The 56,184-nt window shown below is 56.9% G+C and carries 62 protein-coding genes (1 of these 62 cut by a window edge); 28 read left to right on the plus strand and 34 right to left on the minus strand.

The genetic code is table 11. The features are described 5' to 3' along the window. Together K3177_RS14810 and K3177_RS14815 are read left to right on the plus strand one after the other, a co-directional pair. Window positions 1-21, plus strand: partial view of a carboxymuconolactone decarboxylase family protein gene (locus K3177_RS14810; protein ID WP_221598848.1) — the 3' end only. Its footprint begins 435 nt before the window's first position; the window shows 21 of its 456 coding nt (coding positions 436-456); its start codon lies off the left edge, out of view; its stop codon occupies window positions 19-21. 237 nt (window positions 22-258) lie between these two features. Beyond that, entirely contained in the window at window positions 259-708 is a 450-nt protein-coding gene (locus K3177_RS14815; RefSeq protein ID WP_221598849.1) for a hypothetical protein, read from the plus strand. Window positions 709-1,199: 491 nt separating this feature from the next. Here the strand turns inward: K3177_RS14815 and K3177_RS14820 are convergent, their stop codons facing one another. Further along, window positions 1,200-1,595, minus strand: a complete 396-nt coding sequence (locus K3177_RS14820) for a hypothetical protein (protein WP_221598850.1) — start codon at window positions 1,593-1,595, stop codon at window positions 1,200-1,202. 482 nt (window positions 1,596-2,077) lie between these two features. Continuing rightward, complete coding sequence (locus K3177_RS14830) at window positions 2,078-2,911, minus strand: SDR family oxidoreductase (protein ID WP_221598851.1); 834 nt, start codon at window positions 2,909-2,911, stop codon at window positions 2,078-2,080. Between the two features lie 98 nt (window positions 2,912-3,009). Between K3177_RS14830 and K3177_RS14835 the strand changes: the two genes are divergently transcribed. Continuing rightward, complete coding sequence (locus K3177_RS14835) at window positions 3,010-3,900, plus strand: LysR family transcriptional regulator (protein ID WP_221598852.1); 891 nt, start codon at window positions 3,010-3,012, stop codon at window positions 3,898-3,900. A 28-nt stretch (window positions 3,901-3,928) separates the two neighbouring features. Continuing rightward, window positions 3,929-4,327 carry a hypothetical protein gene (locus tag K3177_RS14840; protein WP_221598853.1) on the plus strand — a complete coding sequence of 133 codons (399 nt, stop codon included), beginning with the start codon at window positions 3,929-3,931 and terminating at the stop codon, window positions 4,325-4,327. Between the two features lie 419 nt (window positions 4,328-4,746). On the opposite strand, the gene K3177_RS14845 is transcribed toward K3177_RS14840, so the two are convergent. Then, window positions 4,747-5,076, minus strand: a complete 330-nt coding sequence (locus K3177_RS14845) for a hypothetical protein (protein WP_221598854.1) — start codon at window positions 5,074-5,076, stop codon at window positions 4,747-4,749. Between the two features lie 389 nt (window positions 5,077-5,465). Beyond that, window positions 5,466-6,401, minus strand: a complete 936-nt coding sequence (locus tag K3177_RS14850; RefSeq protein WP_221598855.1) for an SDR family NAD(P)-dependent oxidoreductase — start codon at window positions 6,399-6,401, stop codon at window positions 5,466-5,468. 36 nt (window positions 6,402-6,437) lie between these two features. On the opposite strand from K3177_RS14850, the gene K3177_RS14855 reads away from it, so the two are divergent. Further along, complete coding sequence (locus K3177_RS14855; protein ID WP_282099674.1) at window positions 6,438-7,367, plus strand: LysR family transcriptional regulator; 930 nt, start codon at window positions 6,438-6,440, stop codon at window positions 7,365-7,367. Here the strand turns inward: K3177_RS14855 and K3177_RS14860 are convergent, their stop codons facing one another. From K3177_RS14860 to K3177_RS14900, 9 genes are all read right to left on the minus strand, one after another. Beyond that, window positions 7,368-8,723: a PepSY-associated TM helix domain-containing protein gene (locus K3177_RS14860; protein WP_221598857.1), complete on the minus strand. Its 1,356-nt coding sequence runs from the start codon at window positions 8,721-8,723 to the stop codon at window positions 7,368-7,370. Beyond that, a complete protein-coding gene (locus tag K3177_RS14865; protein WP_221598858.1) occupies window positions 8,720-10,726 on the minus strand; it encodes a TonB-dependent receptor family protein in 2,007 nt (668 codons plus the stop codon). Before K3177_RS14865 ends, K3177_RS14860 begins: the two co-directional genes overlap by 4 nt. 164 nt (window positions 10,727-10,890) lie before the next feature. Further along, on the minus strand, window positions 10,891-11,946 hold the full coding sequence (nirK, locus tag K3177_RS14870; protein ID WP_221598859.1) for a copper-containing nitrite reductase: 1,056 nt from the start codon (window positions 11,944-11,946) through the stop codon (window positions 10,891-10,893). A 35-nt stretch (window positions 11,947-11,981) separates the two neighbouring features. Next, complete coding sequence (locus tag K3177_RS14875) at window positions 11,982-12,452, minus strand: plastocyanin/azurin family copper-binding protein (protein WP_221598860.1); 471 nt, start codon at window positions 12,450-12,452, stop codon at window positions 11,982-11,984. Then, entirely contained in the window at window positions 12,449-13,657 is a 1,209-nt protein-coding gene (locus tag K3177_RS14880; RefSeq protein WP_221598861.1) for a multicopper oxidase domain-containing protein, read from the minus strand. The genes K3177_RS14875 and K3177_RS14880 overlap by 4 nt, the downstream gene beginning before the upstream one ends. A gap of 70 nt (window positions 13,658-13,727) precedes the next feature. Next, on the minus strand, window positions 13,728-14,039 hold the full coding sequence (locus K3177_RS14885) for a TehB family protein (RefSeq protein ID WP_345725417.1): 312 nt from the start codon (window positions 14,037-14,039) through the stop codon (window positions 13,728-13,730). Further along, on the minus strand, window positions 14,029-14,436 hold the full coding sequence (locus K3177_RS14890; protein ID WP_221598862.1) for a group III truncated hemoglobin: 408 nt from the start codon (window positions 14,434-14,436) through the stop codon (window positions 14,029-14,031). The genes K3177_RS14885 and K3177_RS14890 overlap by 11 nt, the downstream gene beginning before the upstream one ends. 493 nt (window positions 14,437-14,929) lie before the next feature. Then, window positions 14,930-15,346: a hypothetical protein gene (locus K3177_RS14895; RefSeq protein ID WP_221598863.1), complete on the minus strand. Its 417-nt coding sequence runs from the start codon at window positions 15,344-15,346 to the stop codon at window positions 14,930-14,932. A gap of 21 nt (window positions 15,347-15,367) precedes the next feature. Continuing rightward, window positions 15,368-16,117 carry an SDR family NAD(P)-dependent oxidoreductase gene (locus K3177_RS14900; RefSeq protein WP_221598864.1) on the minus strand — a complete coding sequence of 250 codons (750 nt, stop codon included), beginning with the start codon at window positions 16,115-16,117 and terminating at the stop codon, window positions 15,368-15,370. 91 nt (window positions 16,118-16,208) lie between these two features. Between K3177_RS14900 and K3177_RS14905 the strand changes: the two genes are divergently transcribed. From K3177_RS14905 to K3177_RS14925, 5 genes are all read left to right on the plus strand, one after another. Continuing rightward, complete coding sequence (locus K3177_RS14905; protein ID WP_221598865.1) at window positions 16,209-17,129, plus strand: LysR family transcriptional regulator; 921 nt, start codon at window positions 16,209-16,211, stop codon at window positions 17,127-17,129. A gap of 134 nt (window positions 17,130-17,263) precedes the next feature. Continuing rightward, the gene (locus tag K3177_RS14910; protein ID WP_221598866.1) at window positions 17,264-18,052 is read left to right on the plus strand and encodes a TSUP family transporter; all 789 of its coding nucleotides are present in this window, start codon (window positions 17,264-17,266) and stop codon (window positions 18,050-18,052) included. A 227-nt stretch (window positions 18,053-18,279) separates the two neighbouring features. After that, window positions 18,280-18,960, plus strand: coding sequence for an alternative oxidase (locus K3177_RS14915; protein ID WP_221598867.1), 681 nt, complete (start codon window positions 18,280-18,282; stop codon window positions 18,958-18,960). Window positions 18,961-19,054: 94 nt separating this feature from the next. After that, a complete protein-coding gene (locus tag K3177_RS14920; RefSeq protein ID WP_221598868.1) occupies window positions 19,055-19,522 on the plus strand; it encodes an Rrf2 family transcriptional regulator in 468 nt (155 codons plus the stop codon). Window positions 19,523-19,563: 41 nt separating this feature from the next. Then, window positions 19,564-20,082: a response regulator transcription factor gene (locus tag K3177_RS14925; protein ID WP_221598869.1), complete on the plus strand. Its 519-nt coding sequence runs from the start codon at window positions 19,564-19,566 to the stop codon at window positions 20,080-20,082. Here K3177_RS14925 and K3177_RS14930 read toward each other — a convergent pair. Continuing rightward, window positions 20,075-20,551, minus strand: coding sequence for a MarR family winged helix-turn-helix transcriptional regulator (locus tag K3177_RS14930; protein WP_221598870.1), 477 nt, complete (start codon window positions 20,549-20,551; stop codon window positions 20,075-20,077). The genes K3177_RS14925 and K3177_RS14930 overlap by 8 nt on opposite strands. A 112-nt stretch (window positions 20,552-20,663) precedes the next feature. On the opposite strand from K3177_RS14930, the gene K3177_RS14935 reads away from it, so the two are divergent. Together K3177_RS14935 and K3177_RS14940 are read left to right on the plus strand one after the other, a co-directional pair. Continuing rightward, a complete protein-coding gene (locus tag K3177_RS14935; protein ID WP_221598871.1) occupies window positions 20,664-21,686 on the plus strand; it encodes an alpha/beta hydrolase in 1,023 nt (340 codons plus the stop codon). Window positions 21,687-21,723: 37 nt separating this feature from the next. After that, window positions 21,724-22,152 (plus strand): organic hydroperoxide resistance protein, encoded by a 429-nt coding sequence (locus tag K3177_RS14940; protein ID WP_221598872.1) that lies wholly within the window; start codon window positions 21,724-21,726, stop codon window positions 22,150-22,152. Between the two features lie 52 nt (window positions 22,153-22,204). Here K3177_RS14940 and K3177_RS14945 read toward each other — a convergent pair whose 3' ends face one another. Genes K3177_RS14945 through cyoA form a run of 5 tightly spaced genes read right to left on the minus strand, consistent with a single transcriptional unit; the run spans window position 22,205 to window position 26,937 of the window. Beyond that, window positions 22,205-22,852 carry an SURF1 family protein gene (locus K3177_RS14945; RefSeq protein ID WP_247714516.1) on the minus strand — a complete coding sequence of 216 codons (648 nt, stop codon included), beginning with the start codon at window positions 22,850-22,852 and terminating at the stop codon, window positions 22,205-22,207. Window positions 22,853-22,890: 38 nt separating this feature from the next. Further along, entirely contained in the window at window positions 22,891-23,280 is a 390-nt protein-coding gene (gene cyoD / locus K3177_RS14950) for a cytochrome o ubiquinol oxidase subunit IV (RefSeq protein WP_247714517.1), read from the minus strand. Beyond that, window positions 23,277-23,915: a cytochrome o ubiquinol oxidase subunit III gene (cyoC, locus tag K3177_RS14955; RefSeq protein WP_221598874.1), complete on the minus strand. Its 639-nt coding sequence runs from the start codon at window positions 23,913-23,915 to the stop codon at window positions 23,277-23,279. The genes cyoD and cyoC overlap by 4 nt, the downstream gene beginning before the upstream one ends. After that, window positions 23,915-25,900: a cytochrome o ubiquinol oxidase subunit I gene (cyoB, locus tag K3177_RS14960; protein ID WP_221598940.1), complete on the minus strand. Its 1,986-nt coding sequence runs from the start codon at window positions 25,898-25,900 to the stop codon at window positions 23,915-23,917. The genes cyoC and cyoB overlap by 1 nt, the downstream gene beginning before the upstream one ends. 47 nt (window positions 25,901-25,947) lie before the next feature. Beyond that, window positions 25,948-26,937, minus strand: a complete 990-nt coding sequence (gene cyoA, locus K3177_RS14965) for a ubiquinol oxidase subunit II (RefSeq protein WP_221598875.1) — start codon at window positions 26,935-26,937, stop codon at window positions 25,948-25,950. A gap of 146 nt (window positions 26,938-27,083) precedes the next feature. Here cyoA and K3177_RS14970 point away from each other — a divergent pair, with 146 nt between their 5' ends. The 5 genes from K3177_RS14970 (at window position 27,084) to K3177_RS14990 (ending at window position 33,207) form a co-directional block, all read left to right on the plus strand. Then, window positions 27,084-28,439, plus strand: a complete 1,356-nt coding sequence (locus tag K3177_RS14970) for an MFS transporter (protein WP_221598876.1) — start codon at window positions 27,084-27,086, stop codon at window positions 28,437-28,439. A gap of 175 nt (window positions 28,440-28,614) precedes the next feature. Beyond that, window positions 28,615-30,183 (plus strand): MFS transporter, encoded by a 1,569-nt coding sequence (locus K3177_RS14975; RefSeq protein ID WP_345725421.1) that lies wholly within the window; start codon window positions 28,615-28,617, stop codon window positions 30,181-30,183. A gap of 146 nt (window positions 30,184-30,329) precedes the next feature. Beyond that, entirely contained in the window at window positions 30,330-31,349 is a 1,020-nt protein-coding gene (locus K3177_RS14980; protein WP_221598878.1) for an HlyD family secretion protein, read from the plus strand. After that, window positions 31,349-32,791: an efflux transporter outer membrane subunit gene (locus K3177_RS14985; protein WP_221598879.1), complete on the plus strand. Its 1,443-nt coding sequence runs from the start codon at window positions 31,349-31,351 to the stop codon at window positions 32,789-32,791. Before K3177_RS14980 ends, K3177_RS14985 begins: the two co-directional genes overlap by 1 nt. Next, a complete protein-coding gene (locus tag K3177_RS14990) occupies window positions 32,788-33,207 on the plus strand; it encodes an Ohr family peroxiredoxin (protein ID WP_221598880.1) in 420 nt (139 codons plus the stop codon). The genes K3177_RS14985 and K3177_RS14990 overlap by 4 nt, the downstream gene beginning before the upstream one ends. Here K3177_RS14990 and K3177_RS14995 read toward each other — a convergent pair. Continuing rightward, window positions 33,204-34,127 carry a LysR family transcriptional regulator gene (locus K3177_RS14995; protein WP_221598881.1) on the minus strand — a complete coding sequence of 308 codons (924 nt, stop codon included), beginning with the start codon at window positions 34,125-34,127 and terminating at the stop codon, window positions 33,204-33,206. The two genes, K3177_RS14990 and K3177_RS14995, sit on opposite strands and share 4 nt — an antisense overlap. Before the next feature lie 335 nt (window positions 34,128-34,462). Further along, on the minus strand, window positions 34,463-35,437 hold the full coding sequence (locus K3177_RS15565) for an AraC family transcriptional regulator (RefSeq protein ID WP_221598882.1): 975 nt from the start codon (window positions 35,435-35,437) through the stop codon (window positions 34,463-34,465). Between the two features lie 23 nt (window positions 35,438-35,460). On the opposite strand from K3177_RS15565, the gene K3177_RS15005 reads away from it, so the two are divergent. From K3177_RS15005 to K3177_RS15025, 5 genes are all read left to right on the plus strand, one after another. Further along, on the plus strand, window positions 35,461-36,435 hold the full coding sequence (locus K3177_RS15005; RefSeq protein WP_221598883.1) for an oxidoreductase: 975 nt from the start codon (window positions 35,461-35,463) through the stop codon (window positions 36,433-36,435). Between the two features lie 511 nt (window positions 36,436-36,946). Beyond that, entirely contained in the window at window positions 36,947-37,552 is a 606-nt protein-coding gene (locus K3177_RS15010; protein WP_221598884.1) for an outer membrane protein, read from the plus strand. A gap of 77 nt (window positions 37,553-37,629) precedes the next feature. Beyond that, complete coding sequence (locus K3177_RS15015) at window positions 37,630-38,190, plus strand: hypothetical protein (protein WP_221598885.1); 561 nt, start codon at window positions 37,630-37,632, stop codon at window positions 38,188-38,190. 184 nt (window positions 38,191-38,374) lie between these two features. Beyond that, a complete protein-coding gene (locus K3177_RS15020; RefSeq protein ID WP_221598886.1) occupies window positions 38,375-38,644 on the plus strand; it encodes a DUF6471 domain-containing protein in 270 nt (89 codons plus the stop codon). Beyond that, complete coding sequence (locus K3177_RS15025; RefSeq protein WP_221598887.1) at window positions 38,644-39,486, plus strand: hypothetical protein; 843 nt, start codon at window positions 38,644-38,646, stop codon at window positions 39,484-39,486. The genes K3177_RS15020 and K3177_RS15025 overlap by 1 nt, the downstream gene beginning before the upstream one ends. Window positions 39,487-40,337: 851 nt before the next feature. On the opposite strand, the gene K3177_RS15030 is transcribed toward K3177_RS15025, so the two are convergent. The 6 genes from K3177_RS15030 to K3177_RS15055 all read right to left on the minus strand — a co-directional run bounded on the left by K3177_RS15030 (window position 40,338) and on the right by K3177_RS15055 (window position 46,206). Continuing rightward, window positions 40,338-41,549 carry an NAD(P)/FAD-dependent oxidoreductase gene (locus K3177_RS15030; protein WP_221598888.1) on the minus strand — a complete coding sequence of 404 codons (1,212 nt, stop codon included), beginning with the start codon at window positions 41,547-41,549 and terminating at the stop codon, window positions 40,338-40,340. Window positions 41,550-41,727: 178 nt separating this feature from the next. Continuing rightward, on the minus strand, window positions 41,728-42,276 hold the full coding sequence (locus tag K3177_RS15035) for an RrF2 family transcriptional regulator (protein ID WP_221598889.1): 549 nt from the start codon (window positions 42,274-42,276) through the stop codon (window positions 41,728-41,730). 137 nt (window positions 42,277-42,413) lie between these two features. Then, window positions 42,414-43,025, minus strand: a complete 612-nt coding sequence (locus K3177_RS15040; RefSeq protein ID WP_221598890.1) for an FMN-dependent NADH-azoreductase — start codon at window positions 43,023-43,025, stop codon at window positions 42,414-42,416. 25 nt (window positions 43,026-43,050) lie between these two features. Continuing rightward, window positions 43,051-43,530, minus strand: coding sequence for a carboxymuconolactone decarboxylase family protein (locus tag K3177_RS15045; protein ID WP_221598891.1), 480 nt, complete (start codon window positions 43,528-43,530; stop codon window positions 43,051-43,053). 28 nt (window positions 43,531-43,558) lie between these two features. Further along, window positions 43,559-44,389 (minus strand): alpha/beta fold hydrolase, encoded by an 831-nt coding sequence (locus K3177_RS15050; protein WP_221598892.1) that lies wholly within the window; start codon window positions 44,387-44,389, stop codon window positions 43,559-43,561. A gap of 164 nt (window positions 44,390-44,553) precedes the next feature. Further along, a complete protein-coding gene (locus tag K3177_RS15055; RefSeq protein WP_282099676.1) occupies window positions 44,554-46,206 on the minus strand; it encodes a PAS domain-containing sensor histidine kinase in 1,653 nt (550 codons plus the stop codon). Window positions 46,207-46,475: 269 nt separating this feature from the next. Here K3177_RS15055 and K3177_RS15060 point away from each other — a divergent pair, with 269 nt between their 5' ends. After that, on the plus strand, window positions 46,476-47,120 hold the full coding sequence (locus K3177_RS15060) for a response regulator transcription factor (RefSeq protein ID WP_221598894.1): 645 nt from the start codon (window positions 46,476-46,478) through the stop codon (window positions 47,118-47,120). A gap of 49 nt (window positions 47,121-47,169) precedes the next feature. Here the strand turns inward: K3177_RS15060 and K3177_RS15065 are convergent, their stop codons facing one another. Together K3177_RS15065 and K3177_RS15070 are read right to left on the minus strand one after the other, a co-directional pair. Further along, window positions 47,170-47,544 carry a response regulator transcription factor gene (locus K3177_RS15065; RefSeq protein ID WP_221598895.1) on the minus strand — a complete coding sequence of 125 codons (375 nt, stop codon included), beginning with the start codon at window positions 47,542-47,544 and terminating at the stop codon, window positions 47,170-47,172. After that, window positions 47,541-48,206: a response regulator transcription factor gene (locus tag K3177_RS15070; RefSeq protein WP_221598896.1), complete on the minus strand. Its 666-nt coding sequence runs from the start codon at window positions 48,204-48,206 to the stop codon at window positions 47,541-47,543. Before K3177_RS15070 ends, K3177_RS15065 begins: the two co-directional genes overlap by 4 nt. Before the next feature lie 212 nt (window positions 48,207-48,418). On the opposite strand from K3177_RS15070, the gene K3177_RS15075 reads away from it, so the two are divergent. The 4 genes from K3177_RS15075 (at window position 48,419) to K3177_RS15090 (ending at window position 51,836) form a co-directional block, all read left to right on the plus strand. Beyond that, complete coding sequence (locus K3177_RS15075) at window positions 48,419-49,954, plus strand: sensor histidine kinase (protein ID WP_221598897.1); 1,536 nt, start codon at window positions 48,419-48,421, stop codon at window positions 49,952-49,954. 192 nt (window positions 49,955-50,146) lie between these two features. Continuing rightward, window positions 50,147-50,731, plus strand: coding sequence for a response regulator transcription factor (locus K3177_RS15605; RefSeq protein WP_221598898.1), 585 nt, complete (start codon window positions 50,147-50,149; stop codon window positions 50,729-50,731). 169 nt (window positions 50,732-50,900) lie between these two features. Next, on the plus strand, window positions 50,901-51,296 hold the full coding sequence (locus tag K3177_RS15610) for a DUF6438 domain-containing protein (protein ID WP_221598899.1): 396 nt from the start codon (window positions 50,901-50,903) through the stop codon (window positions 51,294-51,296). A gap of 303 nt (window positions 51,297-51,599) precedes the next feature. Continuing rightward, entirely contained in the window at window positions 51,600-51,836 is a 237-nt protein-coding gene (locus K3177_RS15090) for a Ros/MucR family transcriptional regulator (RefSeq protein ID WP_221598900.1), read from the plus strand. A 1,097-nt stretch (window positions 51,837-52,933) separates the two neighbouring features. On the opposite strand, the gene K3177_RS15615 is transcribed toward K3177_RS15090, so the two are convergent. The 5 genes from K3177_RS15615 to K3177_RS15115 form a co-directional block, all read right to left on the minus strand. Beyond that, window positions 52,934-53,362: a JAB domain-containing protein gene (locus tag K3177_RS15615; RefSeq protein ID WP_221598901.1), complete on the minus strand. Its 429-nt coding sequence runs from the start codon at window positions 53,360-53,362 to the stop codon at window positions 52,934-52,936. Next, window positions 53,311-53,814 (minus strand): hypothetical protein, encoded by a 504-nt coding sequence (locus tag K3177_RS15100; RefSeq protein ID WP_221598902.1) that lies wholly within the window; start codon window positions 53,812-53,814, stop codon window positions 53,311-53,313. The genes K3177_RS15615 and K3177_RS15100 overlap by 52 nt, the downstream gene beginning before the upstream one ends. Before the next feature lie 31 nt (window positions 53,815-53,845). Next, entirely contained in the window at window positions 53,846-54,193 is a 348-nt protein-coding gene (locus K3177_RS15105; protein WP_221598903.1) for a hypothetical protein, read from the minus strand. Between the two features lie 27 nt (window positions 54,194-54,220). After that, window positions 54,221-54,757: a helix-turn-helix domain-containing protein gene (locus tag K3177_RS15110; RefSeq protein ID WP_345725418.1), complete on the minus strand. Its 537-nt coding sequence runs from the start codon at window positions 54,755-54,757 to the stop codon at window positions 54,221-54,223. 208 nt (window positions 54,758-54,965) lie between these two features. After that, on the minus strand, window positions 54,966-55,157 hold the full coding sequence (locus K3177_RS15115; RefSeq protein WP_221598905.1) for a hypothetical protein: 192 nt from the start codon (window positions 55,155-55,157) through the stop codon (window positions 54,966-54,968). Between the two features lie 182 nt (window positions 55,158-55,339). On the opposite strand from K3177_RS15115, the gene K3177_RS15120 reads away from it, so the two are divergent. Beyond that, entirely contained in the window at window positions 55,340-56,062 is a 723-nt protein-coding gene (locus K3177_RS15120) for a thermonuclease family protein (protein WP_221598906.1), read from the plus strand. The last annotated feature ends 122 nt before the right edge of the window (window positions 56,063-56,184 follow it).

Below are 56,184 nucleotides of genomic sequence, written 5' to 3' on the forward strand. Positions count from 1 at the left end.
CCCGTCGAGGCACAACCTTAGCGGTTTGGCGTCGAGGCTCAACCTTTGCGGTTGGGCCTCACCTCCCCGCCAGTCCCTCGGCCCCTCGTAGTTAGTGGCTGTTCTAATATTTTGGGCAAGCGCATCTTGCGTTGCCCTTAGAAGGTGCCGGAGCTGCTTCGCGCAAAATGGGGACACTCAGGTATTGATTTTACCACTCAGGAAGACTGTTCAGAGGTTCGAAGGATTGGACAGCGACATTTCGTTGGAGATTTTTGGATGCCATTTCTTAACCGATTAATGATGTGCATTCTGGCTGCTGGAATGTTGGCAAACGGGGTGTGTATGCTTGCCAACCCGGCATGGTGGTATTTCCACGTTCCGACGGTGACGGGCACCGGGCCCTATAATCAGCATTTCGTGCGCGACATCGGTCTCGTGTATGTGCTGATTGGCGCCGGCTATGCATTCGGCGTGGTATCTTTGTCTCATCGCCTGTGGGCCTGGGCCGCGGCAACGACATGGCTCGTAGGCCATGCTCTATTTCACCTCTGGGAAATAGGAACCGGGCTCTGCGGCAGCGACACCATCCTTCGTAATTGGCATGGCGTCTACCTACCCGCCGTGATGGGAATAGTCGGTGTTGCCATAGAAACTACGAGCCGGCGGCTGCCGTCCCGCGCCGAGCGTGCCTCAAAGGTGATCACCGACCAGAAAGTCGACTTGTAGGCGCCTGGCTCCCAGAGGTCGACACTCTAGCGCGAGACTTGCTCACTCGCTTCCGCGATACGGAGCGCCGCCGAGGCCCTGCAAAGAGCCCTCGACTTGCCCGGCTGGATTGCCATAGCCGAAGCCATTAAACGGGAACTTCCCGAAATTTACAGAATGCGGGGTGGCTTCTCGCGTTGGCCCTGGCGCGGTCGCGGGCGAAATTACTTAGTGCTTCAGAACCCTTGCGTGGCCGCAATCATTTTATGGTAACCCTGATGTTGGCGGATTGCATCGTCGGCGACGAGAAGACCGTTCAAGCCAGAAATGGTAGTTCCCGCTAGTCAGGTAAGCTCCCGTCCTATCGACCAAAGCTGGGATGAAAAGCTGCGACCACCGCCCGTCCCTCGTCGAACGTCGCCTTGATCATTGCCTGCAGATGCCTCCTCGTCGCGCCTCGCGTCCCGACATAGCCGGATTTTCATCAGTTCGCCGAAGGCGTTGCTACGTAGTTAGTGGCCGTCAAGTTCGTCATGGTCGATCCGCAACCCGGCTCTCTCTCCCAGTAGGAGATCATTAGCAAGAAGATGGTCGAGATGGCCAAGGCTGATAACGATCCCCGCTGCGGCTGCAGCAGACCGGCGTTTCCTCAACTTGACGAAGATTGCGCCCGGATGAAGGCGATAAGGCCCGTCACCATCGAGGTCGCGATCGAATTGACGCACGCGCTCGAGCTCGTTTTCGAATTGCCAATCGAGGGGAACCTGCCCCCCCCCGCGCCGCGCGAAAAGCCGCGCTAGAGACTGCGGCTCGACCTGATCGACAAGATCGAAGGCGACACGTCTGGCGAGCGATGAGACCGCCTGTCGCGAGCGAACCGCCCGGATGCGTAACTGGGACCTGGCCACCACGATAATCGCTCGGGCTCGGGCTCTGGCCGGCCGCGCTACCTCATGACAGAACGTTAGCGTAAATCGCGCGCCGGGACGGCGAGTGTCTTCGATCGCCTCCGAGGTCTCACGATCGAGTCGCACCAACAGGAGGCCCGCTGCCTGCAACCGTCGGATTTCACGCTCTTCTACTTAGTATCTCTTAAACTCCCCGCTTGACGCACCGGCAATTTGCTCATCCTGCCCGAACCGCTTCTTGGGCCTGATTTTGGCGTTTCGGCCGGCGAACCTTTTCTCGCTACTTAGGGCATCATGAAGCGATTATGTGTTCCCAACGACCGATAACGACGAGGCGCTCGTCGCCGAAGCCGTCACCGTCTGCCCCTATTCGCACGCGGTGCGGGGGAATAGGGAAGTCAAGCTGCCGGTTGCCTGAGCAACCGCAGCGCACGAAAAAGGGACGGCGCCGCGGCACCGCCCCATTTCGCGCCTCCAGTATGTCAGAGCGTGATGGCGAAATGCGTCCGCATCGCGTTCATGTAGGTTTCCTCGCCCGCCTCGCGCCGCAGCTTGACGAGTTCGACGATGTCGGGCGTCGCGATGTAGCGCAGCGTGTCGACCCCGTCGGTCACCGCACCGAAAATAGCTTCGGCGACCTGCGCGCTGGTCGTGTGCTGTCGTTCTGCTGACAAATTGGCGAAGATGTCCGCAACCTTGGCGACAATCGGCGCATAATCGTCGATGGCCACGGTCGCATCGCGCTCCGTATAAGCTCGGCCGAGGAAGCCGGTGTCGAGCACCCCGCCCGGTTCGACGATCTTGACCGTAATGCCGAGCGGCGCGAGTTCATAGGCCAGCGCCTCCGAAAACCCCTCGAGCGCGAATTTCGACGCGTTATAGAGCGTGCTCGCAGGGAGCGCGAACACGCCGGCGCCCGAACTGATATTGACGATCAGCCCCTTTTTGCGAGCGCGAAAATGCGGCAGAATCGAGCGGATCGTGTCCATCATGCCGAAGACATTGACCTCAAACTGCTCCTTCACCTTGGCGCGCGGCGTTTCCTCGAACATCCCGTGCAACCCGAAACCGGCATTATTGACGAGCGCGTCGATCGCGCCAAAGCGTTCGATGCCAGCTGCGATCGCGGCGTCGATGCTCGTTGTGTCCTGGACGTCGAGCGCGGTGACGAGGATATTGTCCTGACCGGCAAGATCGTCAGCGGCGGCGGGATTGCGCATCGTCGCGACGACGTTCCAGCCTGCATTGGCGAAATGCCGGGCGGTGGCGTGTCCGAAGCCCGACGAACAGCCGGTGATGAGAATGGTCTGGGTCATGAAAGCGTCTCCTTCTTGCGGGGGAGCCCCTATGTAGCCATTGCCCCTGCGGCGATAAGCCCGATCCAACGGGATGAGACGATGATGGGAATCGAACAATGAAAGGCGTCACCCTCTCCGAACTGCGCGCCCTCGATGCAGTCGCCCAACATGGGAGCTTTCGTGCCGCCAGCACGGCGCTCGGCGTTTCGACCTCGTCGCTCTCACACTCGGTCGCTGGGCTCGAGAGGAGGCTGGGCATCCGGCTGTTCAATCGCACCACGCGCAGTGTGTCGCTGACCGAGGGGGGCCGAAGCTTTCTCGACGAGGTCCGGCCCGCGCTCGATCTCATCGAGGCGGCCGTCGAAAGCGCCAACAGCTTTCGCTCCAAACCCGCGGGCACGCTCCGGCTCAACAGTTCAGAGGCTGCGTTCGAGCGGATCATGCCCGACATGCTCAGCTTTCTTTCGAAATATCCCGATATGCGGATCGACGCGGTGTGCGACGGTCGCCTTGTCGATATCGTTGCCCACGGTTTCGATGCGGGTCTGCGCCTCGCCGAAGCGGTGCCGCAGGACATGATCGCACTTGCGCTGGGACGCGAGGAGCAGCAGATTCTCGTCGCCGCGCCCGCCTATCTCGAGCGTGCGGGACGCCCGGCCAAGCCCGCCGATCTCGCCCATCATGAATGTATCCGGTTCCGTCACGCGGGGGGGGCGCTGATGCGATGGGAACTCGAACGTCACGGCGGCGTCGAACGACTCGATCCGCCGGGCCGGCTGATACTGGGTGGCGACCGGCTCGTCCTCGATGCCGCGATCGGCGGCGCGGGCATCGCATTCGTAACGGCCTGGGCGGCTGAGGCGGCGCTCGCCGACGGCCGGCTCGAACAGCTCTTACCCGAATGGACGCCACCCTTTGCGGGCCTGTGTCTCTATTATCCCCGTCAGAGGGCGACGTCGGCCGGGCTTCGCGCCTTCATCGACCATCTGCGGTCGCGCCGCCACTAGCGGCAACCCTTGGCGCAAGGCGAGCAGCGTGCGTGCCGCTATCAACGCCACCTATACGATCTTCCACACAGATCCCGTTAGCGTCGTGGCAGAGGATCACCGGATCGATCGCGCAGCCGCGAATATCCGCGTCGGGACCGTCGTCGCCAACAGCCGCACTTCGGGTTCGGGTCCTCAGAATGCCGTGGTCAATAATGCTAGATCGCGGCAGATCGCTTCCGGCCTCATCGACCCCGATGAGATTCTGCGCCTCGACGGCCTCAGCAACCCGTCCATCGATCCGGCCGCTTGCCCGGGCGGAGATCCGGAAATCCGTGTCCTGTGGGTACGGGCGACGCTAGCGACCACTGAGCGGAGCGCTACGAGTCGGAAGCTATTTGGCGGATCGCGAGGGCTATCACCTCTGGTTCCTGCATGTGACCGGTAATGACACAGCCGAGCTAATCCTCGCCTTGGCATCCTCAGGGCTGACCGTTGTTGCGGGAACCTCACTTGCGGCGTCGGACTGGGTTCGGGCTAGAGAGACACACCTTCCATTGGAGGCAGCATCGATGACGACCGGCTGTTGCGGGCCCTCTCACTTCTTGCCGGGCTGTTATATCACCGAGGCAGAAGATCCAACACAGTGATCTAACCACCAGATCGTTAGCATGAGTTGCCACCTAGTCGTTTGCGAAGAGACGTGAGCGCTAGGCCAGGTTCAACTTATTCGGCCAAACTGGTGGAGACCAGACCTGACATTCAGACCAGGCGAGTAAACTACAAGCCTATGTCGCCCCCTCGTCGCGATACCAGCATGTGAGGGATCGCCACAGACTTAATGGTGTCCCTAAACAGGTTAGCCCTTTAGGCCCACCTAGTTAGCGATGCCCCCGTCATCTCTCTGCCGCCGGAAATCCCTTTCAACGCTTCTGCAATTTCGGCGTCCAAGAGCTTCCTGCCAGCCGGATCCAGTGCCGCATATGTCTGCTCATCGAGACCGTGCTTCCTGATTACCGCATCGCGCGCTCGTTCCGCCGGCGTCTTCACCGCTTCCGCCATCATTTCTTCAACAGCTCTACTGAAGCTCGACGAAACGGCACCCGGCGCCGCTGCTGGCCGATCGTCACGCGCCGGGCCATGGTAACGAGTAGGGTAAGAGAAACACTTCAAGCCGCTACCGATGTTGATTGTCATGGGAAATTCCTCCTTCCAAACCCTCCTACCCGCGCGTGGTTAACAAACAGCAACCTCGCCACTCGCCGTAAGGCGGCGATTTGCGATTAAGATTGGATCGGATGGACGGATTCTACCGAAGACCCGGTTATACCTTGAGTAAAACTAGCAATGCGACCCTGCCGCCTCCAATTCACGGACCAATCCCACTAGGCGATCTGGCGCTGACATCGCCCTATTAACGATCGCGCTTGGATCTAATCCAATGTTGCGCATCGCATCAGCAAACTCGCCGAGAGCTCGGTAAGTTGCCTCGCGACGAGCCCATGCAACCAGTTCGAACCGGGCGGCAATAGAAACCGCCATCGGCGCCCCCTGATCGCCAAGCCCGATGAAACCGACGGGCCCGATCATGCCGAATAATCCGTCATGGCGCTTGCCATTTGCCAAAGCCTCTCCGCATTTGACGGATCGATTGCATAGGGCGCAAGTCCAGCTACTCTTTCTTCGGGCCGCCCGTATATGATAGGAGCTTCCTGACAGTCCTCAAAGTAGCGTCCGCTCACCCCTTCGACCAACGGCGAAGCTGCGAGGAGAACTGATGTTGCGGCCCCCTGTTCGGGTGTCTTTCGCCATTTTTCTGGCGTCTGCAGGCCGCCTGTGTGCTGCTGCAGGCCCGTGGCGATCGCGCCGGGATGAAGCGAGTTGCTAGTGATCCCGTCCGCGCCCCATTTCCTGCTCAAGGCGACCGAAAAGAGGATGCAAGCCGTTTTCGATTGAGCGTAAGCGAGTAGTGGATCGTAGCGGATGAAACGGAAAGCCGGATCGTCCCACAGGATCGGACCGAACAGACTACCTGTCGATGCGACTGACACGACCCTACCCCTTCGTTCGCGCAGAAACTCATGTAGCCCCCGGGTGAGGGCAAAATGGCCGAGAAAGTTCGTGGCGAACTGCATTTCATGCCCCTCCCCAGTCCGTTGCAGGCTCGGCAGCGCCATCACGCCGGCGTTGTTGATTAATGCATCGAGCGGACGCTCCCAGTCCGCGAGCAAGCTTCGGATTGATGAAGGATCGGCGAGATCGAGAGATCGGCATTCAATTTGCCCGATCGCCGACTTGCGTAGCGGCTCCGCGGCCGCTTCTGCGGACGATAGCTTTCGAGCGGTCATAATAACATCGGCACCAGCTTTGGCGAGCGCATGAACGATTGCCTGCCCGACCCCCCCATTCCCGCCTGTGACGAGCATCGTGCGCCCTGAAAGATCAATGCCCTCAAGCACTTCATCTGCCGTCGTCTTAAATCCAAAAGAATTTGCCATGTGAAATCTCCTTGTGGATTTCATATGGTGTCGGCTGATCCTGCCGCATAGACTGACAGAATGTCACACTCTGTTGAGTTATATCGAACGATATCCACGTTGGCTCCTTCAGAGCTGGCCGCATTAGCCGCGGTGGCGCGGCACGGGGGCTTTCGCGCTGCGGCCCGCGCCACAGGCCTAAGCCCTTCAGCACTTAGCCACGCAGTCGCAAATCTCGAGCGACGCCTGGACGCGCAGTTGTTCCTGCGAAGCAATCGCGCGGTTTCCCTGACCGATGCCGGCACGCGCTTCCTAAATGAACTGGAGCCAGCACTCGAACGGATCGGACGAGCAGTCGAGAGCATCTCGGACGCTTCCGCAACAGCCAGCGGTACCATTCGTATGAACGCCTCAAGCGTAGCGGTCGAACAACTAATGGACGACTTTATCGCACCGTTTCTCCGCGAGAATCCGGCCATCGACCTCGACGTTCACGAGGATACGGCGCTGATCGATATCGCCGAACATGGCTTCGATTGCGGACTGCGTCTCCTCGAGCTCGTGCCATTAGAGATGGTGGCGGTCCCGGTTGGGCCTGAACGACAACAGCATATCGTAGTCGGCGCACCAGGCTATCTGGACAATATGGCTCCGCCTGCATCGCCCAACGATCTGTCTATGCATGAATGCATCCAATTCCGCATGTCTGCGGATACTATGTATCGATGGGAATTCAGCAAGCAGGGCGAGAGTTTCTCGCTCCGCACTTCAGGACGCGTCTGCGTCAGTTCCACCAAGCTTGCTTTGGCGGCAGCAAGAAATGGGCTAGGCTTGGCCTACGTGACGCGCTCCATCGCGAATGATGATCTCGAAACCGGACGAGTGATCCAAGTCCTCGAAGACTGGACCCCGCCTTATCCCGGACTCGCAATCTATTATCCGCGAAATCGTCACCGGAGTTCGACCATGCGAGCCTTTGTCGAGTATTTGCGCGAGCGTCAGCGGCTGTGATCAGGTAATTCCCCTGCGCTGGGGCGCCATACTCCGATGGACATGTTGCGATCTCCGCTTCGCCGACAGGGTGATAACTTTGTCCACGATCCAGATCGCCAGCATCGAAGCTCCGGTGAGCGGGAAAAACAGGCCACATGCGATCATGGCTGCTGAAAAGCTCCGCTGGCGCGATCGATCGAGCGGTGCTGGTGGCCGTGCCAAGCGACCGCCAGTGCGGCGCTTCCACCAAAGTATCGGTGCCGAGGCACACAAAAGCAGCAACACGAGACATCCCGCGAGCATTACCCAGCGGTTTGCTTCGCCATATTGCTTTCCCTGATGAGTAGCCACACCCCATTCGACTACTTTAGCCCCGGTTCCGTAGTCCGCGAAACGCGTGTCACCGTGGATCATTCCGTCTTGCCCAATGAACATTGTGCGGGCGAACTCGACCTTTTTCTGCATGGACGTTACAGAGTAGCTGACCCCATCCGCTGGGACGTTGATAGCGAGCGGAGTCGCCAAGCCTGCATCGAGCGAGACCTGCAGGACGGTATCAATTCCGCCTTGAGACAGCACGTCCTTGGGTAAGACGCGATTTTCCATGCTCCAGGGCACGTCACCACGCGTTGTTCTTGTAGAGGAGGTGATATCGTCGCCCTGCCCAACCGCTATTGGCCTTGTATGGGCCTTTGCGACCTGTTGAGGCCTGCCGAGGCCGGTCGCCGTCAGCGCGCTCTGCAATTGGGCACCCCATACACCTGACCAGGGCATGCCGCTGATAGCCAGGAAGAGCACGATCACCCCCCCTCCCGCTCCAAGTGTGGCGTGGCCGTCCTTCCAGAAACCGCGGCGCCCTATCACTGACTTTCTGAAAGGGATTTTCGACTTCATCGGCCACCACAGGATTACCCCCGTGACGGTGAGCATGATCGCCCAGCCCGCAGCCATCTCGATCAGCGCGTTTCCTATCGGGCCGGTGATTGCCAGACTGTGCAGATCATGGATGGTCTGCATGGCGCCGCCCCCGGCGACAGTCCCGCGAATGGTACCATCGGAGGGATCCACGAAAGCCGTTCTCTCGCCGTCCGGCCCCATGATCCGCATCCGCCACGCCTGGTTATTCGCGGCGGGTATCTCGATCCGCTCGACAGTGCCCCCCATCGCCCCTTCAGTTCCCGCCATCAATTGCGACAGAGGCAGAGGGGAGGCGTGAGGCGCCACGAAGATGTAGTCACCGTAGATCGAATGCTCGATTTCGTCCTTGAACAAGTAGATGCCACCAGTCACCGCCAACCAAGCCAGCAAGGGAAGCACGGCAAGTCCGCCGAAGAAATGCCACCGCCACGCGGCGCGATAAAAATCCGAGTTCATCCTTCGGATCCGATCCGCGCGCGAACGCCGATGAAGACGGCGCGTCGTTCGATAGGGTTGAAGATACTACTTCCCTCATTCCATGGAGTGGTCGGGTCATCGAAGCGATAACTGGTGACGGCGCTGATATCTCCGATTGCCTTGTGGTCGAGAAGGTTGCGGGCGTCCGCAAAAACCTCGATTTGATCAAAAATAGTGCAAGAGGCTGTCAGACCAAGACTGGCATAGCCAGCGGTCCGGAAAGTATTGGAATAGTCAGCGAAAGCACCTTGGGGGACCCATTCCACGGATGGGGAGAGATGCCAGCTCTCTGGACCTAAACGTGCTTCAGCATGGATCACGTGGCGTGGGATGACAGGCAGACGATTGTCACCGTACTGACTGTCCCCCTCGAAGCGAAAATCATTGTAGGTGTACGTGCCGCGAGCCGAGAGCCAGGAAGCGATCTGAACACCCAAACCCAATTCGATGCCTTGATGTATGGTGCGCTCGGCATTGAAGGTCGAAGCAGGTATGTTCGAGTTCACAGTGTACTGAAGCATCTCACCTGTGACCTTGGCGCGATAAGCGGTCAGGTCGAAATCGATGGCACCGTACCGACCGCGGGCGCCTGCTTCCGCAGACCAAGCTCGCTGAGGAGCCAGAGGCACGAAGGAGCTGATCTGAGCCAATTCAATGAAACCGGGAAGTTCGTGACTTCGACTGAAATTGGCAAAAACCTCTACGTCGTCCCTCGGCGACCACAACGCACCTATGCGAGGGGAAAACTGATCGAAGCTTGCGCGACCTATCGACTTGGCGGGAAAGGCAATCTCCTGTGTTCGCGTACCATGGGTGTAGACGCCTCCAGCGATCAACTTCATCCGCGACAGAATCTCGTATTGGACTTCGCCGTAAGCATCGATGGTAGTCGCATCGAGCTCAGCGTCGAAGGTCAGGGCTCCTCGCTCTCCGCCGATGTTTATGAAACGACGTGAATGGTTTGAACCGAAGCGCGCAGTAACTCCCGCGTTGATGCGTACCGCCCCTGCCTCATGAACGGCCCGAGCGAAAACACCGCGGTCGAGCGACTTCTGATCCACGACTTGGAAAATCGGGTGGTAGAGGCTTTTCGCATTGATGAACGCGCCGGCCTCCAACTCGATCGCATCAAGATCGAACAAAGTTCGGCTCTGAAGGCGTAGCGAGTCAATGTCGCGCGCCTGATCACCAAGAAAATTGCCTCGCTCCGGCGTCGACAACGCTGCGTCGTAAGGCAGCGAACCAGGCAATTTCTGACGAATTGTATTGGTATTGACGTAAAACCGAGTGTTCACGTTGTCGGAGAGCGCTAGCCCGAAATTGCCGTTGATACGTAGCCCTCGGCGCTCGGCGTGCTCACGTTCTCCATCACTCCAATCACCGGAAATTGCCAGCCAACCATCGACGCTGTCCCGGGCAAACCCGTACTCTGCCTGTCCTCGCAGAGTATGGAAGGACCCGCCAACGACCCGCAGAGCGATGCCGCTCGCATCGCGCCCGCGAGGTGTGACGCCGTTGATCGCTCCCCCAAGAGTTGCCCCACCGAAGCGGAAGGCGTTGGCCCCTCGATAGACTTCCAGCCGGTCCAAGACGCTGGGATCCAGCTCTTGGAAGTCACCGTTGTCATCGGCCAAGTTGATGGGGACGCCATCCTGGAGAAGGGTAATACCCCTCATGTGATATCCTCGGCTAATACCCGAGCCACGGATCGACAAACGAATTTCTTGGCCGAAACGCGGTTGTGCATAGACACCGGGCGAAAGTGCCAGCGCATCTCGCAGTGAGACTGCTTGTTTGTCTTCGAAGTCCTCGGCGGTGACCAGATCGATGCCGCCTGGCCGATTGCGCAATTCCTCCTCGCCTTCGGCCTCACGATCGCCGACGACGACGATGGTCGCATCTTCATCGTCATTTTCGAGAGCGACAGCCGGGTTGGACCAAGATGCGGCGAGAGCAGTCGAAACAGCTAGGAAGGTTTTCATGATGTACCTGTGTGCTGGGGGAAGAGCGGGCTGGAAATCATGGGAGAAGACAGCGACCCGGGAATTCCTGGGCCGTTCCCGGGTCGCTGCGGCTGGCGGAGTACCGACAGCCCCGATCGTTCACCCTCGAAGGAAGATGATGGGTCGAACGTTCGGCTACTGGCTTAGTCGTGGTCGAGAAGCTCTCTATTCTCTGGCCCCACAGCTTCGATTTGCGCCGCCAAGCCTTTGCTGGTGACGCGCGAAAGCGAGTGGTCGACTAGGGTTGCGAGGCCGGGTACCGGCAGATTCATTTCGCCAACGAACGTCGACCCCGGGTTCGATGGCCAAGTCTGAATCCATTTCAGCGGCTCGTTCGCGAGGCCGCCTTGCGGCCACGCCGTCGACCAAACGTTGCCGACGGGGTGGAAACTCGATGTCTTGTTCGGGCCCCCGGTGACAAGGAACACTCGCACAGTTTCGCCAACATTGGCTTTCATCGTGCCAAAGCGCGCTGCCACGAAGGGGGCGACTGCGCCATTGAACATGACATAATTCGGATCCTCGCGAACCATTGCTCGTCCGTCAAAGGTCGTCTCGCCCTTGGCGCCAAAAGCCTCCTTCGTGTACAGTTCGTGCTCACCAAGGTAGAACTCGCGATCTACCTTGGGCAGCCCACCCTCCGGTTCCACGACGATCATGCCGAACATACCGCGGCTTATATGTTCGTCCATCGCTGCCACGCCGCAGTGGTATGCGAAGGCGCCTGGGTATGTGGCCTTGAAGGTAAAGGTCTTCGACTCACCAGGGTTCACCTCGGTGTAGGCCGCACCTCCTCCGGTTCCTATCACTGTATGCAGATCGACGCTGTGAGTCTGATCACTGTCAGCCGGGTTGGTTACCTTTATCTTGAGGGTATCGCCGACCCTTACGCGGATCATCGGAGCTGGAATCTGCCCGTTAAAGGTCATGAACTTGTGAGTGACCCCCGGGAGGATTTCCGAAGTGACGACCTTGGAGATCAGTTCGACTTCGACCGTTCGCGGTGTCTTGTAATCTATGGGCGATGGCAACTTCGTCGGGTCCGCAACCACCAGTCCCGGGGCGATCGTGCCGCCATAGATGGGATCGTGATTGACCACTGGCTTCGGTACGCTTTGCGCGGCGAGTGGCGCGCACAGCGAGAGGGCGCTCAGCGCGAGGACGAGTTTCCCCGCGCCAGAAAATCTGGCGTTATTCATGGATTTACCTTTGAGTTTTGGGTCGATCTTCCGGCTTATGCGCCGGTTTTCACACGCTCGAGGAGCGTCTGAAGCTTGGACTTGGCCCGGTCCGATAAACTGCTGGCCTGGTATTGGCGTTCGATGTCGGCCAGATTCGCATTCGCGTCGCCGACGACAACCAATCCGATCATCCCCGCTCCTGCGTGCGAAGTACATTCATAGACATAGACACCCTCCTTTTCGAAAGTCACGGAGAGGTCTGCATTCTTGTATCCTTCGAATTTTTCCGCGCCCGCGGGGATCAGGCCCGCCACGGCAACCGCGTCATGGCCGAAGTCTTCGGCAATGAAATCGGCAGAGGCGCCCTGAGCCACGCGAATAATATCCGGTTCGAAGACCGTCGCTTCACCATCCGAGCCGACGTTGAGCATGCGTACTTCCGCTGCCTCCTCCGCGTATGCAGGCGTGGTGGTCGCCACACCGAAGAGGATTAGGATCGGGTACAAATCGTAATTCTTTTTCATGAGTGTTCTCCAATGGTGTTAGGCGAGTCATCGGTGGCGCCCTGTTGCGCCGCTGATTTCTGAGTAGGAGGCGTCGCGTTGGCCGCGTCGCCTTGAGCGCCGGAGCCTTTGAAGCCCGACTGCGGAATGAGGCCGCGCCCCTTCTTCATGCTTTCGATGAAGTAGAAATCGGGATCGAATTCCTTGCGGCGCCAAACATACCAGGGATCATCGCGCCCGACTTCATCGTACTCAACGATCAGGAAGACACCTCCTGGCGGCACCCCAGCGTTGCTTGTGTGATGTTCATCGTGGTCGTGGGCCGGCCAGCGGCCCGGATTGTCCATCCTGACAATGACATCGACCCTCTTGCCGAGATCCACCTTGACGGTGTCGCTGTAATATGGATCCGAAAGCGGTAACCCATCGACGTGGGTGACCAGCATGTCGTGACCGTGGAGGTGGAAAGCAACCGGAATGCTGACCGCATAGAGCCGCAACCTAAGTACATCGCCATAACGCACGCGGATGGGCTGATTGAAGGGAAAAGCTTTCCCATTGATCGAGTAGTAGTCGAAATGGCCGGTCGGGTCCGGGATCGCGAAATAGTCGTCCGCAGCCGCACTAGCCCATCCCGAGAACATCAGGATCGCATCCTTGGTGACTTCACGCTCGATCGGGAGCGGCTTGATCGGATCGACGATCAACGGCCCCCACATTCCGCGCACACCGACGTGGTTCGGCACATCGACGTGGCAGTGATACCAGAGGCTTCCCTCGCGATCGGCTACAAAGCGGTAAGTGCTCTCTCCGCCCATCGGAGCGATGTCTTGACCGTTGATCCCCGGAGCGCCATCCATGCGCCAGCTGCCACGCTGCCGAATTCCATGCCAATGAATCGTGTGGGATGCGCCGGTATGATTGGTTACACGCGCCTCGATGGTATCTCCCTGGCGCACACGGATCAGGGGCCCCGGCACCTGACCATTGTACCCCCAGACTTTAAACTCTTTGCCCCGCGCGACAGTGACCTTGGTCTCCTCGATAGTCATGTCGAAACTGTGTGTCCGCGCGCCCTTCACTGGCTTATCGCTCGGCACTCGAATCGAGGGCGGCGCGTCTAAACCTTGAGCATTCACGCGGCCGCTTAGAACCGCGCCCCCTGCTGCGAGGCCCAGGCCCGACAACTTAACTAGATTGCGTCTGGAAATGTCGAACTCATTCATGGTCAATAACCTTTTAGTGCTTCTGATATGCACCATTTATGTCAGCCAGTCGGCCGATCAACGGCGAGTCTTACGTTGCAGCGGCGAAGTCGGAGGGGAAGGCGTGATGGAATTCCACCCGCATCTTCATCGCGCCAACGGGTTCCACGCGATGGGCTTCTTGCGGCAGCACTAGGCCGGGGGTGTGCGGATCCAGAAGGTGGAGCTTCCCCGTTTCTTCGATGACGTAATCAAGCCGACCTTCTAGTACCCGGATCACTCCCCATACTCCGGCCTTGGTCGAATGTGCGTTGCGCAGTGCTGCTGGCAATGTGACTTCCGAAAACACCGGTGTCACCTTGTAGGGTTTGTTCGAAGTCACGGTGGGCCGCTCAAAGGACACGAGGAATCTCCTTGCGATCGTTTTGGCGTGCTTTAGCGAAGCGGATTCCAAGCTGCAGGCTTTCCGAAATACGTGCGGCGCGGTCCTGGAATGCCGAGGCGATTTCCGGCGGACAGAGGCGGTCCGTCGTCTCCCGCCAGATCTCTAACCATCGCGTGAAGCGATCACGTCCCAACATGTCCGGGATCGCGAGATGCTTCATCATCGGATTCCCCTTGTAACGGCCCGAGGTGTTCATGATCGACGACCAGAAAGCTACCAGCCGATCAAGATGCTCATCCCAATCTTGTATCGCATGATTGAAGATCGGACCGATCAGCGGATCGGTTCGCACTTCGCTATAGAACGTGTGGACGACGCGTTCGATCAGAAGATCGTCGACGATTGGCTTGTCCATATTTCGCACTCCGGTGCTGAGCCCCCAATGCCAGCCTAATGGCGAATCTAAAGGTGCATGTCAATAGCACTTTTAGATTCGGTTGATCAAAAAGGCCGCGCAGTGCCGGCGGAGCAGATCAAACCTGATCGCTCAGGCTGAAGATTCGGGGGGCGGCCCTCCAGGAGGGCAGGAGCGAGGGCGGTCGCCATCAGCGCTCATGGGTACAACAACTCTCCGATACAGTCTCGCAGATACGGAAGAGCAGATGAACGGTGCTTGGTCCTCCGGTATCGGGTAAACTGAAGATCACACAACCGCTGATGCTTCAGGTTCAGGAGCGGGTCATCCCTGGGTCTCCCCGGGCCCGTGATCGCTTCCTCCCGCGCCACACGATCGGGTCCTGACCGGATGCAATGCAAATTAGATCCGCCGCACATTTGATGCGTTCGGGGTGGAGTACGGCGCTGACGAACAGCGGGCCAGCAGTGCTCCCAGTGCTGGCCCATCGTGTTCAGTGTTGGCGCGGTGGGAGGAAGTCTTCCGACACCCCGCTTTGTGGGAATGCGACCACCGTCTCGCCCGACACCTTCCAATTTCCACCTTCGCGACGCATTCGCAATTCGTACAATGCTGCAGGTGCCTTTGAACTCATACGACGATACAGCAATGCAGTCGCGTGGTCGCCTTGTTGCTCGACATGTAGGACTTCTCTCGTGGTCTCTAGCGGCTTATCGCCTGCCTCACCGCGAGCAGCGAATTCGGCGAGCATTTCGCTTCGTGAAACCCGATGAACCGCTCGCTCACCGCTGACGAAGAGGATCGACTGATCGTGGGTGTAGAGCTCTTCCATTTCGGAAAGGCGATAATTGCTCCCGTGTTCCACAACGCGGTCGATGAAGGCATCGATCTCAGTATCGTATTGAGACATTGCTTAATTCCTTTCGTATCTTCAGTTCACGAGCATGCCGCCATCAACGGCGAGATTCACGCCGTTGATGAAGGTGCTCTCATCAGAGGCCAGAAAGAGCGCGGCTCGCGCCAATTCGCCTGGTTCACCAAAACGACCGGCGGGAATCGCCGTCGCGACGGCAGCTTCGAAGTCAGGCAAGGATTCAGATGAAATTCCCAGTTTGCCGAGGATCGGGGTTCGCACGGGGCCGGGGCTGATGACGTTGAAGCGGATCTTGCGATCCTTGAATTCCACCGCCCAGCTGCGCGCGAAAGCTTCAATCGCGGCCTTGGTTCCAGCGTATACGGCGTGACCGCCCATGACCTTGCGGCTGGCGATCGAACTTGTCAGGATCACCGAAGCATTGTCGTTCAGCATGGGCACGATCGATTGGACACCGAAGAAAACGGCTCTGGCGTTGACCGAGAACTGTCGATCGTATTCTTCAGGTGTCACCTCGGCAGAATGAGCTATCGAATTCATGCCGGCGTTGGCGAAGTAGATGTCGGCGCCACCGTAGGTCTGACGAACTAACTCTCGCACCTCTTCATGAGTGCTAATATCGGCAACGTCACCCACGAAGCCGTCCGCCAAATCGCCCAAGCTGGCCACTGCTTCCGTCACCGCATCGGAGCGCCGCCCCACGATCAGCACACGGGCGCCTTGGGAGACGAATGCGTTTGCTGCGGCAAAACCGATTCCGCTGTTGCCGCCCGTGACGATAGCCACCTTTCCTTTGAGAATATTCATGATGCACTTTCCTTTCGGGCGATATCTAGCTTTTACCCCCATTCACTATTAGTGGGCCTCGAAGTAATTCAATTGTGCCCGGGAGGAATGAATGGTTCGGGAGAAGACGCAGGAGGGATTGGCCACCTTCGTCACGGTGGTGGAAGCCGGAACCTTCTCGGCAGCCGCGAGCCGGCTCGAGCTCACGCCGTCCGCCGTTTCCAAGACCATATCTCGGCTCGAGGATCGCTTGCAGACGAGGTTATTCAGGAGGTCGACGCGCGTCTTGTCTCTTACGACTGAAGGCGAGCAATTTTATTCTCAGATTGCGCCCCTTCTGCGCCGCCTGGACGATGCCCAGGAGAACTTGGGCGAAGACACGGCATTGACGGGACTGCTCCGGTTGACGATGCCGACCGTGCTTGGGGAGGTGCTGATAAATCCCATCACCGCGATCTTCATGCAGCAGCATCCCAAACTGCGCCTCGAGATCGGATTGACTGATCAAAGGGTGGACCTAATCCGGCAAGGGTACGACCTTGCTCTACGAGTGGGAGAGATTCCTGACGTGGACCTGAGCCAGCGTACGCTTCCTTCGCTCAGGCTCTGCTTAGCAGCGTCGCCCTCCTACCTTCGGCGATATGGCCGCCCGATGTCCCGGACTGATCTCCGCGAACATCGCCACATAAGATATGTTACGCGCGGGGAGCCCTTCCCAGTCAGGTTTCGCGATGGCGATGTTATGAGGCCAGAGGGAACTCTCGATCTCGACAACGGCGCCCTCATGGTCAAGGCCGCGATCAACGGCGCAGGCTTGGTACAGATACTGGAGGCAGCTATTCTGGACCAATTGGCAGACGGGGTGCTCGAACGGATATTGCCTGGTGACGCAATATCAGAAGTGCCGGTGCACGTCCTGCATGGATTCGGGCGCCATGTTCCTCGAAGAGCACGCACATTCATGGACTTTCTATCGGGATGGATAGGCGCGCTTGCTGAGCGCCGTGCATCCGACGACGGCCGAATGAACTAGCTCCGTCTCCTGCCTTCGGCAGGTTAGGATTTATGAAATTAGAGAGGGATCGATCCCCCTCCCGGATTGGGCGCAGATCTCAAAGCTCTACAGCCGAGATTGCCAACATGGTTTCATTCCCATAGATCGCCCAGATGGAGCTGACTGCCGATGTAATCTTTCTGCTCGTCTCAGTCGCTTTCTTGGCCGGCGCGATAGACTCCATCGCAGGTGGAGGCGGTTTACTGACCGTTCCGGCCCTGCTCGCCGCCGGTGTTCCTCCGACGCTGGCCCTAGGCACCAATAAGCTGCAAGGCACCTTCGGCACCGCTACAGCAGCCATCACCTTTTTACTGAAGGGCAGGGTCGATTTTAGGCGGTTCTTGATTCCCTGCCTAATGGCACTCACTGGATCCGCGTGTGGTGCGTTAGTACTCACTCGGCTGGACCCAGCGTTCCTCTCCGGGCTTATACCGGTCCTGCTTATCGCAATGGCGATATATTATGCTCTGAAGCCAGACCTCGGAGACGAGGACCGAGAGGTGCGCGCACGCCCTGCGCTTTTGGTCGCCGTTTCCTTGGCGATAGGCTTCTACGACGGCTTCTTCGGCCCCGGTACAGGGTCGTTTCTGACGACTGCACTAATCGCGCTATTCGGATTCGGGACGGTTAATGCCATTGCCCACACCAAGCTGCTGAACTTCTGCAGCAACTTGGCCAGCCTGATAGTTCTTCTAGCAGCAGGCAAGGTTCTGATCCCACTAGGTCTTGCGATGGCCGCAGCCAGCATGCTGGGTGGCTACGCGGGTGCGCACAGCACCATGCGCTTTGGCACCAAGGCAGTAAGGCCACTACTTATTATCATGTGCGTAGCGTTAACTATCAAGCTCCTCTGGGACCCCACCAATCCCATCACGAAGCTGATGGCGACTCTCTTCAGCTGATCCACGCGACGGGAAATTGGTCGCACACATCCCTTATCGATCCCTTGCTGGGCCATCAGGCACCGGATCCCACCCCGACCTGACCATCACCTCACTTCAGGGGCCGAAGTGCAGTGCAGCCCGCTTTATGGTGCATCTGCGTTGCACTTTTTTATTGCACACCGCGCAATGTGTGATATCGAGTGCGAGCGCCTGCAATTCACACTGAGCGCAATTGGAGAATCGTTATGATCGACCATGTCCCAGTCAGCATCGAACATCGCAAACCTGTCGGTTCCGGTGACCGCATCGCCTGGGGGTTCACCAAGACAATGCGGTTCTTCGCGGACCTGTTCTTTCGCGAACGCCACGGTCACCGAGCGATCGTGATCGAAACGGTCGCTGCGGTACCCGGTATGGTCGGCGCCTCACTCACGCACCTCAAGTGCTTGCGAACCATGAGCGATGATCAAGGGTGGATCCGCACCTTGATGGAGGAGGCAGAGAACGAACGAATGCATCTCATGACTTTCGTCGAGGTCGCCAAACCCAATCTTCTGGAGAGGTTCTTGATCTTGATGGTCCAAGCGGGCTTCTACTGCGCATTTTTTGGTCTCTACCTTGTAGCGCCGAGGGTCGCTCACCGCGTGGTGGGCTATTTCGAGGAGGAGGCCGTTATTAGCTACACCCATTTTCTCCACGCCATCGACGATGGCCTGATAGAGAATGGTCCCGCGCCAGCGATCGCGCTGCACTACTGGTGCCTTCCCCCTCAAGCAACATTGCGCGATGTCGTCTTGAAAGTCCGAGCCGACGAAGCACACCATCGCGACGTCAATCACGGCTTCGCCGATGAACTGGCCGGAAAGGAGACCGGCCCGGTTGCTCCTTACCCAGAACACGCAGACGACATTCGCTTCGCGGCTTGACGGTGATATCGCCGGGTTTCTCTGGAGCCGATCCTCTCCTCAGGGTCGGCTTCAGCTCGTTGTGGGCACAATTTTGCGCTAAAGAACCGCGACCATGCAATTAACTCGCACGACAGACTACGCGATCAGGGTGCTCCTTCACGTCGGCTCGCGATCCGATGGTGACCAATCGTCCATCGGAGAGATTTCGCAGACCTACGGGATTTCTCGCGATACTCTAAAGAAACTGGTTCAGGATCTCAGTCAGGCCGGCTTCATTTCAGCCACCCGAGGGCGTAACGGCGGGCTGCGCCTTGGCAAGCCAGCCCAGGAGATCACAATTGGCGCTATCGTGCGACAAACAGAGACCGGGTTTGATCTGGTTGATTGTTCCACCTGCCTGGTCGCTCCGGCCTGTACCTTGCCGAGTATACTCAACGAAGCGACACGGGCCTTCCTCGCCGTGCTCGATGGCTACAACTTGGCGGACCTGCTCGAACGCAAGATCCACCTCCGGGCCCTCTTTACACGCGGGTTGCGATCCTCGGATCGAGAGCCCCCCTCCGTAAACAACTGCACCTGAGTCGCGCGGTGCGTGGGAAGCCTAGACCTTGCAGAGATTTTATGACCAGTCCGGCGCAAGTTCTCATTCTTGATGGGGATCCGTGTTTCCGAGCAAAATTGGAGAACGATTTCCGTTCTTCCGGGTATCTGGTGACGCACGCTCAGAGTTTGCCCGAGCCGGTCGACCGACACCTTGATTATGCGGTCATCAACGTAAAACTAGGAACGGGCTCAGGACTGACCGCACTTGCGCGGATTTTAGGATCAAGCCCCGACACCACCGTCGTTATGATCAGCAGCTTCGCAAGCATTGCCCTCGCTGTAGAATGCATCAAGATGGGGGCGACGGATTTCTTATTGAAACCCTGTACCGGTGATGAGATCGAGGCAGCGTTCTTCGAGATTGGTCGACCTGCGATCGCCGGAAGTTCGCGTCCGGTGACGATCAAAACACTCGAATGGGAGTCGATCAATCGGACGTTGGCCGAAACGAAATTCAATATCTCAGAGACCGCACGTCGGTTGGGCATGCATCGCCGGACGCTAGCCCGCAAACTGGCCAAAAGGCTGGTCAACTAGCATCGTTGGTTTGGGACGCCCTAAGATTTCGGCGTAGAAGGTTCAGTTCAGCATTCAGCCTTGCGATCTGCTCTTCACTGATGTTCGCGGCCTTGAGCACTTCGGAGGGCACGCACTGGGCCTGCTCCGCGAGCTTCCGCCCAGATTTGGTTAGCGCGACGCGGACGATACGCTCATCCGCTGGGTCCCGGCGTCGACCAACGAGATCCGAAGTCTCGAGTCGTTTGAGTAGCGGGGTCAGCGTGTTCGACTCGAGGTAAAGCATCTCCCCCAACTCACCGACGCTGGCCTCTCCGCGTTCGGCGAGCACGGTCAGAACCAGGTACTGCGTGTAAGTCAGACCAAACTGATCGAGAACTGACTTATACATCCGATTGAAGGCGTTGGTCGCGGAGTAGACCGAAAAACAAAGGAAATCTCTAACCTTTGTCAACTCCGCGGGTGGGTGGGATTCAGCTGTCTTGCTCATATCGACCATATAAATCGCACACGATTTAATCGCAAGGGTTGACGCCAAGCTCCAACACACCTATTTGAATCGTGCGCGATCGAATCGCGCACGATTGACTAGGAGATTGAAGATGAGAAAGACCCTGAAATACGCTGCGGCGGCCCTAGCCTTTTCGGCAAGCGCATTCGCAGTCCCTACCGCCTTCGCCGGCACGCTGGAGCCGCAAACGCAGAGGTTCATTGATAGCCTTGCTGGAGCGACGCCCATTTACACGCTGCCTCCCACCGAAGCGCGTGACGTATTGGCCGGAGCGCAGAAATCGGTGCCCGTCGAACTCGCCGATGCCACTGCAACCGATCTCGTACTTCCGCTCGGTCCTACGGGCAGCACCTCGATCCGCGTCTACCGTCCGATGGGCGTCAAGGGTGAGCTGCCTGTCGTCATCTATACCCATGGCGGGGGTTGGGTATTGGGCGACAAACAAACCCATGAACGCTTGGTGCGCGAATTGACTGCCGGATCCGGTGCGATGTTCGTCTTCGTTGACTATGAACGCAGCCCCGAGGCGCGTTATCCGATCGCGATCGAGCAGGTTTATGCTGTGCTCGAGTATGTCGCCAACAATCCTGACGAATTCGGGGCTGACCCGTCGCGCATCGCCATTGCTGGCGATAGTGTCGGCGGTGACATGACCGCCGCTGTCGCGCTACTCGATAAGGAGCGCGGTGGGCCCAAGCTGACCGCCCAATTACTCTTCTACCCGGTGACCGATGCCTCGATGTCAACGGCGTCCTATGGCGAATTCGCTGACGGTCCCTGGCTGACCAAGGAAGCAATGGCGTGGTTCTGGAATCAATACCTCCCGGACACGACCAAGCGCGGCGATATCCACGTCTCACCTATCAATGCCAGCACGCAGCAATTGAAGGGCCTGCCACAGACGCTTCTTATCGTGGATGAAAACGATGTCCTGCGTGATGAAGGCGAAGCTTTCGGACGCAATCTTGCCGCCGCTGGCGTAGATGTGACCTCTGTCCGATACAACGGCACGATCCACGATTTCATGCTGCTGAATCCGATTGCGGAGACCGCGGCCGTTCGCGGGGCCGTCTCGCAAGCAGTGACGTACCTTCGCGGAGTCTTTGCGAAATAAATCCTCCCGTTCAACTAATCTATAAAGGAATCACAACATGTCCATCTCTCCTGCATACTCCACGAGTGCAACCGCTTCAGGGGGCCGCGACGGCATCGCGCGTACCGATGACGGCACCTTTGAGGTAGCGCTTGGCACGCCCCGGGAACTGGGCGGCGACGGCCGTGGCAACAATCCGGAACAGCTATTCGCCTCCGGCTATGCAGCCTGCTTTCTGGGCGCGATGAAATTCGCGGCGTCTCAGAATGCAGATCTTCCCCACGTGCCGACGGACGCCAGCGTCAACGCCTCGGTTGGAATTGGCCCCCGCAACGACAAAGGCTTCGGATTGGTTGTTGCGTTGACGATCAGCCTTCCCGGCGTCGAGCGTGACGCTGCCGAACGACTGGTCGAAGAAGCAGATACAATCTGCCCCTATTCGCATGCTGTGCGAGGCAATGTAGAGGTATCCCTCGCGGTCGCTTAATGCAGCTTGCGAGTGCACAAAGCGGGGACGACGGTTTGTCGTCCCCGCTCTGTCACCGTTGTTTCAGCCGGATGATTTTCCAGAAACCAAATGCACTTACCAAGGCCAACGCGAACCATGTGAATGCGTATTGTAGATGGGCGTTGCGAAAAGTGGTCTGCGTCAATCCGGCTATGGGAACCTGTCCCTCGATATAGACCTGATCGTCGATGAAAATGCCCGACGAGACTTTTACCCCGCGCGTGGCGGCGATGGCAGCGACGTCTCGCGTGAACCAACGATCGGACGACGGAACGTTGGTCCGCAAGAACCGACCCTTGGGTTCACTCAATCGTATTAGACCGATAATCCGCACGTGAGCTCGTGGCGGCGCTGGAAGATGCGCCTTGTCTGCCTGGGGGAGGAAGCCACGGTTTACCAGGACCGTGCCGCTGGTGTCCTCGAACGGGTCGAGCACCCAGTATCCGGGCCCCAACTCGGTGACCGTCTCGACCAAAGTCGTTCGGCTTCGCAGAAATGCACCTTTAAGCATTACCCGACGATATTCGGAGGCAAGCGTCGGCCCTCGAACTCCGTGGGCTTCTGCAAGCGTGACTGGCGCCGCATTCACGCGACTCTCGACGCGTGCGATCAACGAGCGCTTCCATGCCAATCGCTCTAGTTGCCACACTCCCAGCGCGGCGAAAGCCGCGAATGCCATAGCCAAGAACCCCAGAAACGCAGCCCGTTTCACCATACTCAGAAGCTGGCGGGCTCCGAGGTCGGAACGCTCGTTCCAGTCATCATCCCGGGCATCATGTTGGTATTGAGATGATACATGATCCAGAGCGATCCCGCGATCATGATGGCGAGTATGACCACCGTGAAGATGGTCGTGATCAGCGACCAGCCCCCGTGCGTCTTGGTTGTTACATGCAGGAAGTAATGGATGTGCACGACGATCTGTACCAGGGCGGCAAGCACGACGGTAAACGCGAGCCAAACTTTCGCGATCGGCGCCTCACCCATGACCAGCGCGAATGGGATGATCGTCAATACCCCTGAAAGACAGAGACCGATTATGTAGGATCGGGATGCGTCCTTGCGATCTTCGAAGCTCAGCGACACCATTTCGATCTCGGCGCTCATGCGATGACTCCCAAGAGGTAAACGAAGGTAAATACGCCTATCCAGATTACATCCAGGAAGTGCCAGAACATGCTCAGACAGGAGACACGCCGGAGCATCGCCGCATCGAGCCCCCACTTTCGAATTTGCAATATGGTCACGAGAGCCCAGAAGATGCCGATAGTGACATGTAGGCCATGAGTGCCGACAAGGGTAAAGAATGCAGACAAGAAGCCACTGCGCTGTGGAACCGCACCTTCACTTGCAAGCTCCGCAAATTCAAAGAGTTCTACGCCGACGAAGCAAACGCCCAAGCACGCTGTGATACTCAGCCAGGTGATCGTTCGCGCCTTCTCTCCCGCCCGCGCCGCGATCATAGCCACGCCGAAAGTACCGGATGAAGCCAAGAGGATCGCGGTATTGAGTGCGACCAGCTTGAGATCGAATATCTCGGCACCCGAAGGACCGCCGGCTGTCGCACTGGCGAGAACGCCGTAGGTTGCAAAGATCGATGCGAACAGCAGAGCATCACTCAGCAGATAAATCCAGAAGCCCAGATCAGTCGTACCTGCAATATCGTGATGATGATCGTCATCGGTCAGCCAATCGCGGACCGGTAAGTCGTTGGCATAGCTGTCAGCTTCACTAGAATGCATCAGGCCGCTCCCTCAGCCAAAGCGGACATTGTGCGAGCCTCCACCTTCGCGACATAATCTGCTGGGAGTATCACGTCGCGATTTCGGTTGAAGGTGTGTCCCACGGCGACGATGAGCATCGCCAAAAAGGATGCGATCGCCATCCACCATATGTACCAGATCATTGCGAACCCAAACGCGATCGAGAGAGCGGCCAGAATGGCACCGGCGCCGGTACTTCTTGGCATGTGAATTGGGCGATAGCCAACGGTAGGCGCTCGGCTCCCGCGTCTCTTCATGTCATACCAGGAATCGAGACTTCTCACGATCGGTGTGAAGGCGAAGTTATACTCGGGTGGCGGCGACGTTGTGGACCATTCCAAAGTTCGGCCGTCCCATGGGTCGCCGGTCGTATCTCGCAGTGCTTCGCGTTTCCTGATGCTGACGACAATCTGTATCAGGAAGGCCACTATCCCGATTAGAATGATGATGGCTCCGGCAAATGCGAGCAGGAACCAAATCTGCAGGCTCGGGTCCTCAAAATGGCGCACTCTGCGTGTCGTACCCATGAGGCCTACTATGTAAATCGGCGTCCAGGCCAGCCAATAGCCGATCAGCCAGCCCCAGAAATTTACCTTGCCCCAGAACGGGTCTAGCCGGAAGCCGAAAGCCTTCGGGAACCAGTACTGGATACCGGCGAACAGCCCGAACACCACGCCCCCGATGATCACGTTGTGGAAGTGGGCGACCAGGAAAAGCGAATTGTGTAGGACGAAATCCGCCGGGGGGATCGCCAGCATCACGCCCGTCATGCCCCCCACCACAAATGTGACCATGAAACCGACGACCCACATCATCGGAACGTCGTAACGGATTTCGCCGCGGTACATGGTAAACAGCCAGTTGAATAGTTTGGCTCCCGTCGGGATCGAGATGATCATGGTCGCAATGCCGAAGAAGCTGTTGACGCTGGCGCCCGAGCCCATCGTGAAGAAGTGGTGCAACCAGACCAGATAGCTCAGGATGGTGATGCAGACTGTTGCATATACCATCGAGGAATACCCGAAGAGCCGCTTACCGGAGAACGTCGAGGTGATCTCAGAGTAGATACCGAATGCGGGCAATACCAAGACATAAACCTCGGGGTGCCCCCATATCCACACTAGGTTCCAGTACATCATCGGGCTGCCACCGAGGTCGTTCGTGAAAAAATTCGTGCCGACGTACCTGTCCAGAAGCAGTAACGCGAAAGCCCCGGTTAGAGGCGGAAAAATGGCGATAGCCAAGATATTGCTGCAGAAAGCGGTCCAGGTGAATACGGGCATTTGCATCAACCCCATTCCAGGCGCCCTCATCTTGATCACCGTGACGACCATATTGATTGCGGACAGGGTTGTCCCGACCCCGGCAATTTGCAGGGACCAAAGATAATAATCAGGTCCCACTCCAGGTGAGTTTTCGATGTTCGCAACCGGGACGTAGTTCAGCCATCCGGCGGTCGAAAACTCGCCTATGAATAGCGAGAACATCATGAGGATCGCGCCGGCAGCGGTTAGCCAAAAACTGAGGTTATTTAGAAAAGGGAACGCCACGTCGCGCGCTCCAATCTGCAGCGGCAGTACGAAATTGACGATGCCCACGACAAGCGGGATGGCGACGAAGAAGATCATGATCGTACCATGTGCGGTGAAGACCTGATCGTAGTGGTGTGCCGGCAGGTAACCTTCGTTGCCGCCGAATGCCATCGACTGCTGTAGACGCATCATCAGCGCGTCGGCGAAGCCACGCAGAAGCATTATGACGCCGAGGACGATGTACATGATGCCGATCTTCTTGTGGTCGACACTAGTGATCCAATCGCGCCACAAAGGCACCCACAAGCGATACTTCGTCAGGAGAGCAAGAACTGCCAATCCGATAAGGGCGACGCCGGCGAAAGTCCCGATCAGGATTGGCTCGTGATAAGGAATGCTGTCGAGTGTGAGACGACCGAAGATGGGGGACATGGCCGCGTGGCCAACTCCGTGGCCTACTGCGGTATTCGTCAAAGCGGTCACTGGTGACGTCCTGTCATTGTCATGTGTTCCTTTGCGGCAGCGCCGTCTTCTCCCGCAGGGTCCGCCCGCTTCGCCGGGGTGCCATGCATGCCCGGCATTTCGCTCATGCAGACCTGGTCGGGTCGCACACACCGCTCCAGGATACGACGATAGAGATCGTCATCTACTGCGGTGAAGCGCATTACGGGGACCTTCTCGCTAGGCCTCTCGAGCGCGAGATACCTCTGCCGGTCCAGGCGAACTCCTGTATCGGCGACGAGGCGCACCCAGTCAGCAAAGCCTTCCTCACTGACCCCCCGCACATCGAATGTCATATCGCTGAAGCCCGCCCCACTATAGTTGGAGGATAGACCCCGCCAATTGCCAGACTTGTTCAGCACAGCATGAAGTTGACTCTGCATGCCCGGCATGGCGTAAATCATCCCCGCCAGCGTCGGCACGTAGAAGCCGTTCATCATGTTCGTCGAGGTGATGTCGAACCGCACTTGTCGGTCTACTGGCAAAACCAATTCGTTCACCGTTGCGATGCCTTGCTGCGGGTAGATGAACAGCCATTTCCAATCCATGGAGACGACTTGAACCGTCAGAGTTTCCTCGTCTGACAACGCTCCCTTGGAGTAGCCGTGAGTGTTGTCGAGCGGTCGATAAGGATCGAGCAGGTGCGTAGACGACCAGGTCAACGCACCGAGTGCGATGATGATAAGGAGAGGCACCGACCAGATCCCCAGTTCGAGCGCAGTCGAATGGTCGAATTTCGGATCGTATTTCGCTCCACCGCCTTTTCGATACCGCCAGGAGAACCAGACGATCATGATCATTACCGGAACGATGATCACCAGCATGAGGTAGACGGATATCATGATGATATCCCGCTGAGACTCGGCGATCCGTCCGGCAGGATCGAAGACATCTCGAGAGCATGACGCGAGGAGCAGTGTGGCTGACGACAGGCTCACCAGACCAGAGCGGCGAGAAATTTGGGTCATGACCCCGGCTCTATCGCCGTGCGAACGGAGCTTACATTGGACATTTCGTCCAATGTCGTGGACCTGGTGAATGCGTCATTGGTGGACGAACTCGAACTTCAAGGCGTCACAAAATCTCGGAGGCGTCTCGACCCACGGACACAGCGATGGCGGAAAATCTCCTCAACCAACCTCTGGACCAGCCGAATTCGCGCTCCTTGGAGCGCGACGCCGAAAGGCTACACGATCATCAGGGGGTCAATCCAGGCGAGATCGCCATCGGGGTGATCCTAGGACGTACGAGCGAATTCTTCGACTTTTTCGTCTACGCGATCGCCGCTGTTCTGATCTTTCCCAGCCGGATCTTCCCGTTCGCGTCGCCGAACCTAGCAATGGCCTACTCCTTTGCAGTCTTCGCATTGGCTTTCGTGGGTCGGCCCCTGGGAACGCTGGTCTTCACTTACATCGATCACAACTATGGCAAAGGTGTGAAGCTGACGTCGGCACTCTTTCTCCTCGGAGGCTCGACGATCGCGATTGCCCTAATGCCTGCTTACGAAACCGCCGGCACGCTTTCGGTCGCCCTGCTTTGCTGCTTCCGCTTCGCGCAGGGTGTCGCCCTAGGCGGCGCCTGGGATGGGATGCCATCCCTTCTGACGCTCAATGCGCCCGAGCGTCGCCGAGGCTGGTACGCGATGATCCCTCAGTTAGGCGCGCCTATCGGGCTTATCGTAGCCTGCGCCTTGTTCGCCTATTTCGCAGCGATCCTAACAAAAGACGATCTGCTCGATTGGGGGTGGCGATATCCGTTCTTTGTCGCTCTGGCGATAAACGTCGTTGCGTTGTTCGCGAGGCTTCGACTGGTGGCCACCCCGGAGTTCCAGCGCTTGTTCGAAACGCGCGAACTTCAACCCTCACCTCCTTTCCAAGCCCTAAAGGAGGAATGGCGGACAATCTTGCTTGGTTCGTTCGCACCACTCGCGAGCTTCGCACTTTTCCACCTCGTAACGGTATTTCCGCTTTCATGGGTAACCCTTACCACTGATGAGAACCCTGTGCGCTTTCTGCTCACAGAGGCCCTCGGCGCGGGCCTCTGCATCCTCGCTGTGGTCGCCTCCGGGATCCTTGCCGATCGGTTCGGGCGCCGTACCATTCTAGCTACCTCCGCCGTTGCAATCGGGGCCTTCAGCGGTTTCGCGCCACAGTTGTTGTCTGCGGGGCCGGGCGGTGAGACCGCATATCTTCTTATGGGGTTCGTGTTGCTCGGACTGGCCTTCGGCCAATCATCGGGCATCGTGAATTCGCGTTTTTCGCAGATCCATCGCTATACGGGCGCCGCAATCGTTGCCAACAGCGCTTGGTTTTTCGGCGCCGGGTTCGCCCCATTGGTCGCCCTGCACCTTTCGTCCCACTTCGGGCTCTGGTCGATCGGCCTGTACCTGCTTTCCGGCGTAGCAGGCACCCTAGGCGCCCTTTATGCAAATAGTGAACTGGGCAGCCATCTTTCGACGCAGGCCGGCTGACCGCTGATAATTGGGGTTCACAGTTGTTAGAAACAGGTTGGGCCTGTGTCTTGCCCACCTAATGGTGAGATGAAAATGTTTCACCAATCAATTGCCGAGTTGGGCATTATCTGATCGATCGGGCGAGTTTATCCCGGAATGCGTGTCAGAACCGCAACCTCTTGAAGCCCGCAGCGTGCGAGCAACGCTCGAAACTCAGGGCCCTCCGACCATCGCGCTCGCGACAGCTGCGTACGGAGCGCTCGTCGGTTCGTTGTTCCCCGTCGTGACAGTTCTGTCGTTGAGCGATGTGTCTGGCGGGCTTGGCGTTTCGTTGGATAGTGCCGCTCTAGTAAACACTATGCAGAACGTGGGAGCGGTGGCCGGTCTTCTCATCGCGCCTACCCTCGCCTTCGGTCTCGGTCGGGGGCGGATAATGGCATTGTCGGGTGCCGGTTTTGCGCTCGCTTCACTCGCTTGCGCTATCTCGCCCAACCTTCCCTGGATGCTCTTTGCCCGACTGCTCCAAGGTTTTTTTGGGGGCATCCTGCCGTTCATGCTGATGCTTCTCGTGATGACCACCATGCGCCCCGGCATCCAACGCTTCAGCTGGTTGATCGTTTTTGCGGGTACTACTTCGATCCTTTTTGGGGCCGCTGCAAGTGTCGGCGGTTTCTTGGTCGACCATCTGGGATGGCGTTCGCTCTTCTGGGTACAGACGCTACTGACCGTGCCGTATGTCGGGGCGGCTATGCGCGCCTTGCCCAAGGAGAGAGGCAACCCTGCCTTAGTGCGAACCGCCGATTGGACCACTTGGAGCCTCCTTTCGGTGGGTCTAGGCATGGTACTTTTCGCCGTATCGGAGGGAGAGCGGCATTTCTGGTTCGAGAGCTGGTGGGTACCAGCCCTGATCGTCGGCGGTCTGGTCGCATCTGCCCAAGGACTATTGGGACTGCGAAACGCTAGTCGACCGATCTTCGACCTCTCAGTCTTCCGAACTCCGAGCTTCACCTGGGCGATCATCCTGTCGATCTTCTTCAGGTTTGGTCAGATGTTCGTCCTTCTCATAGTACCCCAGTTCTTGGCACGACTGCAGGGCTTTCGTGCCGCGGAAGTGGGCAATGTACTGCTCGTGATGGTCCCCGCTACGGGATTGGCCCTGGCTGTTGGCCACTATTGGTTGCGGCGATATGACGGCAGATGGCTGATGTCGGTCGGGCTCGCGTGTTTCTCGGTAGCGGCTTGGCAGTGTGTAGGGCTCAATTCCCAATGGGCGGCCCAGCAACTCTGGCGGCCGGCCCTCATCTCTGGCCTAGGAATGGGCTTTTTCAGCGTCGCGGTGCTTCAGTTCGCCATCTTTGGCGCCAACATCCAAACCGGTCCTACGATTGGGGTCTTTTTCAACCTAGCCCGTGTGTTTGGAATCGTGGCCGGTTCGAGCACGCTCTCACACTTGTTGGTCGAGCGAGAGAAGCTGCATTCGGCAGAGATGGGCGTTGCTCTTGGCGTTACAGACCCTCAAGTTGCTGACCGCCTCATTTCGACCGCAAATGGTTTTGCAAGATTTGCTTCTGACCCAGCCGGTGTTCAAGCCTCTAGCCTTGCTTCCTTGGCACGCGCCGCCAGTCAGCAGGCTTTTGCACTCGCATTTTCCGACGCCCTGACAATCACCGCTCTTACGCTTTCGCTGGGCGCACTCCTCGTCTGGGTCCTCCCACCTATTCCTAGTGAGGCTAAAACCTCCGCAACAAGGGTTTCCGCATGACTACGCAAGCTCCTCCCGCCGAAGGAGATATGACCGCCGCGCCGTCGAAGGCTCTCCCTCACGCGAGCCGACGCGTAGCGCGTGCGTTGTGCTTCTCATTGCTGGCGGTGGGGGCCGTTGCGTTGGCCTATCGGGAGGGGCCGGGGTTGGTAGCGTACGTCGAGACCGACAATGCTTACGTGAAAGGCGACATCACATTCGTATCGTCAAAAGTGCCTGGCTACGTCGAGGAAATCCTGATCGAGGATATCCAAAAGGTCTCAAAGGGCGATGTGTTGTTACGCATCGATCCAATTGATTACACATCTGCTATGCAAGACTCTCGCGCTGCCTTGGAACAGGCGCGGGCCAGTGTTCAGCAGATTGCCGCTCAACACGCCTTGCAGCGGGCGCAGATTCGCGCTGCGGAGGCAGGCGTCACGTCCGCTATTGCCACTGATCGTAAGAGCGCTAGCGAGCTGGCCCGCAACAACTCACTCGTTGAGATCGGTGCAGTTAGCTCCCAGCAGGTCGAAGGTGTGGCAGAGCAACGCACGAAGGCAGCCTCGGCGGTTGCTCAGGCACGCGCGCAGGCGGAGATCGCTAAAAAGCAAATCGGAGTGCTTGATGCGCAGAGTTCCACGGCTCAGGCTCAGCTGACAAGCGCACAGGCGCGTCTGCGCCGCTCCAGAGCCGACTTGGTGCGCACAACTGTAAGGGCTCCTCGCGAAGGGCGGGTCGCCGCGCGCAACGTACGTGTCGGGGAATTCGTCAACCCGGGTACACGTCTTTTAGCGATCACTCCTACGACCGGATTATGGATTGAGGCCAACTTGCGTGAAACACAGCTTAGCAGAGTCCACAAAGGGGATCGGGTCGAAATTGATGTAGATGCGATCCCAAGCCGCCCATTCTGCGGCACTGTCGAGGGCTATCAAGGGGCGAGCGGATCCGAATTTGCAGTGATCCCGCCCGATAATGCTACTGGAAACTTCACGAAGATTGTGCGCCGTTTCACCGTGAGGATCCTCTTGGACGACCATCAGCCAGAAATGGATCGGCTCGCTATTGGAATGTCAGTCACGCCGAGAATTGCGATCGGATCGCACACGGACGGGCGATCGCATGGTGGATTGATCTCGTGGTTGCTGGGCGGTGGATCGTTCTCCTGCGGGAAAGCAATGTGATGCGCCGCTTAGCAGCCTTCAGTCCGTTCTTGCTGCCGCTAGCTCTCGCTGGCTGCATGACTCCGCCGGACTTAGGCGTGAGACCAGAGCCCCTTTCTGCGACGGAGCTCGACAGTTCAAGGTCGTTCGATGCATCGTCCAGCGCATGGCCAGCGGATGGCTGGTGGCGTGCCTACGCTGATCCGCAACTCGATGCTTTGATCAACGAAGCTTTGCAGAATGCCCCCACGATGGCATTGGCAGCCGCAAGATTGCGAAAGGCCGATGCGTTGCTAGGCAAGGCCAGAGCCAGTTCCGTGCCCTCACTCAAGGTGGACGGAGGAGTTTCGCTTAACAAGCCCAGTAGCGAAGTAGGGATCCCGGTCTCTTCTGAAAGGAGAGGCTATAATGACTACGGTCGCATTGGTTTGGGGCTGTCGTGGGATCTAGATTTCTGGGGCAAAAACCGGGCTTTGCTGGCGGCGGCAACATCTGAAGCAGAGGCGGCGAGTGCAGACGCAGCCTCCGCGCGCCTACTTATTTCGACCTCGGTGGCGACAGCCTACGCTGATCTTGCGAAAGCGAAGGTCGACCGCGATATACTTGCAGTTTCGATAACCCTCAGAGAAAAGCGTCTCGCGCTTGTTCGCGCGAGGGTTCAGCAAGGGATGGACTCGCAGAGTGAGTTGGCAGATGCCGAAGCCGCCCCAGCAGCCGCGCGTACGGAATTGGCGCAAATCGACGAAACGATCAGACTTCTGCGAAATCGCCTCGCCGCACTTGTCGGTGCAGGGCCAGATCGCGGTCTGCAAATCGCTATGCCTGAAGGCTCCGTCCCCAACGCATTCGGGTTGCCCGAAAACTTGGCCGCTGAACTGCTCGGTCGTCGTCCTGATCTAACGGCCGCAAAGTTGCGTGTTGACGCGGCAGGTCATCGCATTGGCGTGGCTAGGGCGCAGTTTTATCCAAATATCAATCTCCTCGGCCTCCTCGGCTTTGAGGCACTGGGGATCGGCAATTTGCTGAGTGCCGGAGCGGACAACGGAGCCATCGGGCCGGCCATCAGCCTTCCAATCTTCGATGGCGGGCGTCGCAAGGCAGAATTTCGAGGAGCGCGCGCAGACTATGATGCTGCTGTCGCCTTATACGACGAGACATTAACCCAAGCTCTGCGCGAAGTCGCTGATGTCGCGGTTAGCATCGATCAACTTGCCATTGAAATCGATCATGCTTCGACCGCTGCCGCTGCAAGCGAAAGGGCATATGCTCTCGCACTCGCTCAGTACAAAGCTGGCGCTAGCAACTACCAGAGTGTCCTCACAATAGAAGATGGACTGCTCGCACGTAGGCGTGTGCTATCCAGCCTTCGCTCACGAGCTTTCATCCTTGACGTTGCCCTCATCAAGAGCCTTGGCGGCGGCTATTCCTCGGTCGAAGGCTCCACAGGAGTACGGCAGAAATGAGATTGCTTTATTCGACGCAGGCGACCGCGCTGGGCGGCAGGTCGGGCTCGGTATGCAGCATCGATGGTCGCTTGCGCGCTGAATTATCATCGCCGGAAGCCATGGGTGGCAATGGCGGCAGCGGGACCAATCCTGAACAATTGCTCGCTGCAGCATACGCTTCCAGCTTTCTTTGCGCTGTCCGCGAAGCGGGCACACGCGCCGGCCATTCCATCCCTCCCGATGCCAACGTCACCGCCAGAGTCGATCTGACTGAGCATGAGGGCGCGAGCTGGCAACTTTCGGTTTCACTTACGCTTGATCTGCCTGAACACGGCAATGACCGGTTTGACTCAATTGTTAGCGAAGCCCGTCGCATTTGCCCCTTGGTCAGTGCGACCAACAGCACTATTTCGGTGGGGGTCCAGCGGATTTAGCATTCAATCCCTACCGCCCACGCTTGTCCAGCGAAGTGATCTCTTAGAAATTCCATCAGCACGCGAACTCTGGCCGGGCGAGCCCGCCCAGGCGGCGTCATCATATAGACCGAAACCAAGGGGGCGGACCACCCAGTCAGAAGCTCCGTCAGTTGTCCATCGCGCAACTGCTGCCACATGAAGAACTCTGGGACCAGAGCAAGGCCGATACCCGCGACCGAGGCATCCACCACCGCAGCCGCGTGATTCACCCGATAGACACCGTTCACAGTCGTCGAAACGCTTTCACCGTCTTGAGAGGTGAATTCCCATGTGCGACCCCAGGAAACGTTCGTCGCAACAATTGTGGGATATTTCGCCAGGTCTGCCGGATGATCAGGCACCCCTATGCGCTCGATCAGGTGAGGGGCGCCCACGAGCGGACGGCGAAAAGAGAACAATCGACTGGCGCGCATCGTTGAGTCGGGGCTCTCTCCGATTCGAATAACGAGGTCGTAGCCCTCGGAAACGATGTCGATTTCGTCTTCAGATAGGTTTAGGTCGACAATTACATCCGGATACAAATGTAAAAATTCCGGAAGTACCGGGGACAGGGCCTGCACGCCGAGGCCCGTGGCGCAAGCCATTCGCACCGTGCCACGCGGCACCGCTGCTTCCTCCAGAATATCCGCTTCGATCGCAGCGCCATCTGCCAAAATTCGCTGGGCTCTTTCGAGGGACAAACGACCGGTTTCGGTAAGGGAAAGCTTGCGGGTGGTGCGGTGAAGAAGGCTGGCTCGCATGCGTTCTTCGAGGCGCGTGATCATTTTCGAAACAGTAGTTTTCGATACACCGAGGTCTTCGGCCGCTTGGGCAAAGGAGCCTCTCTCAACGACCTTAGCAAATGCAGCCCAAGCTTCGAGATCCGGCAATCGGCTCACACCGCAAATACATCGCGTCGTTTAGCAACGCAGCGCCGCGCGCAGTGGCAGAGCCCATGAGAACAGTCGAGACGACGATCCGACAATCGGTAGTCGATAGAGCTCGTCTCAGGCTTTCGCCAAACAGTTTTTGGCCGCATAAACCTTAACCTTTAAGCGCAGACCGGGTGTCGCCGGCAAGGAACTCTATTTCGCACCTGATCGGATCAAAACAGAGCAAGCGAAGGACAATAGGGATCACCGAAGACAGACTGTAGAGCCTCTACTTTTAGAGAACGACAATTTTGAGTGTTAACTGGTGTAGCCGCACCTATACGATGGTAGAGGTCTCCGCCTTACCTGCGAGTTGCCACTCGGTTTGTGCTCTGCCGCGAATATCTGCCAGGGCTCACACCAAACTTACGCCTGAAGGCTGTTCCAAAAGCACTGTCAGAGAGATAACCGAATGCTCTAGCGACAAACGTCACCGACTTCTTGCTTCTGGTCAGCATAACTGCGGCCAAGCGCAATCTCCAATCTGAAGCATACGTGACGGGCCCTACTCCGACGACCGCCACGAACCGTTCAGCAAATGCTGAGCGAGACTTTCCAGCAATCCTCGCCAATTCGCTCACCGTCCAGTGATGTGACGGGTCGGAGTGAATGGCAGCCATAGCGGCACCCAGCCCAGGCTCGACAATTGCAGCAAACCATCCGGGCGCCAGATGGGGTGACCGTTCGAAATGAATACGCAAGGCGTGGAAAAAGATGAGACGAATGAGGTCGTCGCAAATCGCGCGTGAACCAGCGCGGGCAGCGCGCCATTCGTTGTCTAGCTGGGCCAGCAGGCCTGCCAAGATCGAAGATTCGGCATGATTTTTCTTAATGACGAGATAATCAGGAAGAATCTCGGTCAGAACATCGCCATGGTCGGCTTCGAATTCGAAACTGCCACCCAAAATCACCACGTCAGAGATGTTAGAGTTGAGCCTCGCGTTCTCTGGTTCGGCGAAGAACTCCGATGCATTTACCGGATCAATCACGAGATCACTGGCTAGGACGAAGGGAACGCCTGCCTTGACGAAAAGGCAGTCGCCAACAGACATTTTTTCACTCATGCCTTCGATCTCTACCCAGCACTCACCTTGCTGGATCACATTGAGTTTCGAGGCTTCCGGGACGAAGCGCATTGCCCACTCGTTTCCAATCTCCAGGCGAACAGAACTCCGCCCTCGCAATTGGACAAGACTGGCGACGTCGGAGAGAGGATCATTGGATGGTTTTTGGACGATCACGCCAATTTTTTGGACGAATTGCACTCCAAAGTCCACGCGGACCACCTAAATTTCTCGACATGCTAAAGAAACAACATCCGATATCTTCGCCATTTGATGCCTTCTCGACTGCGCTCGACGTCGTCGACGGGGTCGATCTCTCTCATAAGACAGCAATCGTCACCGGCGGCTATTCTGGCCTTGGGCTGGAGACGACACGTGCGCTCTGTGCAGCGGGAGCCGACGTCATCGTTCCTGCACGCGACACCCTCCGCGCTCAAGAGGCTACCAAAGACCTCCAAAGGGTCGAGTGCATGCACATCGACCTCTCTGATGCGACTTCAATCGATGAGTTCGCCAACGAAGTGCTGGCTACGCGGAAATCAATCGATTTGTTGATCAATAATGCTGGCGTCATGGCTACGCCGCTCTTTCGCGACGCGCATGGCCATGAAGGTCAATTTTCTGTGAACCACCTAGGTCATTTTCGCCTGACCTGCGCACTATGGCCTGGCCTCGCGAGACGGGGCGCACGTGTTATTTCAGTTTCATCGCGAGGGCACCAGATTTCACCCGTTGTCTTTGACGATATTGATTTTCGCCAACGCCAGTACGACAAATGGCTCGCTTACGGCCAAGCTAAAACAGCTAATGCTTTGTTCGCTGTGGCACTTGATAGACGCGGAGCTAACGAAGGCGTACGTGCCTACTCGCTCCATCCTGGACAAATATTGACACGTCTGGCCCGCCACCTCTCTGCAGAAGAGGTTTCAGGTTTCGATGCTTATGACAACCAGGGCAATCCCCGGATTGATCCGGCAGCAGGCTTGAAAACACCCCAACAAGGCGCTGCAACAGCCCTTTGGTGCGCGACGAGTTCGCTACTTGAAGGCTCGGGCGGGCTCTACTGCGAAGACTGCAACGTGGCCCAAATCCATGAGGGGGAACCAGGATCTCCCGGTGTCTCCCAATGGGCGGTGGACGATGAAGCAGCTGAGCGTCTTTGGAATTTGAGTCACGAGTGGACAGGGAATACTCTCATCTCATTACGTTAAGCGAATGGCCGCTCGAACACGGAAGAAGGTGATTGTTCTAGCTTAGCACGCGATCCCGATTGCCCAGCAATCGTTGGCCCGAGGGTCAACGCCCGAAAACCCGAAGGTATCGTTCTCTCGCGTAGACGGCCACCCTCCCCTCGGTCGCAAAAGATGACGGGCTGGACCTGGGAGGGAGGGGGGCAGTTTGCGGTCCAGCCCGTCACAGTGCCGCCTTACAAAGGCGGGCGAAGCTGAGGTTGGGATCACGTCGGAGGAGCCGCTTCGCCAGTCCCTTTTGCCCAAAGCAGAATGGTCGCACTATAAGATCTGTAGCTCGCTGGGTTATGCTAACGGCTAGGTATGCTCGATTCTGGAGCGAGACTGACAATTACGCTATTTTCGCCACCAAAGTTGTGCACATCCGGTCGATAATCGCGGCTCCAGTTTCCGCCTATCTGAGAAAGACCAGCTCACCCAACCTATCACTGAATTTCGTTTGGGCGGGCAGTTGACTCAGGAAGGTAACCAAATGATCAGAATCGTCCCCTCTCTCGCCATTCTGGCTGGGGCACTGGCCTCCAGTCCGGCTTTCGCAGACAACTTTGATGGGCCGTATGTCGGCGTCCAGGCAGGTTGGAGCCAGAACAAGGTCGATACCCTCAACACCAGTATCGGGCCGGTCGTCATCGATAACTCTCACGATGAAGCTACGACTGGCATCTTCGCGGGCTACAACCTCAAACCCACGGACAAACTCGTACTCTCGCTGGAAGGGTCCTTCAACCTTGGGATTGACGATGCCTTCATCGGCGGCACCACTGCGATCCCGACAGGTTTCGATCCGAAATATTCTTTCGATGTTGGCGCACGTGCTGGCTACCTGGTAAACGATGCCACACTGCTCTATTTGCGCGGGGGCTACGAGAATCTGCGCGCGGGCGTGACCCGATCCGATGCAACAAACGTCGCCTACGACAAGGATACCTTCGATGGTTGGTCGATAGGCGGCGGTATCGAGCGGATGATTGCAGACCGCATCTCGACCCGTATCGAATATCGATACAGCGACCTCGGCGGCGACGGCGAGAAGTTCGAGCGTCATCAGGCCCTCATCGGGCTGGCATATCACTTCTGATGACTGCTTCCGACGGGGCGCAGTTCACCTACTCGCGGCTCTCCCTCCGAGGAGAGTCGCGCTCAGGAGGCCAATCCATGCCATCCATCGCATCGACATCGATGAGAAGCGGGACGCGCCCCGTGCCTTGCGCGGAACTGACTTCAATCAAGAAAACCAAAATCGTGCTAACCGATCTTGAAAAGGCAACGATTTCGCTTTCTCGCGGTGATCACATCCTCACGCTTGCGAAGCGGTCAGAATTTCAAGCCTCAATTGACCGTCTTAGCGGTCTCAAGCCATCGAATTCGCTGGCTGATCCAGCATTGGATGCGCTGCGTCGGTTCGCGATAACCATGCGGTTCGGTCTCCCTGTGGAGGGTCAGGCTCTAGATGACCTGTTCGCGGTCGGCTATACTTGTGTGCATGCCGAACTCGTACGTCAGGCCCTACGTGAGGAATGCCAGCAATCGAAACTCGATGACAATGCACGAGGCACGTACATGCTGACCCTATTGACCGTGAGCGTAGCTCTGTTCGCGGCTATCGTAGTGGCATGGAAGAGTTACGGCCTAGCCGGGCTCGTCACGATGACCTTTCTCATCGCGGTGGCGCTTGTCAGCCTTATGTTGAGGAAGGTCGAATCATCACAGACATGAAAATGACCTAAACGGCATCATGTAGCAAACGGACCAAATAGCAGCCTTATGGCATCGCGTGCATATCGCTATGTATCGTGCATGGTCACAACGCACGCAATCACCTCCCTACGTGACAAGCAAGCCGAACTCGCCGGACAGATCGACGCTTTGCAGGATCAGCTACTGCAAGCGTTCCATCGACATGGACCACATGAACGCATCCGTGCGTATGCTCGTGCCAGACATAGAGCTGGTCGAGATATATTCGGAATCACAGAAACGGCAAATGACCGTAAAGGAAAAGGAATGGGAGGACCGAGTGGAAGGCCTCCTGAAAGCAGGACTAAAGCGACGGAATGTCATCTATGCCGAACTGGTCGAGAAGTTGATGGACATAGGTATGATGGACTCTGAGCCGAATATAAGAAACAAGATCAGCCGGGGTAAATTGACAGCGGTGCTTCTGGTTTAATGTCTTACGGCAATAGGGGTGTCCTCACCGCACTTGCAGGACTAGCCGCTCTGTTCACCGCTTTTGGAAGCGGAGCATATTTGGGCTTTTTCCCAAAGCCAGAAAATGAGTGGAACGCTGCCAGCAGCACAGCCGAGGATACCGCCCAACCCCCAAGCCCAGCCTCACATGTCGGCGGGGGCGCTCTTTCGTTAGCACGAGACTTGGAGCCTAAAGCCCTCAATCAATCCTATTATGATCGTGAGGATTTGAAGACCCAAAGGATAATGGCCTGGTGGACCCGGATTATGGGGGTCGCAGCAGCTATCGGCATTGTCTTGGGGGGCTTTAGCATTTGGCTGATATGGCGCACTTGGAGCGCCACCAACGTAGCCGCTGAAAGCAGCCGCAAAACACTTCGCTCCTTCATTGCAAAAGAGCGTGCTCACCTTCGCATCAAGAATGCCAGTTTCACTTATGAAGGGAATCAGTCCGAAGTCGGGAAGAACTACAATGGTTTTCGACTTAAGCTCGACAACCGGGGCGAAAGCGCTTGCCGCGTCATAGAGATTGGCTGGCAATATTCCAATATCCGCCACTGGTTGCCGAAACCAGAACAACTTATCTGCAAGCCAGTTCTTGTTCCTAGCCTCAGTGAAGAAGAGTCGCCACATTTGGGTGTAGCTGAATTCCCTTCTAGTCCATGCTGGTTGATGGGCAGGGTGAAATACAAAACTTTGGAAGACGAAACCTTCGTTAGCTATTTCAGCCTTAGGATCGAACTGCATGTTGATCCGGGATACGCTCCCTCCGAATGGAGGGCGGTTGAAGATAGATTGATCGCTATGCCATGGGACACCTAAAGCCCCACATACAATGACAACCGCCAAGAACAGAGATCAATTACGCACCTCGACTCGAGTTAAGAACGGAGAAGATCCCAAGGGGTGCGATCAAAGCAAAGTTATCTACTGCGGTAACCGAGGATAAGCGATCTCATTGCTTTCCGTTTTGGTGGGAAGAAACTTGTGGCCGGCTATCGCGACGGGCGCATCTTCCAAGTTTTCTGGCTTTATTGTAACTTCAAACTCTACGATCATGTTAGCTAGGTAGAGCCACCTCCAATGTTTCGCTCACCAATTTCAGCGCTCATTGCTTTGGCTACTGTGGTCTGATCACCGGATGATGACCGTATGGCAAGCGCCGCTTGTAGCGTTAATATTTGACCGCTTTACACACGACCTTTTCAAGGGAGGACCGTCCTTTCAAACAGTGGGTAGGAGCGGCTACGCTACGCGCGGCTGAAGCAAAGCGGTGCAGGAATCATCGAGTAGAATGTAAGGTTGCTGGTCCAAAGGACTTGGTCCAGCGCATGTGCCTCAGCAAGGTAAGTGAGATAGGTTAGGGAGACGATCGCCCTACTCATTTTGTTGTAAACTATTGGCGCGAAACGCGCGGCACGCTTTTTGTGCGGCAGCCAATGAGCTGAAGTCTTAAAAATGCGCTCGGTGGTGTGGTGATACGGCGCCGTCGGCAGTGTAAATGGGCTTATACAAACCTGGCATTTATAAGGTTAGCAAGAGGCATTTCTTGAGCCCCAAATGAAGTGGCCGCTCCCCCATTCAAACCCCTCACTGACGCTCCTGAGCTCTGTCTCTCGCTCAGCCCCCGACCTTGCTTAGCAAAGCCGAGGGCCTTGAGCTGAGAGCTGCCGTTAGGGAACAATCACGTGATCGGGATTCGCTACGGCAAACATGGTATTCTTATCGGCCTCGGGCGGGTAGATCCAAACCCGATTGATCTCCTCCTTAACCTTCTTGGCATCTGCTCCCTTCATTTGGACTTGGCGATCCCAGCCCTCCGTGAGCAGAGCTCCCCACGGCCCCAGATCGAGACACGTAACGTATTTTGGTTGGCTATAAGGATGGAGTTCCAGACCGACCAATTCCGCTGCCGCGTTGTGTCCTGCGACGCGGCCTAAGCTGAGTGAATGCTGACAGGACATGACCGCGTAATTACCGACGTCGTCAGTCGCGGCCTTAACCGTGTCTCCCGTCACGAAGATCCCCCTCGCTGCCGGGGCACGAAGGAACTCATCCCCAACAACGCGGCCCAACTCGTCCTTTTCGCCCGGTACCTGCGCCGTCAACTCATGGGCGCGCATACCGGCACTCCAGACAACTGTGCGTGCCGGGATTTCCTCGCCACTCGAAAGCGTGACCGAGTCCTTCTCTATGGCTGAGACTAGAACGCCCGATCGACTTTCGATGCCGAGCTCATCAAGGGCTTGCTCCACGACCTCCACAACCTGATCGCCCATTTCCTTCCCGATCTGCTCAGCCGGATCGACGATAAGGACACGCACCGACGCGTCACGACCAAGGATGGAGCGCAAACGCTCTGGCATCTCGGTCGCACCCTCGATACCAGTGAAGCCACCGCCAGCGATCACCACTGTATTTCGCGCTTCACTTGGGGGTTCATCTACCAGCGACTGGAGATGCGCTTCAAGCTTTTCGGCAGCTGGCAGGGTATCAACGTTAAAGCTGTACTCGTCGAGGCCGGGAATAGACGGGGCGAAGAGCTTGCTGCCAGTCGCCAGTACGAAGCGATCATATCCGACCGTTTCGCTCGTGCCATCGTTATGGATAATTACCGCGGTTTTACCATCCGCATCAATGTCACGAACGACACCCGCGATGTGACGCACGTCGAGGGTATCGAGAATCTCCGCGATACTAGGATTCATGTTCTCGATCACTGCCTCATACAACCGTGGCCGGATGGCCAGAGTCGGCGATGGAGAGACCATCACAATTTCAACCTCATCTTGCTTATCCGTGAGTTCGATCGCTCGCGCAGCCGAGATCGCGGCCCACAAGCCGGCGAATCCGGAGCCGGCAATAAGAATGCATTTTTTTGACATGAGAGCTTCCTTTATCTTTGAGCCGGACAGTAGGGACCATTCCGCGACGCGCGACACGCGCCCGGCTTCTTCCCGGGCTGTCCAGCAGGAATCCGAGAAGTCATTTCGAATGGATTTGGTTGGTGACGCTTGATCGGTGGCCGAATATTAAAGGCCTAAGCGTTTCTTCTCGTCTGCGTTAGGTCGGACTGGTGCTCGGCGGCCGCAGGGATTGCGAACGGGAAGTGCGCTGACTTTCCTTTTCGCCGATCCACTCACGCACCCTCTCGTGGAAAGTGCCTGGCACCTTACGATTGAAGTGCTCGCTGACTTTTCCCAATGTCTGCCGTGCTAGTGATTGTCGCATGGCCTGCTCGGCCGCGAGCATCACCGCATGAATTCCACATGTACCTGACGTCGCCCATGATGGCTTCTCGCCCGAAAACAAAGCACATCGACCACGAACTTCTTGGCAGTCGAATAGTGGCTTCCTTCCCTCAACTGCATCCACGATCTCAAGGAAGGTAATCTGATCTGCGGGACGTGCGAGCTGGTAGCCGCCGCGCACACCTTCGCGGGCCTCGACAATGCCAGCTTTCTCCAACTTGGGGAATATCTTGGCCAGGAAGCTCGGCGAAATGCCTTGCAATTCGGCTATCTCGCGACTGGACATCGACTGAGCTTCTTGATCAACTAGCCACATGAGGCCGTGAATCGCGTATTCGACACTGGTTGTAATATGAGCCATAACGCGGATAATGACAGTCCGAGTTAAGTTGGTCAATTTAAAAACTCGGACACTCTTTGTCCGCGAATTTGCGCTAATCGTCGCGCTGAGAAGGGCTAGTGCTTCCCGCCCCGGCAGGTCGCCCTCGCCCCCGATCATTAGACCGAACCAGCGAACAACGGATCGGTAGCCAGCGCGCGGCGCCCTGCTTCAAGCATGTCCATCGCGACGTCGAGCCGAGCCATACCTTCGAGATAAACGAAGCGGACGTTGCTTATCCCCATCGTTCCAAAAACATCACGCAGATATTGCGTCAGGTGATCCGGTTGCGATGCTGCCGCGCCGGTCACCATGCCACCGGATGTGACAATCACTGTCGTGGGCTTATCTTGCAGCGAGCCGACCTTGCGGCCACTTTGGTAGGTGAACGTGCGGCCGTGGCGCAAAACATAGTCTATCCACAGCTTGAGCGACGACGGCACGGTGAAGTTGTGCATAGGCGTTGCAATGACCAGCCGGCTGCAAGCTTCCAGCTCTTGGATCAGTTCTTCAGACAGCGTGAAGTCGTCGTGGTGATGCGGGCTGCCGTCTACAATCGCCTCAACATACCCGCGCTGTAATGGCTCCAATGCCAGTTTGTTGAGATCGCGCTCCACGATGGAGGCGCGTGGATTTTGCGACTGCCAGGCGTTGCAGGCTTGGTACGCAATGGTTGACCCTCGCGCCTCAGATCCCAGTGGGCTGGCGTGAAGGAGAAGCAGCCGCGACATGTCATTTTCCTCAAGAAAAAAAGATCTAGGCCAAGCCAGCCTTATCCAGACCATAAAGCCGGTCGGTTGATCCGGGTTCAAAGCGGAACGCAATCGCCTGCCGATTCCAGGCGTTAATCACCATGATAAGGTAGGTCAGCTCAGCGATTTCCTGCTCAGAGAATTCTGCGCTGATTGCATCCCAATGTTCATTCGATATTCCCTTCTGCGGGATCCGAGTGAGAACTTCGGTCCATCGCATCGCTGCCCGCTCCCGCTCGCTGAACAGTGTGGACTCATGCCACACCGGGATGTGCAGAAGCCGGAGTTCACGCTCGCCCGCGATTTTCGCTTCTTTGACATGCATATCGAGGCAATAAGCGCAGCCATTTAGCTGCGATGCGCGAATTTCGACCAGCGTAATCAGGCTGTCCTCCAGACTGCTGCTGCGCACAGCTATGGCCAAATCAACCATCTTCTTGACGAGATTGGGTGTATGCTCACTTGGTTCGAGGCGTTTTGTCATTTCGCTCGGCCTCCTTGATTTATGTGGCTCATTTGAGGATGAAGTCGAGAATGTCCGCGTTTATCGCATCGGAGTGCGTCGTCAGCATTCCGTGTGGAAAGCCCTCGTAAATCTTGAGTTCGCCTTGCCTGAGTAACTTGATCGCCTTTTCTGCGCTGTCCGCAATCGGGACCACTTGGTCGTCGTCACCGTGCATCACAAACACAGGCACTGTGATTGCTTCCAAGTCTTCTGTCTGGTCAGTTTCAGAGAACGCCTTGATACCCAGATATTGTGCATTGGCCGCGCCCATCATCGACTGACGCCACCAATTGAGGATGACACCTTCCACCGGCTCGACACCGTCGCGATTAAAACCATAAAAGGGCCCACTCGCGATCTCGAGGTAGTATTGGGAGCGATTGCCCGCGACACCCGCGCGAAACCCGTCAAAAACCTCGATCGGCAAGCCGTCGGGATTCGAAGACGTTCTGACCATGAGGGGTGTGATTGCACTCATTAGCACAGCCTTGGAGACGCGACCGTCACCGTAACGCGCTACATAGCGGGCAGCCTCTCCACCACCTGTCGAATGGCCGATGTGGACCGCATTTCTGAGATCGAGGGACTCGACCACCGCAGCCGCGTCACGGGCATAGGTATCGATGTCATGGCCTGATGAAACTTGTGCAGAGCGCCCATGCCCCCGCCGATCATGCGCGATTACGCGAAAGCCCTTGTCGAGAAAGAAGAGCATCTGCGCGTCCCAATCGTCGGCGGAGAGAGGCCACCCATGGTGGAAGCAGATCGGTTGCGCATCCTTGGGACCCCAGTCCTTGTAGAAGATTTCAGTCCCATCGCTTGCTAGCACTATCCCCATGAGGAGCCTCCTGCATCTGTCGCATGAGATGGACTACATTGGCATCCATCCATTTCGATAAGGAGCAATTAGACGACAGCAACCCTCCTGGGCAGCGAACAGAGGGCAAGGCCGGGCCATACAAAAGACTAGGCTCGGTTTTCGTGGGGTTAGGGTGACAGACCTTATTGCAGTTCCAAGGGCAATTGGCAGCGGAAAAGGGCACCGCCTAGGTTACAACGCCCTGCAACGATCTCGCCGCTGTGTGCCTGGATGATGGTCCGGCAGATTGCCAGCCCCATGCCCATTCCGTTCGGTTTGGTGCTGAAGAACCCTTCAAAAAGATGATCGATGATCTCTGGATTGATCCCGGGACCGCTGTCTTCCACCGAGATGGCGACCTGATCGTCACGAGTTCTTTCCGTGATGATGTCGATGCGTCGATTGAAAGAAGAATTTCCGAGATCGATGGCCTGCACGGCATTCAAAAGAAGGTTGACCAGCACCTGTTGAAGTTGGACCCTATCTCCCATGATGAATGGCAGGTCGTCGTCCAAGGCCGCGTGCACCTCCACCTGTTTCTCTACGCACTCATGGCGAACAAATTGCATGGCTTCATGTACGATCTCATTGGGACAGACGAGCTCCCACTCCAGTTCTTGCTTGGTTGCCATAGAGCGAATACGATTGATGATACGGTCGGCATGCTCTGAACTCTGGACCATCCGTTCCGTCAGCAAACGCACCCTGTCGAGATTGGGCTCCTCCCGGTTCAGCCACTTGAGGCTAGCTTCACCATTCAACATTATGGCTGAGAGCGGCTGCTTAACCTCGTGCGCTATTGAAGTAGCAAGCTCACCCAGAGTTGCGATACGAGATGCATGAGTGAAATCGCCTTGGAGTTTTCTGATCTCGGCCTCTGCAGCAATCCTGTCCGAGATATCGAGTAACATGATGAAGGTGGTGTCGAGGTTCTCCGGCGGTCTTGGATAAGTCACCAACAAGAGAACATCCAACAGACGCTCGTCGAGAGTTTTGAGCTTGAGTTCCTCAACGTGATTTCGCATGCCGCAAAATCGAGCTTCCATCACCCGCTTAGCCGCCCCCGGAGTACCGTCGAACAAATAACGGACTGGGCCGAGCAGCAGATTCTCGTCTTTCGCTCCAAATAACGCCACTGCAGCCTTGTTAACCTGAGTGACTTTGACCTCATTCCGCGTGAAGTCGATCAATCCTGGGTTGGTCGCGAGATAATCGGAAAGGTTCGTGATACCTTGTTCTTTGAGGCGCGAGAAAGCTTCGCCAGCACATCTTGCGTCGACCTCCAAGAGAGGAATCGGAATGTTCTGGAGCAATCTTCTAAAGCGATCATCTAACGAGCACTTATCTGCAAAGCCTGCCCGAGAGCTTTGCACTTCGAGGTAATGCGCCGCCCCCGTAGCGAATTCGACCAAGCTTGAAACATCGCCAGAGCTATCGCGCCTTACAGTCAGGCGAACATCAACCTCGACTTCCCCACCAGATGCATGCGGTCGGCGCACCCTTCCGCGCCAAACATCTTGATCTTCACGTATCTGGATACGGGCCAACCATTCAGTGACGCGCAGTTCCTCTGGAATTTCGTCGATCGCTGTCTCTGCGGGCAGACCGAACAACGAGGCAGCGGCGGGGTTCCAGTAGCGGATCATGCCACCGGGATCATAAATGATTATGCTCTCGTCAGATAGATCCGGAACTCTCAGCGTTCCCAGGCCAGTAGAACAATTCCAGGCAATGCCCTCTTCCGGCGAACTTCGGGAGCCATGTTCGCTATCCTGTGGAGGTGATTGAGGCGTCATGATCGAGAGGCGCTCTTCCGGCGTCGAGCTGCAGACTGTGCTCTGGTATTATCGATATTTGCTACATTAGTATCAACTCTGCGTGCAATAGCGTCAAGGGTTCTGCCTGCATCTTGTCGCCTCCAATCCTGAGACAATATTTGTCCAGCCTCGACCACCGACATCAACTTGGCAGTTTGGTCGGGAAGCTAACGGGGTATCACTGCATCCTTAAACTCACTAAACACAGGTGCAGGGACTGGGAAATCTAGAGGGCAAGAATAAGTCACATGAAGATCGAGGAGAATGATGAACCACTCGTGTTTATCGTTGATGACGACGAAACGATGAGAGCTGCGATGGCTGAGATGCTTGAAACCGTTAGCATCCCGTTTCTCGTATTTGAATCCGGCCAGGAGTTTCTCCAAGCCGACCTGCCCAACCGGCCCGGCTGTGTCATCCTCGACATTCGAATGCCTGGGCTTAGCGGCCTTGATCTCCAATCTGAGCTGGTTTCCCAGAGAGTACCTTACCCGATTATTTTTATCACGGGTCACGGCGACGTACCCATGACCATTCAGGCCATGAAGGCAGGCGCAGTCGATTTTCTGACCAAACCTGTGCGCTCTCAAGCGTTGTTGGACGCTGTGCAGAGTGCGATCAGACTGGATGTTGAACGGTGGACTGCGCAGCGGAGCGAGCGAGAAAGTAGCGAAATCTTCGGCAGGCTCACGCGACGTGAAAGGCAGGTGTTCTCCGCTTTAGCCCGGGGCCTATTGAACAAACAGATCGCGTTCGAGCTTCATATCAATGAGGCTACTGTCAAACTTCACCGCGGCAATCTGATGAAAAAGACAGGCGTCGATTCACTGGCCGATCTGATTAGGCTTTGGGATGCACTTCCTGAAGCACTTCGCACATCAGTCGAAATGTAATCTCGAGCGCGACGCCACGAGCGAACCCCACCCTCATCGGTGCAGGTATTTATTCCCCCAAGCAGTCGCCAACACAGTTGAGCAGATCGGAATCTTTCAGAGGCTTACGATAGAACTCTCTGAACCCTATTCCTTCAGCCTTGGCCATTAGGTCCGCCTCATCTCTTGCAGTCATAAAGATGACTGGAAGGTCCGGACGAGTACGACGCAGAAGCGCCACTAATTCGAAACCATCCATGCCCGGCATCTGAATATCGGTAATCAGGCAGCGCGTGTCACTCTCAACTCCACTCTCGAGGAAATCCTCCGCTGAGTGAAAGCCCCTCGCATCATGTCCAACCGACTCGAGAAGATTGACAATTGCGTCGCAAAGCGACGGATGGTCTTCTACCACCGCTATACAACCCGGAGATGTGTTTTTCATGCCAATTGCGTCTGGCTAGGGAAGGTTGCGTCAATCCCTAACCGTTGGATACTTTCGTGCTTTCGCACGATGTCCTGCAAATTACGTGCATTAAGTTTACGCATCGTGGTCGACCGATGAATCTTGATCGTGATTTCACTAAGGGACAGCATTTCTGCAACTTCGCGGTTCCGCTTACCTGCTGCAACAAGAGCCAAGACTTGTCGCTCGCGCGACGTGAGGGCCTCATACTGATCGCGCAAGACACTATCTTCCTCCGCCTGCGCTCTACGCCTCTTGTCTAGCTCTAACGCGTTGTCGAGTGCCTCTAATATGTTCTGCTCGTTCAACGGCTTCAGGAGAAAATCGAGTGCACCGTTTTTCATGCCACGGACGGTCATCGGAATGTCAGCGAAGCCGGTCATGAGTATGATCGGCATATTGTTGCCCGCAGACAGAAGCCGCCGCTGCAGCTCTAATCCGCTCATTCCAGGCAGACGGACATCGGTAAGGATGCACCCCGGCACGCTACGATCTGCTACCTCGAGGAACTCCACCGCACTCTGATACGTCATTGCGCATCGTCCTATCGACAAGAGCAGGTTTGCTATCGAATCTCTTATGGAATCATCATCATCAATAACGTGGACGACCGGTTCTTCGTGGGCGACACGGTCGAACATCACTCAGCTCCCATCTTCCTACCATAGCCAATCGCACAGCATTTTTCGCAGTTCACTGTAGGTACGCTCGATCGAGCTCACGCGACAGCATACAAAAGGCTAGGCTATTTCCAACGCCGATGCACGGGTCTAGATGATTGGCTGGCAAATCACTGCGATCTGCAAATGGGGGCGATTTGATTACTGGACTGCACAGCGATGCTCTCGGGCGATTGGCGATCGAGACATTACCTTGTCTCCTGATCCACGAAGCATCGGGGTTCGATTCAGCGACGATCACCTTTGCCTCGCCATCAGCCATATCCATTCTCGGGGCGAATTCGCTGAATGATCTTTGCGGTCGAGAGCTTTCATCGTTGGTCGCATCGGATGACACCCTGGTGAATGTGCTCCATGCAGGGCTCAACGACATCGTACATATCGCAAGTGCGCCCATGATCACGATTTCAGGTGTGAAGTTCAAGGCTGACCTTCGCGCTATACGAAGCTCAGCGAGCGTGATTTGCCTAGCTTGGACAGTCGCTGATGGCGCAGAGGCTTTGCGTGAGGAACTGGAGGCCGCCCGACATCAGGCGCGGAAATCCTTTGACGAACTGCCAGCAGCCCTTTGGAAGATTGACGGGAAATTTAGCTTCCACCTCTTCCGAGCCCTGAAGCAACAAGGCGTGACCGACATAGACGCATACTTCGAAGCCCATCCGGAGATAGTCGAGCAAGCGATGAGAGAAAGTGTAGTTGCCGATGTAAACGCTCTCACCGCTCAGAAGTTCGGCAGGGGGAACCCCGAAGAGTTGCGAATCCCGGTCGAATATTTTTGGGACGGTAACAGCCAGGCATTTCGCCGTCTTTTGGTCGCCAAATTCCAAGGGGCCGAAGAGTTCGTCGAGGAAATACGGATGCGAACTCTGGATGGGGAATTCCGCGACGTACTCTTCACCATGACCTTTCCGCCTGATACGCAACCAGATCGGTACACATACATTTCGATGATCGACATAACCGACCGTGTGCACGCGGAGGAACATCTGCGCCGCATCGAAAGTGAGTTTGCGCACTCCTCACGTCTTGCACTCTTGGGCGAGTTGACTGCTTCAATCGCGCATGAGATCAATCAGCCCCTTTCGGCAATGGCCACCAATGGCGATGCTGCGATGCGTTGGCTTGACCGAGACGAGCCGGACACCTGCCAAGCAAAGAACCGCGTTTCACGCATTGTCGAGGACGCGAGACGGGCTAGTGAAGTAGTGCACCGGGTTCGGTCACTAGCCAGACCACAAATGCGCCAACATTGCGAGTTCGGAATCAACGACGTGGTTCGCGAAGCAGTTCGGTTGGTGCGCCATCAGTCATTAAAGCACCGCGTTTCCATCGCCCTAAGCCTCTCGCCGGATCTTCCGCCCGTCCTCGGGGATCCCATTCAGTTACAACAGGTTGTGGCCAACTTGATTGTCAATTCGAGCCAGGCTATCGCTTCAGTTCCTGTCCCCAGGGCCCGACGAATTATCGTCGAAACGGCGCTCATCGATGACGGCCACATCGCTCTCAACGTAACGGATACCGGGCCCGGCATAAGTGAAAGCTCGATCAATCACATCTTCGATGGCTTTTTCACGACAAAAGATGAGGGAATGGGCATGGGGCTCGCCATATCGCGCACGATTGTAATGGCACATAAAGGCACTATCGAAGGGAAGAACAGCCCGGAGGGAGGCGCTGTTTTCGAGCTGCGGCTTCCCATCTCGAATTAAACTCCAACCCTCGACTAGCGACAGCAACCTGTCATTGTCGCGCTCGAGCAGGAAAGATCCGAGCCGCAAAAAGGCTCGACGTTTATCGGCCACCAATGGATTGCCCTTAACGGTATCGGCATTTCGCACCTCTACCTTTGGTTGATAGGCAGCGCACTTCGACAATCGTAATTTCCTCGAACTTGTCCGACCATGTCGGAGATACCCCTAGATGGTCTGTGGAAATTGGAGTCGGAGAACGTTTTGAATCCTGCAAGGCGCCTTCTCATTCTAGATGATGACAGCGAATTTCGCTTGAGGCTAACTGACGATTTTCGGAGATGGGGCTATTCCGTCACTAGTCTGAGCGAATGCACCCAACTTACTACCGAAGTAGGTAGACCACGGTTTGATCTTGCAATCGTCGACGTCAAATTGGGATTGCGCAGCAACGGATGCGCGATCGTCGATCTCATCCAAGTCAATCACGAGATCTCGCTAGTAATGGTCAGCTCGCTTGCGAGTATCGCGCTGGCAGTCGAGGCTATGCGCAGGGGCGCGAAGGATTTTCTCCTCAAACCATGCTCCGCGAGTGAAATTGAAGCATCCTTGACCGGGTCGTCCCATCGAACGAAGATTCGTGATTGTTCAAGGTCAACGAGCATCAAGGTTTTCGAGACAGAGTTGATCAATCGGACGTTGCTCGAATCCGATTTCAACATCTCAGAAACCGCGAGGAGGCTGGGCATGCATAGGCGGACCTTGGCCCGAAAACTTGCGAAGCATCAGGTAGGTTAATCGCAAGAAAAGGCTGCGGCGTCCACTTGGCACTTATCACCCGCTCGGCAGCACTGACACTCATAAACGAAAGGCATAATCATTGAGAAAATTGGCAGCACTCTCTTGTCTACTCCTTGGCGCATGCGCCACTCTCCCGACAGCTACATCCGATGTACAGACGGTAACCGTGACCGCTGGTCCATGCTTTGGATTCTGTCCGGTATATGAGTTGTCTCTCTTCCCGGATGACATGGCGCGATTTACAGGAATCCGGCACACGCAACTCATCGGCACTGCAAAGCATAGGGTTTCTAGAATTGAGGCTGAACGAATCCGCTCGGCATTAAAACCGTTTGAGCCGGCATCCGACAGAACGTTTCCTTGCGCTAATGCGAGGACAGATGCGACCGATTATACTATAACCTGGCAGACGGAGGACGATGAGCATACCTTGGTATTCGACAGCGGGTGCGCGGATCCAGAAGCGAGGTCGTTAAACGAATTGCTGCAGGGGCTTCCTGCCAGCCTCGGCTTTTTGGAAGAGGGTCGGCAGGTTATCCGAGAGGGTGCGACCCGCGGTTGATTCCACCATTTCTATCTTTTCAGACACTCCGGTGTAATCATTCGTCCCGTCGGCGACACCGACTGGGACGAATGCCTCGAGGGCCCTCGGCGGCAATACTGCGAGAGTTGCGATTGCTAGGCCTAGTCGAGGTGCACGCGATACATACAAGCCCGATTCTGTACCGTTCAAGGTATGGCTGAAAAGCTACCCGGTCACCATCGCCGTCCATTTGAAATCGATACCCCGCTGACCACAATAGATCGGCGCTGCTCCTCCCGTACTCGGCGTCGTTCAGTTGCGCCGCGCTGAGATTGCACGACCTTGAACTCGCTGGCATCAGCCCGGACGATCTGCCGTTTCTCGTCGATGAAGATAAAGCGGTATCTGATTACTAACCAACATATGAACCCGAAGAATACCGCGAACGTTGGGGTGCCCGTTGTTTATCCAATGGTAGCGCCCGCTGATGCAGAGACGCGCCGCGAACTGGCCGTTACGATCGGGCTCGAACGCAAGCCCGGACGCTCTCGCGGTCGCCGCAAGGTGACCTCCAGTTGATCGGTAAATGTTACGCACGCTTCTGGTATGCTGCTGACAATTTCTGCATCCTGGAATGAGGCGTATTCGGCGCAGTGCGTGCTAAGCGCCCGATCCAATTCAAATAAGAGTTGACCGCGAGCGGAGCGCTTTCGAGATCTTGAAATGAGCGCGTCGGGCGGATGAGAAAGTGTGAGACACGTCCATCGTGAATTTACAGTCTGCCAGGCCTCAGCACACTCTCCGAATGCTCATCTGGAAAGGGAAAGTACAGTAATCGCGAGCAATCCTAAGTGACAGACCATCAAAAGAACAAACTCGATCAAGGTAGCTGTCTTGGACTGTCTTCTGCCCATCGGATTCCTTTCTCTCACGCAAAGGTGTCTTGCGACAGTCCCATAGGCCCGCCTAGTCGATTAATCGATAGCCCCGAGAAACACGACGCCGAAATTGGCAAGTACTAGCCCACCGGCAATTCTGGTGATGACCAGTGAGGCTCTCACAAAGACATTGTGAGATCGAATGCTATCGTTACCTGAGCCAAAGCCAGTAACGTCGTGCCGCCGACAGCCGCAAAATCCAACAGTGCGGTTAGACCGAGCGCAGGTGGCGCTTACTGGGCTTTGCTGCCACTCCCTGGGTGACTGGGACGGTCTGACAGCGTTTCTGCAGATATGCTTCCATCTTCGAGAAGCCCTTCACGGTGAGCTCAAGAAACGAGCGCCTGCAGTCCTCCGGATCGCGTTGCCGACAGATGAGGCCTGCATGATGAAGCAATCCTATCCACCGCAATGCGGTCGTCGGCGGCACTCGGGCAGCGATACACGCCGACGTGATGGACGTCCGACAAGACTGGGTCTGTTGGATATAGAGATCGAGTAGGATATCCCAGGCAGGCTCGCCGAAAAATTCGTCTCCGAAGTACATTGTTCGAAGACCCCTAGTTTCGTATTCCGTTTTAGCTGCAAGCTGCAGACGTTGCGCATTCTGTTCGAAGGTCATGGTTTCGCTTTGGATATGTGTAGCGCTACACTCGCAGCGACTTGAGTTATTCGAGAGTTGTGAGGCCAACTGCACGATCAGCGCCAGGCGTGTTTCATCGTCCGCGCTGAGCGTTCTCACAGCGGTTTTCCCGTTCTCATGCTGAAGACGCAATTTCCGGCAACGATCAGATGATCGAGGAGGAAAAGATCGATAGCATTGGCAATCGTAAGCAGCTTGCGGGTTGCCGCGATGTCCTGCACGCTTGGATCTACTCTACCAGACGGGTGTCCATGGGCGACGAGAAAGCTGACCGCATTATGCCGAATGCCGAGTTCGACAAGGACCCGGAGGCGCACGGCTACGCCGGCACCCTGGCCTTGCGGGAACCTAGTCGCATGACACCACCGCCGGTCGCCTCCTGCGTATAGGGCGCACAAACGCTCGGTCGGTCCGCCCAGCTGGCTACGGAGGAATGCGCTGAGATGGCGATCATGCAGATCGACCGGGCGTCCTATAATCGACGCCGTGGCTCCCGGCGCGCAGTCGGAGGATGAATTGTCCATACAGCGTAGGACCCGAATTGCCGCTTGCGTCGCCGATGGGCAAAGATGCCCCCCGCCAAGATGGCGATGAGACCGTAGAACGGTGCGATCGAGAGAATGGAATCGGCCAGCGGTGCAGATGCGGTTAGCCCCTGCGCGAAATGCGTGAGGACCACCAAACCCTGCAGTCCGGCTAGCCAAAGCGGGTATAACCGGTTGGCCATTACCGCAATGACAAGCAACCCTGCGAAAGCCGTCAGATCGAGGACGAGATGTCCGGTCTCGACGGCCGTGAAACGTGGACTGGTGTCGAACAGCCAGTGATTGCCGACGTCCCCGAGCCACAAAATCCCCATAAGGATTGCGGTGCACAGTCGCTCGGGAGCGGCGCCATACCGCCAGGCGGCAACGGCAAGGAGCACCAGCAGAATGTGCTGGACGTCGGCCTTTATGTCTAGAATCGTATCGAGCATCGCCCCATCGTTCGTTGCCGCCGGTCATCGGTCAAGCTTCGGTGGAAATTTTGAGCTCTCGTTCTACCGTGTCTATGGCGCTCGGCCGTTTTGGGGTCGTCCCGTCCTCGTCGGCCACACCGGTCTCGACCGCCAGCTGGCTGAGCTCATCGTGAACCCGAAATATGTCGTTGGCGCTGGCAATCATTTTGCGCTGCGCACTTGCCAGCCGCATCAGCGCGACCTGGCCTGCATGCGGTTCAACCGACGGGTTGCGCCGCGCCGCGATCATTCGCTTCATCAGCTCAGCAGTCCCGAGAAGCAACTCGTCGGACTGGGCCTCGCTTTCGCGAAGCTGTTCGCGGATGCGCACGGCATCCTGCACTATTGCACTTTCCATTACCGTATTTCTCCCCCCTGCCGAGGCTCAGTCGGCAGAGGCATCCCTGAGAACGAGGTCGGGCTCTGTTCCCGTTACCATCTCGCTCATGCTCTTCAGGACCGTAATGGCCAGGATAATGACCGCCAGAGAAGCAATCATGATCCCGAAGACTGCAGCAAGACGGCGTATGACGGGATTGCGTCCCTCAAGCCACCTCGGAAGGATCTGCGGCTGTCTCAGTCCCGGCCAATCCAACGGCGCACCGCTATCGGCCAGCTCGAAGTCACCCGCTTCCTTCTGCCCGTGAGATGCCGTGTGGATACCGTTTGCCGCGAGGTGAGGAATTATACATGTCGGTTTACTTAACCCTTCGGCGGGCTCTTCGCTGCTTGCTCGCCAAGCCGCCACGACCTCGCTCAAAGCATTGACCTCGAAGCGTCGTTTGAGTGCAGCGATATGCTTATTCACGCCGGAGTCTGAAATCTGCAATTCGGCAGCGATCTCCTTAATGGTCATACGTCTTGCTAGCATGGACGCCACGACCTTCTGGCGTTCGGTGAGGGGTGACCGATCTCCCGGCACTCAAGCGCTCCCATTGTGTCAGTTACTTAGTCGCTTGAGCCACCTCTGCCGCCAAAAGTCGAGTCTCATGGAGCATTGCTATGGCTGCCATGGTTCAGATCGAACAGATTATCGAAGCGCGTCCTGTTTCCACTGGGGGTCGGTACTATGCGCAGCCGTCGAGATTATAATACGCTAGTGAGGACTGCCGTCTCCTCGCCGCAATTGATCATTTTCCTACACGGAACAAATATGGAACAAAGCCGATCATCGAGTCGGAGATAGCCATGATTGTTCTTAGCGCCCCGATGCTCGCCGCGATCGCGAGCATCATCACCGCATGTGCCGCCCTTGTCTGGTCGGTGCGTCGCAAGCCGTGAGTTCCAAGCGCCTCGACACGATCGCCGATTACACGCGTCATGGTTACGCTCTTCGTGTGGACTGCAGCGTATGCCGCCACATGGCTGTCCTGAACCCGCTGGAGGTCACGTTGGTCTGCCAGCGGCGCGGATGGTCGAAGCAGATGGCGGGTGTCGAACGGCGGTTAAAGTGTTCGCGGTGCAGCAGTCGCGACATACGCATCGGCCCGTCGTTTGGACCGTAATGTCCACTTACGATCTCTTTACGCAGGTGAGTTACGTTGCGCCCATGCGCACCCGCACCCTTCCGGTCTTACTGCTCGTCGCCTTCGCCGCTCCCGCCCATGCGGAAGTAGTCAGCGGTCCAGCACACGCGGTCGATGGCGATACTATCGTCGTGTACGGCAAGCATATACGCCTCGCTAGTATAGACGCACCGGAGCTCGACCAAAGTTGCCAGCGGGATGGCCAAGCCTGGGCGTGCGGTGAGGAAGCCAAGCGCCAGCTAGATAGCATGATTGCAGGCCAGACGGTGTATTGCCAAGGAGAGGAAGTAGACCAGTATAGTCGGCTTCTCGGAACATGCTCGGCGAACAGAAGGAACCTGAACGCCACCATGGTCGAGTATGGTTGGGCAACAGCATATCGCGCCTATACCGACGAATACCTGGCACAGGAGCATCGCGCACGTTCGGCAAAGGTGGGGATTTGGAACTCGGAGTTCGCCCCGCCCGAGCAACACCGGATCGCGGCGAAAGAAGCGAGCCGAGCGCCGGCGACAGCATCGGCGCGCAGAACGAATAGGTCCTCCTCGTCTGCATGCGACATTAAGGGGAACCGCAGCAGGCGCGGCGACTGGATTTATCATCTCCCCGGCATGCAGTATTACGAGCAGACTAGACCGGAAGAGATATTCTGTTCCGAAGCGGACGCTATCGCGGCAGGATACCGGCGGTCGAAAGTTTAATCGATCAGCGGCGGCTCTTGGGCCTGAAGTGGTCAGTCCGGTGGTGGCATCGAGAACGCGATAAGCTGCCGTTCGGCTTCCTACTCTAATTCCGGTCACAGAGGCGATTTTCAGCAGCATCA

The sequence above is a fragment of the Qipengyuania pacifica genome (assembly GCF_019711555.1).
Taxonomy (GTDB): domain Bacteria; phylum Pseudomonadota; class Alphaproteobacteria; order Sphingomonadales; family Sphingomonadaceae; genus Qipengyuania; species Qipengyuania pacifica.

Coding starts and splice junctions, on each gene's coding strand:
- K3177_RS14815 (WP_221598849.1), top strand. CDS start 259: ATGCCATTTCTTAACCGATTAATGATGTGCATTCTGGCTGCTGGAATG.
- K3177_RS14830 (WP_221598851.1), bottom strand. CDS start 2,911: ATGACCCAGACCATTCTCATCACCGGCTGTTCGTCGGGCTTCGGACAC.
- K3177_RS14835 (WP_221598852.1), top strand. CDS start 3,010: ATGAAAGGCGTCACCCTCTCCGAACTGCGCGCCCTCGATGCAGTCGCC.
- K3177_RS14845 (WP_221598854.1), bottom strand. CDS start 5,076: ATGACAATCAACATCGGTAGCGGCTTGAAGTGTTTCTCTTACCCTACT.
- K3177_RS14850 (WP_221598855.1), bottom strand. CDS start 6,401: ATGAAATCCACAAGGAGATTTCACATGGCAAATTCTTTTGGATTTAAG.
- K3177_RS14855 (WP_282099674.1), top strand. CDS start 6,438: ATGTCACACTCTGTTGAGTTATATCGAACGATATCCACGTTGGCTCCT.
- K3177_RS14860 (WP_221598857.1), bottom strand. CDS start 8,723: ATGAACTCGGATTTTTATCGCGCCGCGTGGCGGTGGCATTTCTTCGGC.
- K3177_RS14865 (WP_221598858.1), bottom strand. CDS start 10,726: ATGAAAACCTTCCTAGCTGTTTCGACTGCTCTCGCCGCATCTTGGTCC.
- nirK (WP_221598859.1), bottom strand. CDS start 11,946: ATGAATAACGCCAGATTTTCTGGCGCGGGGAAACTCGTCCTCGCGCTG.
- K3177_RS14875 (WP_221598860.1), bottom strand. CDS start 12,452: ATGAAAAAGAATTACGATTTGTACCCGATCCTAATCCTCTTCGGTGTG.
- K3177_RS14880 (WP_221598861.1), bottom strand. CDS start 13,657: ATGAATGAGTTCGACATTTCCAGACGCAATCTAGTTAAGTTGTCGGGC.
- K3177_RS14890 (WP_221598862.1), bottom strand. CDS start 14,436: ATGGACAAGCCAATCGTCGACGATCTTCTGATCGAACGCGTCGTCCAC.
- K3177_RS14895 (WP_221598863.1), bottom strand. CDS start 15,346: ATGTCTCAATACGATACTGAGATCGATGCCTTCATCGACCGCGTTGTG.
- K3177_RS14900 (WP_221598864.1), bottom strand. CDS start 16,117: ATGAATATTCTCAAAGGAAAGGTGGCTATCGTCACGGGCGGCAACAGC.
- K3177_RS14905 (WP_221598865.1), top strand. CDS start 16,209: ATGGTTCGGGAGAAGACGCAGGAGGGATTGGCCACCTTCGTCACGGTG.
- K3177_RS14910 (WP_221598866.1), top strand. CDS start 17,264: ATGGAGCTGACTGCCGATGTAATCTTTCTGCTCGTCTCAGTCGCTTTC.
- K3177_RS14915 (WP_221598867.1), top strand. CDS start 18,280: ATGATCGACCATGTCCCAGTCAGCATCGAACATCGCAAACCTGTCGGT.
- K3177_RS14920 (WP_221598868.1), top strand. CDS start 19,055: ATGCAATTAACTCGCACGACAGACTACGCGATCAGGGTGCTCCTTCAC.
- K3177_RS14925 (WP_221598869.1), top strand. CDS start 19,564: ATGACCAGTCCGGCGCAAGTTCTCATTCTTGATGGGGATCCGTGTTTC.
- K3177_RS14930 (WP_221598870.1), bottom strand. CDS start 20,551: ATGAGCAAGACAGCTGAATCCCACCCACCCGCGGAGTTGACAAAGGTT.
- K3177_RS14935 (WP_221598871.1), top strand. CDS start 20,664: ATGAGAAAGACCCTGAAATACGCTGCGGCGGCCCTAGCCTTTTCGGCA.
- K3177_RS14940 (WP_221598872.1), top strand. CDS start 21,724: ATGTCCATCTCTCCTGCATACTCCACGAGTGCAACCGCTTCAGGGGGC.
- K3177_RS14945 (WP_247714516.1), bottom strand. CDS start 22,852: ATGGCATTCGCGGCTTTCGCCGCGCTGGGAGTGTGGCAACTAGAGCGA.
- cyoD (WP_247714517.1), bottom strand. CDS start 23,280: ATGAGCGCCGAGATCGAAATGGTGTCGCTGAGCTTCGAAGATCGCAAG.
- cyoC (WP_221598874.1), bottom strand. CDS start 23,915: ATGCATTCTAGTGAAGCTGACAGCTATGCCAACGACTTACCGGTCCGC.
- cyoB (WP_221598940.1), bottom strand. CDS start 25,900: ATGTCCCCCATCTTCGGTCGTCTCACACTCGACAGCATTCCTTATCAC.
- cyoA (WP_221598875.1), bottom strand. CDS start 26,937: ATGACCCAAATTTCTCGCCGCTCTGGTCTGGTGAGCCTGTCGTCAGCC.
- K3177_RS14970 (WP_221598876.1), top strand. CDS start 27,084: ATGGCGGAAAATCTCCTCAACCAACCTCTGGACCAGCCGAATTCGCGC.
- K3177_RS14985 (WP_221598879.1), top strand. CDS start 31,349: ATGCGCCGCTTAGCAGCCTTCAGTCCGTTCTTGCTGCCGCTAGCTCTC.
- K3177_RS14990 (WP_221598880.1), top strand. CDS start 32,788: ATGAGATTGCTTTATTCGACGCAGGCGACCGCGCTGGGCGGCAGGTCG.
- K3177_RS15005 (WP_221598883.1), top strand. CDS start 35,461: ATGCTAAAGAAACAACATCCGATATCTTCGCCATTTGATGCCTTCTCG.
- K3177_RS15010 (WP_221598884.1), top strand. CDS start 36,947: ATGATCAGAATCGTCCCCTCTCTCGCCATTCTGGCTGGGGCACTGGCC.
- K3177_RS15015 (WP_221598885.1), top strand. CDS start 37,630: ATGCCATCCATCGCATCGACATCGATGAGAAGCGGGACGCGCCCCGTG.
- K3177_RS15020 (WP_221598886.1), top strand. CDS start 38,375: ATGGACCACATGAACGCATCCGTGCGTATGCTCGTGCCAGACATAGAG.
- K3177_RS15025 (WP_221598887.1), top strand. CDS start 38,644: ATGTCTTACGGCAATAGGGGTGTCCTCACCGCACTTGCAGGACTAGCC.
- K3177_RS15030 (WP_221598888.1), bottom strand. CDS start 41,549: ATGTCAAAAAAATGCATTCTTATTGCCGGCTCCGGATTCGCCGGCTTG.
- K3177_RS15035 (WP_221598889.1), bottom strand. CDS start 42,276: ATGGCTCATATTACAACCAGTGTCGAATACGCGATTCACGGCCTCATG.
- K3177_RS15040 (WP_221598890.1), bottom strand. CDS start 43,025: ATGTCGCGGCTGCTTCTCCTTCACGCCAGCCCACTGGGATCTGAGGCG.
- K3177_RS15045 (WP_221598891.1), bottom strand. CDS start 43,530: ATGACAAAACGCCTCGAACCAAGTGAGCATACACCCAATCTCGTCAAG.
- K3177_RS15050 (WP_221598892.1), bottom strand. CDS start 44,389: ATGGGGATAGTGCTAGCAAGCGATGGGACTGAAATCTTCTACAAGGAC.
- K3177_RS15055 (WP_282099676.1), bottom strand. CDS start 46,206: ATGACGCCTCAATCACCTCCACAGGATAGCGAACATGGCTCCCGAAGT.
- K3177_RS15060 (WP_221598894.1), top strand. CDS start 46,476: ATGAAGATCGAGGAGAATGATGAACCACTCGTGTTTATCGTTGATGAC.
- K3177_RS15065 (WP_221598895.1), bottom strand. CDS start 47,544: ATGAAAAACACATCTCCGGGTTGTATAGCGGTGGTAGAAGACCATCCG.
- K3177_RS15070 (WP_221598896.1), bottom strand. CDS start 48,206: ATGTTCGACCGTGTCGCCCACGAAGAACCGGTCGTCCACGTTATTGAT.
- K3177_RS15605 (WP_221598898.1), top strand. CDS start 50,147: ATGTCGGAGATACCCCTAGATGGTCTGTGGAAATTGGAGTCGGAGAAC.
- K3177_RS15615 (WP_221598901.1), bottom strand. CDS start 53,362: ATGGACAATTCATCCTCCGACTGCGCGCCGGGAGCCACGGCGTCGATT.
- K3177_RS15100 (WP_221598902.1), bottom strand. CDS start 53,814: ATGCTCGATACGATTCTAGACATAAAGGCCGACGTCCAGCACATTCTG.
- K3177_RS15105 (WP_221598903.1), bottom strand. CDS start 54,193: ATGGAAAGTGCAATAGTGCAGGATGCCGTGCGCATCCGCGAACAGCTT.
- K3177_RS15115 (WP_221598905.1), bottom strand. CDS start 55,157: ATGACGCGTGTAATCGGCGATCGTGTCGAGGCGCTTGGAACTCACGGC.
- K3177_RS15120 (WP_221598906.1), top strand. CDS start 55,340: ATGTCCACTTACGATCTCTTTACGCAGGTGAGTTACGTTGCGCCCATG.